The 57671-nt window shown below is 53.9% G+C and carries 50 protein-coding genes and 2 pseudogenes (1 of these 52 cut by a window edge); 17 read left to right on the forward strand and 35 right to left on the reverse strand.

Translation table 11 applies throughout. The features are described from left to right. The 5 genes from malZ to phoB form a co-directional block, all read right to left on the reverse strand. Window positions 1-359, reverse strand: partial view of a maltodextrin glucosidase gene (gene malZ / locus FDW98_RS03610; protein ID WP_096758096.1) — the beginning only. The gene continues 1459 nt to the left of window position 1, outside the view; the window shows 359 of its 1818 coding nt (coding positions 1-359); the start codon lies at window positions 357-359; its stop codon lies off the left edge, out of view. A gap of 138 nt (window positions 360-497) precedes the next feature. Further along, complete coding sequence (gene proY, locus FDW98_RS03615) at window positions 498-1871, reverse strand: proline-specific permease ProY (RefSeq protein WP_096758097.1); 1374 nt, start codon at window positions 1869-1871, stop codon at window positions 498-500. Window positions 1872-1952: 81 nt separating this feature from the next. Further along, window positions 1953-3272, reverse strand: coding sequence for a branched-chain amino acid transporter carrier protein BrnQ (brnQ, locus tag FDW98_RS03620; RefSeq protein ID WP_096758098.1), 1320 nt, complete (start codon window positions 3270-3272; stop codon window positions 1953-1955). A 412-nt stretch (window positions 3273-3684) separates the two neighbouring features. Beyond that, a complete protein-coding gene (gene phoR, locus FDW98_RS03625) occupies window positions 3685-4980 on the reverse strand; it encodes a phosphate regulon sensor histidine kinase PhoR (protein WP_096759459.1) in 1296 nt (431 codons plus the stop codon). A gap of 50 nt (window positions 4981-5030) precedes the next feature. After that, the gene (gene phoB / locus FDW98_RS03630) at window positions 5031-5720 is read right to left on the reverse strand and encodes a phosphate response regulator transcription factor PhoB (protein WP_096758099.1); all 690 of its coding nucleotides are present in this window, start codon (window positions 5718-5720) and stop codon (window positions 5031-5033) included. A 192-nt stretch (window positions 5721-5912) separates the two neighbouring features. Here phoB and sbcD point away from each other — a divergent pair, with 192 nt between their 5' ends. The 3 genes from sbcD to araJ all read left to right on the forward strand — a co-directional run bounded on the left by sbcD (window position 5913) and on the right by araJ (window position 11621). Then, window positions 5913-7115, forward strand: coding sequence for an exonuclease subunit SbcD (gene sbcD, locus FDW98_RS03635; RefSeq protein WP_096758100.1), 1203 nt, complete (start codon window positions 5913-5915; stop codon window positions 7113-7115). After that, a complete protein-coding gene (gene sbcC, locus FDW98_RS03640) occupies window positions 7112-10243 on the forward strand; it encodes an exonuclease subunit SbcC (protein ID WP_096758101.1) in 3132 nt (1043 codons plus the stop codon). Before sbcD ends, sbcC begins: the two co-directional genes overlap by 4 nt. A gap of 193 nt (window positions 10244-10436) precedes the next feature. Beyond that, window positions 10437-11621: an MFS transporter AraJ gene (gene araJ, locus FDW98_RS03645; protein ID WP_096758102.1), complete on the forward strand. Its 1185-nt coding sequence runs from the start codon at window positions 10437-10439 to the stop codon at window positions 11619-11621. Window positions 11622-11626: 5 nt separating this feature from the next. Here araJ and mak read toward each other — a convergent pair whose 3' ends face one another. Next, a complete protein-coding gene (gene mak, locus FDW98_RS03650; RefSeq protein WP_096758103.1) occupies window positions 11627-12535 on the reverse strand; it encodes a fructokinase in 909 nt (302 codons plus the stop codon). A 125-nt stretch (window positions 12536-12660) separates the two neighbouring features. Between mak and rdgC the strand changes: the two genes are divergently transcribed. Beyond that, window positions 12661-13572, forward strand: coding sequence for a recombination-associated protein RdgC (gene rdgC / locus FDW98_RS03655; RefSeq protein WP_096759460.1), 912 nt, complete (start codon window positions 12661-12663; stop codon window positions 13570-13572). A gap of 53 nt (window positions 13573-13625) precedes the next feature. Here the strand turns inward: rdgC and ppnP are convergent, their stop codons facing one another. From ppnP to FDW98_RS03680, 5 genes are all read right to left on the reverse strand, one after another. Next, on the reverse strand, window positions 13626-13910 hold the full coding sequence (gene ppnP, locus FDW98_RS03660; RefSeq protein WP_096758104.1) for a pyrimidine/purine nucleoside phosphorylase: 285 nt from the start codon (window positions 13908-13910) through the stop codon (window positions 13626-13628). 71 nt (window positions 13911-13981) lie between these two features. Continuing rightward, window positions 13982-14659 (reverse strand): AroM family protein, encoded by a 678-nt coding sequence (locus FDW98_RS03665; protein ID WP_096758105.1) that lies wholly within the window; start codon window positions 14657-14659, stop codon window positions 13982-13984. A gap of 213 nt (window positions 14660-14872) precedes the next feature. After that, window positions 14873-15064: a protein YaiA gene (gene yaiA / locus FDW98_RS03670; protein ID WP_096758106.1), complete on the reverse strand. Its 192-nt coding sequence runs from the start codon at window positions 15062-15064 to the stop codon at window positions 14873-14875. Window positions 15065-15090: 26 nt separating this feature from the next. Next, the gene (gene aroL, locus FDW98_RS03675) at window positions 15091-15636 is read right to left on the reverse strand and encodes a shikimate kinase AroL (protein WP_096758107.1); all 546 of its coding nucleotides are present in this window, start codon (window positions 15634-15636) and stop codon (window positions 15091-15093) included. A 185-nt stretch (window positions 15637-15821) separates the two neighbouring features. Beyond that, window positions 15822-16277 carry a YaiI/YqxD family protein gene (locus FDW98_RS03680; protein ID WP_096758108.1) on the reverse strand — a complete coding sequence of 152 codons (456 nt, stop codon included), beginning with the start codon at window positions 16275-16277 and terminating at the stop codon, window positions 15822-15824. Between the two features lie 181 nt (window positions 16278-16458). Here FDW98_RS03680 and proC point away from each other — a divergent pair, with 181 nt between their 5' ends. Further along, window positions 16459-17268 carry a pyrroline-5-carboxylate reductase gene (gene proC, locus FDW98_RS03685; protein WP_096758109.1) on the forward strand — a complete coding sequence of 270 codons (810 nt, stop codon included), beginning with the start codon at window positions 16459-16461 and terminating at the stop codon, window positions 17266-17268. Window positions 17269-17283: 15 nt separating this feature from the next. On the opposite strand, the gene adrA is transcribed toward proC, so the two are convergent. From adrA to FDW98_RS03710, 5 genes are all read right to left on the reverse strand, one after another. Then, window positions 17284-18399 (reverse strand): diguanylate cyclase AdrA, encoded by a 1116-nt coding sequence (adrA, locus tag FDW98_RS03690; protein WP_096758110.1) that lies wholly within the window; start codon window positions 18397-18399, stop codon window positions 17284-17286. Window positions 18400-18498: 99 nt separating this feature from the next. Then, window positions 18499-18819 carry a phosphate starvation-inducible protein PsiF gene (gene psiF / locus FDW98_RS03695; RefSeq protein WP_096758111.1) on the reverse strand — a complete coding sequence of 107 codons (321 nt, stop codon included), beginning with the start codon at window positions 18817-18819 and terminating at the stop codon, window positions 18499-18501. Between the two features lie 97 nt (window positions 18820-18916). Further along, the gene (gene phoA, locus FDW98_RS03700; protein WP_096758112.1) at window positions 18917-20332 is read right to left on the reverse strand and encodes an alkaline phosphatase; all 1416 of its coding nucleotides are present in this window, start codon (window positions 20330-20332) and stop codon (window positions 18917-18919) included. 106 nt (window positions 20333-20438) lie between these two features. Next, window positions 20439-20681, reverse strand: a complete 243-nt coding sequence (locus FDW98_RS03705) for a sigma-S stabilization anti-adapter protein IraP (protein ID WP_096758113.1) — start codon at window positions 20679-20681, stop codon at window positions 20439-20441. Between the two features lie 248 nt (window positions 20682-20929). Next, window positions 20930-22126 carry a multidrug efflux MFS transporter gene (locus FDW98_RS03710; protein ID WP_096758114.1) on the reverse strand — a complete coding sequence of 399 codons (1197 nt, stop codon included), beginning with the start codon at window positions 22124-22126 and terminating at the stop codon, window positions 20930-20932. A gap of 301 nt (window positions 22127-22427) precedes the next feature. On the opposite strand from FDW98_RS03710, the gene ddlA reads away from it, so the two are divergent. Continuing rightward, window positions 22428-23522 carry a D-alanine--D-alanine ligase gene (gene ddlA / locus FDW98_RS03715; RefSeq protein ID WP_096759461.1) on the forward strand — a complete coding sequence of 365 codons (1095 nt, stop codon included), beginning with the start codon at window positions 22428-22430 and terminating at the stop codon, window positions 23520-23522. A gap of 22 nt (window positions 23523-23544) precedes the next feature. Here ddlA and FDW98_RS03720 read toward each other — a convergent pair whose 3' ends face one another. Next, window positions 23545-23763 (reverse strand): DUF2754 domain-containing protein, encoded by a 219-nt coding sequence (locus tag FDW98_RS03720; RefSeq protein WP_096758115.1) that lies wholly within the window; start codon window positions 23761-23763, stop codon window positions 23545-23547. A gap of 265 nt (window positions 23764-24028) precedes the next feature. On the opposite strand from FDW98_RS03720, the gene FDW98_RS03725 reads away from it, so the two are divergent. Continuing rightward, the gene (locus FDW98_RS03725; protein WP_096758116.1) at window positions 24029-24352 is read left to right on the forward strand and encodes a DUF2755 family protein; all 324 of its coding nucleotides are present in this window, start codon (window positions 24029-24031) and stop codon (window positions 24350-24352) included. Here the strand turns inward: FDW98_RS03725 and FDW98_RS03730 are convergent. Together FDW98_RS03730 and sbmA are read right to left on the reverse strand one after the other, a co-directional pair. Then, window positions 24337-25440: a DUF1615 domain-containing protein gene (locus FDW98_RS03730; RefSeq protein ID WP_096758117.1), complete on the reverse strand. Its 1104-nt coding sequence runs from the start codon at window positions 25438-25440 to the stop codon at window positions 24337-24339. The genes FDW98_RS03725 and FDW98_RS03730 overlap by 16 nt on opposite strands. A 14-nt stretch (window positions 25441-25454) precedes the next feature. Then, window positions 25455-26675 carry a peptide antibiotic transporter SbmA gene (sbmA, locus tag FDW98_RS03735; RefSeq protein WP_096758118.1) on the reverse strand — a complete coding sequence of 407 codons (1221 nt, stop codon included), beginning with the start codon at window positions 26673-26675 and terminating at the stop codon, window positions 25455-25457. Between the two features lie 383 nt (window positions 26676-27058). Here sbmA and ampH point away from each other — a divergent pair, with 383 nt between their 5' ends. Continuing rightward, the gene (gene ampH, locus FDW98_RS03740) at window positions 27059-28216 is read left to right on the forward strand and encodes a D-alanyl-D-alanine-carboxypeptidase/endopeptidase AmpH (protein WP_096758119.1); all 1158 of its coding nucleotides are present in this window, start codon (window positions 27059-27061) and stop codon (window positions 28214-28216) included. Between the two features lies 1 nt (window position 28217). On the opposite strand, the gene iprA is transcribed toward ampH, so the two are convergent. Together iprA and FDW98_RS03750 are read right to left on the reverse strand one after the other, a co-directional pair. Further along, window positions 28218-28841: a hydrogen peroxide resistance inhibitor IprA gene (iprA, locus tag FDW98_RS03745; protein WP_096758120.1), complete on the reverse strand. Its 624-nt coding sequence runs from the start codon at window positions 28839-28841 to the stop codon at window positions 28218-28220. Between the two features lie 82 nt (window positions 28842-28923). Further along, window positions 28924-31167: pseudogene (locus FDW98_RS03750) on the reverse strand (autotransporter outer membrane beta-barrel domain-containing protein); the annotation flags it as partial. A 634-nt stretch (window positions 31168-31801) separates the two neighbouring features. On the opposite strand from FDW98_RS03750, the gene hemB reads away from it, so the two are divergent. Next, window positions 31802-32776, forward strand: coding sequence for a porphobilinogen synthase (gene hemB, locus FDW98_RS03755; protein ID WP_096758121.1), 975 nt, complete (start codon window positions 31802-31804; stop codon window positions 32774-32776). A gap of 81 nt (window positions 32777-32857) precedes the next feature. On the opposite strand, the gene tauD is transcribed toward hemB, so the two are convergent. From tauD to tauA, 4 genes are read right to left on the reverse strand one after another with little or no spacing between them, the layout of a single operon-like run. Continuing rightward, window positions 32858-33709 carry a taurine dioxygenase gene (gene tauD / locus FDW98_RS03760; RefSeq protein WP_096758122.1) on the reverse strand — a complete coding sequence of 284 codons (852 nt, stop codon included), beginning with the start codon at window positions 33707-33709 and terminating at the stop codon, window positions 32858-32860. Then, on the reverse strand, window positions 33706-34533 hold the full coding sequence (tauC, locus tag FDW98_RS03765; protein ID WP_096758123.1) for a taurine ABC transporter permease TauC: 828 nt from the start codon (window positions 34531-34533) through the stop codon (window positions 33706-33708). Before tauC ends, tauD begins: the two co-directional genes overlap by 4 nt. Next, window positions 34530-35297 (reverse strand): taurine ABC transporter ATP-binding subunit, encoded by a 768-nt coding sequence (gene tauB / locus FDW98_RS03770; RefSeq protein ID WP_096758124.1) that lies wholly within the window; start codon window positions 35295-35297, stop codon window positions 34530-34532. Before tauB ends, tauC begins: the two co-directional genes overlap by 4 nt. A 10-nt stretch (window positions 35298-35307) precedes the next feature. Continuing rightward, window positions 35308-36270, reverse strand: a complete 963-nt coding sequence (gene tauA / locus FDW98_RS03775; RefSeq protein ID WP_096758125.1) for a taurine ABC transporter substrate-binding protein — start codon at window positions 36268-36270, stop codon at window positions 35308-35310. Window positions 36271-36606: 336 nt separating this feature from the next. Here tauA and FDW98_RS03780 point away from each other — a divergent pair, with 336 nt between their 5' ends. The 8 genes from FDW98_RS03780 to FDW98_RS03815 all read left to right on the forward strand — a co-directional run bounded on the left by FDW98_RS03780 (window position 36607) and on the right by FDW98_RS03815 (window position 46867). Beyond that, a complete protein-coding gene (locus tag FDW98_RS03780) occupies window positions 36607-37236 on the forward strand; it encodes a response regulator transcription factor (RefSeq protein WP_096758126.1) in 630 nt (209 codons plus the stop codon). Then, window positions 37236-38777: an MASE1 domain-containing protein gene (locus tag FDW98_RS03785; protein ID WP_096758127.1), complete on the forward strand. Its 1542-nt coding sequence runs from the start codon at window positions 37236-37238 to the stop codon at window positions 38775-38777. The genes FDW98_RS03780 and FDW98_RS03785 overlap by 1 nt, the downstream gene beginning before the upstream one ends. Before the next feature lie 85 nt (window positions 38778-38862). Next, window positions 38863-40167 carry an MFS transporter family glucose-6-phosphate receptor UhpC gene (gene uhpC, locus FDW98_RS03790; RefSeq protein WP_096758128.1) on the forward strand — a complete coding sequence of 435 codons (1305 nt, stop codon included), beginning with the start codon at window positions 38863-38865 and terminating at the stop codon, window positions 40165-40167. Next, on the forward strand, window positions 40164-41195 hold the full coding sequence (locus tag FDW98_RS03795) for an ABC transporter substrate-binding protein (protein ID WP_096758129.1): 1032 nt from the start codon (window positions 40164-40166) through the stop codon (window positions 41193-41195). The genes uhpC and FDW98_RS03795 overlap by 4 nt, the downstream gene beginning before the upstream one ends. Window positions 41196-41331: 136 nt before the next feature. After that, a complete protein-coding gene (locus FDW98_RS03800; protein ID WP_096758130.1) occupies window positions 41332-43410 on the forward strand; it encodes an iron ABC transporter permease in 2079 nt (692 codons plus the stop codon). A gap of 11 nt (window positions 43411-43421) precedes the next feature. Further along, window positions 43422-44468, forward strand: coding sequence for a ferric ABC transporter ATP-binding protein (gene fbpC, locus FDW98_RS03805; RefSeq protein WP_096758131.1), 1047 nt, complete (start codon window positions 43422-43424; stop codon window positions 44466-44468). A gap of 202 nt (window positions 44469-44670) precedes the next feature. Continuing rightward, a complete protein-coding gene (locus FDW98_RS03810) occupies window positions 44671-45393 on the forward strand; it encodes a hypothetical protein (RefSeq protein WP_226794583.1) in 723 nt (240 codons plus the stop codon). 7 nt (window positions 45394-45400) lie between these two features. Beyond that, window positions 45401-46867 carry a PAAR domain-containing protein gene (locus FDW98_RS03815; protein ID WP_137398735.1) on the forward strand — a complete coding sequence of 489 codons (1467 nt, stop codon included), beginning with the start codon at window positions 45401-45403 and terminating at the stop codon, window positions 46865-46867. Window positions 46868-47302: 435 nt separating this feature from the next. On the opposite strand, the pseudogene FDW98_RS23565 reads toward FDW98_RS03815, so the two are convergent. From FDW98_RS23565 to FDW98_RS03865, 10 genes and pseudogenes are all read right to left on the reverse strand, one after another. Then, window positions 47303-47428 (reverse strand): annotated as a pseudogene (locus FDW98_RS23565) (hypothetical protein); the annotation flags it as partial. Between the two features lie 35 nt (window positions 47429-47463). Continuing rightward, entirely contained in the window at window positions 47464-48396 is a 933-nt protein-coding gene (gene mmuM, locus FDW98_RS03825) for a homocysteine S-methyltransferase (RefSeq protein WP_096758133.1), read from the reverse strand. Beyond that, window positions 48383-49786: an S-methylmethionine permease gene (gene mmuP, locus FDW98_RS03830; RefSeq protein ID WP_096759463.1), complete on the reverse strand. Its 1404-nt coding sequence runs from the start codon at window positions 49784-49786 to the stop codon at window positions 48383-48385. Before mmuP ends, mmuM begins: the two co-directional genes overlap by 14 nt. Before the next feature lie 277 nt (window positions 49787-50063). Next, on the reverse strand, window positions 50064-51278 hold the full coding sequence (gene mhpT, locus FDW98_RS03835; protein ID WP_096759464.1) for a 3-(3-hydroxy-phenyl)propionate transporter MhpT: 1215 nt from the start codon (window positions 51276-51278) through the stop codon (window positions 50064-50066). A gap of 68 nt (window positions 51279-51346) precedes the next feature. Then, window positions 51347-52360: a 4-hydroxy-2-oxovalerate aldolase gene (gene mhpE, locus FDW98_RS03840; RefSeq protein ID WP_096758134.1), complete on the reverse strand. Its 1014-nt coding sequence runs from the start codon at window positions 52358-52360 to the stop codon at window positions 51347-51349. Further along, a complete protein-coding gene (gene mhpF, locus FDW98_RS03845) occupies window positions 52357-53307 on the reverse strand; it encodes an acetaldehyde dehydrogenase (protein WP_096758135.1) in 951 nt (316 codons plus the stop codon). Before mhpF ends, mhpE begins: the two co-directional genes overlap by 4 nt. After that, window positions 53304-54113: a 2-keto-4-pentenoate hydratase gene (gene mhpD / locus FDW98_RS03850; RefSeq protein WP_096758136.1), complete on the reverse strand. Its 810-nt coding sequence runs from the start codon at window positions 54111-54113 to the stop codon at window positions 53304-53306. Before mhpD ends, mhpF begins: the two co-directional genes overlap by 4 nt. Window positions 54114-54122: 9 nt before the next feature. After that, window positions 54123-54989 (reverse strand): 2-hydroxy-6-oxonona-2,4-dienedioate hydrolase, encoded by an 867-nt coding sequence (gene mhpC, locus FDW98_RS03855; protein ID WP_096758137.1) that lies wholly within the window; start codon window positions 54987-54989, stop codon window positions 54123-54125. Between the two features lie 28 nt (window positions 54990-55017). Then, complete coding sequence (gene mhpB / locus FDW98_RS03860) at window positions 55018-55962, reverse strand: 2,3-dihydroxyphenylpropionate/2,3-dihydroxicinnamic acid 1,2-dioxygenase (protein ID WP_096758138.1); 945 nt, start codon at window positions 55960-55962, stop codon at window positions 55018-55020. Window position 55963: 1 nt separating this feature from the next. After that, window positions 55964-57628: a bifunctional 3-(3-hydroxy-phenyl)propionate/3-hydroxycinnamic acid hydroxylase gene (locus tag FDW98_RS03865; RefSeq protein WP_096758139.1), complete on the reverse strand. Its 1665-nt coding sequence runs from the start codon at window positions 57626-57628 to the stop codon at window positions 55964-55966. Window positions 57629-57671 lie beyond the last annotated feature (43 nt).

The raw sequence follows: 57671 nt of genomic DNA on the forward strand, positions 1-57671 counted from the left end.
ACCCATTGCGGACTATTGTCTGGCACATCCACAGCAAACTGTTCCAGCCGCGCGGGCGGAAATCGACTGAACCCTTGCGGGGTAAACCACAGCTGGCGATCGAGCCACAGCAGCTTAAAGCTATAGCGTCGACGAGGCTGGCCGCAGGAGAGATCGATTGCCGCGCGCCACGCGGTCACGCCAGGCTGCGGCTGGCTGCGCTGCTTATGCATGCAAAGCGAGATCTCTTCGTTATCATTTTCTGCGCGTAACGTGACCCGCTGGGGTGGATTGTCCCCTGACAGCCAGAGCGTAATCGTCAGTTTATCGTTGTTTTGCTTAACAAATGGGGCAACCGGAAGGTGCCAGGCGTTCAACATCACGTATCCCCTTTGATGAAAATGAAGCCACCTTGCCATAGGAAAGTTAAGGATCACTCATCATCTTAACGTTTATTGGGGGAGGAGTTCGGGGGAGGAGAAAATGCCGGGAGGCGCAAGCCTTACCCGGCAAAAAAATTACTGTGCTTCAGCCAGTTGACGCTCGCGGCGGCGTTTGAACACCCACCCCAACAGCAACAGAGCAATCCACGCAAAACCAACGTACAGTGAAATACGGGTATCCGGATGGTAGCCAATAAGCGCGATGATAAAGACCAGGAAAATCAGGCCAATCACCGTCGTGACCACGCCGCCCGGCACTTTAAAGGTCAGGGCTTTAACCTCTTCCGGCGGCAGACGGCGGCGGAAAGCAATCTGCGACAGCAGGATCATAATCCACACCCACACCGTAGCAAACGTTGCCAGTGAGGCGATGACCAGGAAGATATTCTCCGGCATGATGTAGTTGAGATACACCGCAAATAGCAGGGCAATGGTCATCACCATCACCGTCACCCACGGCACGCCGCGACGCGAGGTTTTGGCGAACATTTTCGGTGCACTTCCCTGCTCCGCCATGCCATGCAGCATACGGCCTACGCCAAATACGTCAGAGTTGATCGCCGACAGCGAGGCGGTCAGCACCACAAAGTTAAGAATACCCGCAGCAAAGGTAATACCCATATGCTGGAACGTCAGGACGAACGGGCTACCGTCGGTGCCCACCTGATTCCACGGGTAAATAGACATAATGACAAACAGCGTGCCCACGTAAAAGACGAGGATTCGCATCGGCACGGAGTTAATCGCGCGCGGGATGGACTCCTGCGGATTCTTCGCTTCACCGGCAGTAATACCGATGATTTCAATGCCACCATAGGCAAACATCACCATTTGCAGCGACATGATCATGCCCAGCCAGCCGTTACTGAAGAACCCACCGTTGCTCCACAAGTTATGGATGCCGGTTGGTTGCCCACCGTTGCCGATCCCCCAAATGATGATGCCGAAACCGGCGACAATCATAATGATGATGGTGGCAACCTTGAAGAAGGAGAACCAGAATTCCAGTTCACCGAACACCTTCACGCTCATCAGGTTGATGGCGCAGATGATCAACACTACGCTCAGGACCCAAATCCAGTGCGGAACCGCCGGGAACCAGACGCCCATGTAAATCCCGAAGGCAGTCACGTCGGCAATGGCGACAATCAGGATTTCAAAACAGTAGGTCCAGCCGGTAATGTAGCCAGCCAACGGCCCGAGGTTTTCCTGCGCATAGCGCGAAAACGAGCTGGCTGCCGGGTTATGAACGGACATTTCGCCCAGCGCGCGCATGATAATGTACGCCGCCGCGCCGCCGATAATATAGGCCAACAACACGCTCGGCCCTGCCATTTTGATGGCATCGGCTGAGCCATAGAACAGCCCGGTACCAATTGCCGAACCTAATGCCATAAAGCGGATGTGCCGGGTGCTCAGCCCACGCTTTAGCTTGTTATTACTTTCCATCGATTCCTAACCTGTTAACACAATAAAAAAACCACGGGGCCATATTAATAGCCCCGTGGTTAAAACTTATTGTCAGTGATATTAGTGTGCGCTGGAGGTCACTTGTCGACCTGCTGCGCGGTCCCAAATTACGGCCAGGACCACCATCACGACTGTTGGCATCAACCACGCCAGACCTTGCTCTGCCAGCGGTAAACGCTGGGTCCAGGCCGGTAACACGTCGCCAATTGCAGAAGCTTTAATGCCATCAAGGATACCAAAAATCAGGCTGATAAACATCGCAGGTGCAATGACGCGGGAAGAATTATGCCACCATGAGCGGGTAAAGCTTAATACAACCAGTGCGATACAGGGCGGATAGATAGCCGTCAGAACCGGAATCGAGATCTGAATCAGGTGGCTCAGACCCAAGTTTGACACCACCATCGAGAAGCCGCCGAGGATAAACACCAGCGTACGGTAAGACAGCGGAACGTACTGCGCAAAGAACTCAGCACACGCGCAGGTCAGACCAACCGCCGTCACCAGGCAAGCGATGAAAATCAACGCGGCCAGCAGCAGGCTACCTGCACCGCCGAAGGTGTGCTGAACATACGCATGCAGAATTGCCGCGCCGTTAGCAGACTGATCGACCAGAACCGCACTGTCTGAACCCAGACGGAACAACGCGAGGTACAGCAGCGTTAAGCCGACACCGGCCATCAAACCCGCCCAAACGGTATAGCGCGTCAGTAGACGTGCTTCGGTGACGCCACGCGAACGCGCGGCGTTCACGATAACAATACCAAAGACCATCGCGCCCAGCGTATCCATCGTCAGATAGCCGTTCACGAAGCCGTTGGAAAACGCCGCAGTTTGATAGGCTTCCATGGCATTGCTGATCGGACCGGCAGGCCAGATAATCGCAGCAACAGACAGTACAACCAGCGCCAGAATTTTCAGCGGCGCGAGGAAATTCCCCACGGTATCCAGCAGTTTGCCCGGATAGAGCGATACCAGGATGACAATCGCGAAATAGACCACGCTGTAGATAAACAGCGGCAGCGCGGAGTCACCAGTCAGCGGGGCAATCCCCACTTCAAAGGAGACCGTTGCGGTACGCGGCGTTGCAAATAACGGCCCAACGGCCAGATAACAGACGGTAGCCAGTACTAAACCGGCCACTTTGCCGATCGGAGTGCTGAGGCTGTCTACACCACCGCCGACTTTCGCCAGCGCCACAACGGTGAGCACCGGCAGGCCAACAGCGGTAATCAGAAAGCCAAAAGCCGCAGTCCAGACGTGTTCGCCGGCTTGCAAACCAACCATTGGGGGGAAAATAATGTTACCTGCACCTACAAACAGTGCAAATGTCATAAATCCCAGTGCGATGATATCGCGCGATTTTAACTGATGGGTCATAAAGTCTTACAGCCTGTGGATGTGAATGTGGTGTTGTAAAGGTTAAATTTTTGCCCTTCCCTTTTGGGACGATACAGCGGCATTTTTAATCAATTCCAGCGGGAAATTCTCCCAGCCGGGCGCGGCGAAGAATAGTTTTTCGATTTACCGCGTAAATGCAGTCGGTATGACAGCACATGGTGCGCAATTTAAACGCTTATAACGTTTTAAAGCAAGGTGGGATCTAAAAACCAGAACAATATAGCGATATGAAAAATCCAGTTAGAACAAAACACCATTTCCGGGAAAAAGGTATGGGTAATAATGCGAACAAAAAACAATCAGACGTCGTAAAATTCAGGATGACTGTATTGACCCGCGTAAAAAAGCCAGCTTTCGCTGGCTTTTGGAAAGATAATCTTACGGATACGCCTCAATCGTTACTTTTGGCAAGTAAACGTTCCGCCAGCACAAAGCTAAACCGCGTCCCTTTGCCCGGCGTACTCTCGATATTCAATCGGCTGTCGTGATGATTTAAAGCATGCTTCACAATAGCCAGCCCCAGCCCGCTACCGCCCGTTTGCCGCGATCGCGCTTTATCCACGCGGTAGAAACGCTCGGTCAAACGAGGAATGTGCTCAGGCGCAATTCCTGGCCCATTATCTTCGACGCTGAACTCGGCTCCCGCCGTCGCCCGCTGCCAGCGCACGGTGATGTGCGTTCCCGCCGGCGTGTGGTTCACCGCGTTATAGATAAGATTCGAGATTGCACTACGCAGTTGCTCCTCGTTACCCATCACGCTCAGGCGATTATCCACGTCGAAGGTAAACGTGTGTTTATTCTGGCTCAGCGTTTGTGCTTCGTGCTCAGCCACGCGCAGTATCATCGGCACATCCACTTTTTCATTCTGCGGCAGTGTCGGTGCGGCTTCTATTTTCGATAGCGTCAGCAGCTGCTTCACCAGCCCTTCCATACGCTGCGTTTGCTCACGCATGGTATCCAGCGCTTTCTCTCGCGTTGCCCCTTCCAGGGGATGCTCCTGCATCATCTCCAGATAACCTTGCAGCACCGTCAGCGGCGTACGCAACTCGTGGCTGGCGTTGGCAAAGAAATTACGCCTCGCGCCTTCCAGTTGGTGCATCTGCGTGACATCGCGCGCCACCATCAGCAACTGCTTGTCGGTATACGGCATCACCCTAATTTCCAGATGCCGCCCGGTATTAAGTACCAAATTAATTGGCCGACTAAAGTCGCGCGTTTTCAGGTATGAGGTAAATTCCGGGTAGCGAAGCAGGTTAAGAATATTTTGCCCACTATCGTCCGGCCAACGCAGTCCCAGAACCTGCTGTGCCAGGCCGTTACACCAGAAAATCCCACCCTCTTCGGTGGTCAGTACCACCGCATCAGGCAGCGATTCAGCCCCGCTGCGAAAACGTTTAATCAGATTACCCAGTTCGCGGCGGCGTTTTTTGTTACGCAGTTGCATTTGATGCAGGCCGTAAAGCAGCGGTTCCCAACTGCCCCGCCCCGGCGGAGGCGTCATACTCCTGTCGACCCACAGCCACCAGGACAAACGCAGTAAATTCCAGAAATGCCAGATAAGCAGACCCGTTACCGATGCCAGTAAAAACCACGGCAGATAACCGAAAAAAGCACTAAGGATAAAAGCCGGAATGCAGCAAAGTATCAGCTCCAGTACCAGCCTTTTCCATGACAATCGTTCCAGCAAACGTCGCACTCCCTATACAACTTGATCTAATGGGCTATTTTCCGTGCAGGTCAGAAGCGGGTGGAAAAACGGTATCCCGTTCCGCGTACCGTCTGCACCATGCGATCGTGGCCGCTGTGCTCCAGCGCCTTACGCAAGCGGCGGATATGCACGTCAACCGTCCGGTCTTCTACGTACACGTTGGTGCCCCAGACATGATTAAGTAGTTGTTCGCGGCTGTAGACGCGCTCAGGATGAGTCATAAAGAAATGCAGCAGTTTGAACTCAGTTGGCCCCATATCCAGCGGTTCTTCGCCGGTCATTACACGATGCGAGGTGGGATCAAGGCTCAGCCCCTGCATCTCAATAACTTCTTCAACCGCCATTGGTGAAATACGACGCAGTACGGCTTTAATGCGCGCCACCAGCTCCTTCGGCGAAAACGGCTTGGTGATATAGTCATCCGCACCGGTTTCCAGCCCACGCACGCGATCTTCTTCATCACCTCTTGCCGTCAGCATCATCACCGGGATGTCCCGCGTCATCGCTTCACGTTTGAGGTGTTTAATGAACTGTAACCCCGAGCCACCGGGAAGCATCCAGTCAAGCAGGATCAGATCCGGCCAGGGTTCATTGAGTTGATTCACCGCACTGTCATAGTCTTCGGCTTCTACAGGTTGGAACCCGTTTTGCTCGAGCACGAAGCAGACCATTTCACGAATTGGAGCTTCATCTTCTACGACCAGAATACGTCTCGCCATGATTTGCCCTGTTTTAATTTAATCGTTCATACCCTCTATACGCCGCCATTATGCGTCAGATTTATGACAGATTTATGAAAAAGATAGTCCAGGCTTAACCAATGTTGTTGAATTATGACAGCCCGGAAACAAGATATTCACGCCATTGCAAGGGTATAATCCCCCTCATTGCTTTTTCGTCATGGAACTCGTATGCGCATCCTTCATACCTCAGACTGGCATCTGGGCCAAAACTTCTACAGCAAGAGCCGCGCCGCCGAGCATCAGGCCTTTCTTGACTGGCTGCTGGAGACCGCACAATCCCATCAGGTGGATGCCATTATTGTGGCAGGCGATATTTTTGATACCGGCTCACCGCCGAGCTATGCCCGCGAGATTTACAACCGCTTTGTCGTCAATTTGCAGCAAACAGGCTGCCATCTGGTGGTGCTGGCAGGCAACCATGACTCGGTCGCCACGCTTAATGAATCACGCGATATTTTGGCATTTCTGAACACCACGGTGGTCGCCAGCGCAGGCCATGGACCGCAAATACTGAAACGCCGCGACGGCACGCCAGGCGCCGTGCTGTGCCCGATTCCCTTTTTACGCCCACGCGACATCATCACCAGCCAGGCGGGACTCACCGGCAGCGAAAAACAACAGCATTTGCTGGGGGCAATTACCGACTATTACCAGCAGCAGTACCAGGACGCCTGTAAACTGCGCGGTGAACGCAACCTGCCGATCATTGCAACCGGGCACCTGACGACCGTCGGTGCCAGCAAAAGTGACGCGGTACGTGACATTTATATTGGCACACTGGATGCCTTTCCAGCGCAGAATTTCCCGCCAGCAGATTACATCGCGTTGGGACATATTCACCGGGCGCAGGTCATCGGCGGAACAGAACATATTCGCTACTGTGGCTCGCCGATTGCCCTCAGTTTTGACGAATGTGGCAAAAGCAAAGGCGTGCATCTGGTGAGCTTCAAAGACGGCAAGCTACATACCGTCGACAATCTCACCGTGCCGGTCACGCAGCCGCTGGCAGTATTGAAAGGCGATTTAGCCGCCATTACCGCCCAGCTTGAGCAATGGCGCGACGTAGAGCTGCAAACGCCCGTCTGGTTAGATATTGAAATCACCACCGACGATTACCTGCACGACATGCAGCGCAAAATTCAGGCGTTGACGGAAGACCTGCCGGTAGAGGTTCTGCTGGTGCGCCGCAGTCGGGAGCAGCGCGAGCGTATTATGGCCAATGAGCGGCGTGAAACGCTGAGCGAACTGAGCGTGACGGAAGTCTTTGACCGCCGTCTGGCACTGGAGGAACTGGAAGCGCCGAGGCGGGAACGTCTTAATCAGCTGTTTAATGACACGTTACAGACGCTTGCCGGGGAGGCTGACGCATGAAAATTCTTAGCCTGCGCCTGAAAAACCTCAACTCCCTGAAAGGGGAATGGAAAGTCGACTTCACGGCAGAGCCTTTTGCCAGCAACGGTCTGTTTGCCATCACCGGGCCTACAGGGGCCGGAAAAACCACCTTGCTCGATGCGATTTGTCTCGCGCTGTACCACGAAACACCGCGCCTGAATACCGTATCACAGTCGCAAAACGACCTGATGACCCGCGACACCGCCGAGTGTCTGGCAGAGGTCGAGTTCGAAGTTAAAGGCGAAGCCTACCGCGCGTTCTGGAGCCAGAATCGGGCGCGCAATCAGCCTGACGGCAATCTGCAGGTCCCGCGCGTGGAACTTGCCCGCTGCGCCGACGGAAAAATCCTCGCCGATAAAATCAAAGATAAACTGGACATGACCGCCACGCTCACCGGGCTGGATTACGGACGGTTTACGCGTTCGATGCTGCTGTCGCAGGGGCAATTTGCCGCCTTCCTTAACGCCAAACCCAAGGAGCGCGCCGAGCTGCTGGAAGAACTGACCGGCACCGAAATCTACGGACAAATTTCGGCAATGGTGTTTGAAAAACACAAAGCGGCGCGCAATACGCTCGAAATATGCGAAGCGCAGGCGGCGGGTGTCGTACTGTTAAGCGAAGAGCAACAACAGCAGTTGCAGCAAAGTTTGCAGGTACTTACTGACGAAGAAAAAATTTTGCTGGCGCAGCAGCAACATCAGCAGAAAGATTTTCAATGGGTTACGCGCAGCGACGAACTGGTTCGTGAACAGCAGCGCGTGGCTAGCTTAGCGCAGCAGGCCCAACAGGCGCTTGCGGACGCCACGCCTGAGCTGGCAAGACTCCAGCTCGCTCAGCCTGCCAACCAGCTTCGTCCACTGTGGGATCGCCAGCAGGAGCAGACTGCACGCCTGGCGCAAACAAAGCAGCGGATCATTGAAGTAAATACTCGCTTACACGCTAAAACCTCGCAGCGCGCGCGCATCCGCAACGGTGCACTGCGCAGCCACGAGCAACTTCAGACCGAACTTACCGCACTGGCGCAGTGGTTGGCGGAGCATGATCGATTCCGCTTATGGGGCCAGGAGATTGCGGGCTGGCGCGCACTTTTTTCTCAGCGTAGTCGCGATAAGCATCAGCTTACGGCGCTCGCTGCCCGTATCGCTGAGTTACGCCAGAAACTGGCGGCGTTGCCGGAAAATGCCCTGACGCTCACCGCGGATGAGGTTGCGGTCGCGATGGAACAGCAAGCGCAATCACGGACTTTCCGTCAGCGTCTGACCTCACTTCATGCTCGCTATCAGCCGTTGCAAAAACGTCTGCGTCAGAACGGTGAAAGCGTGCAAAAAGCGCAGGCGCAGCAGGCCGCGCTCAATGAAACGCTCGCGCTACGCCGACAGCAATATAAAGAAAAAAATCAGCACTACCTGGACGTTGAAACGCTCTGCAAACAGGAAGAAAAAATCAAAAGTCTGGAGGCAGAGCGCGCGCTTTTGCAGGCCGGACAGCCCTGCCCGTTATGCGGCTCTACTGCACATCCTGCGGTCTCGGAGTATCAGGCGCTGGAACTGAGTGCAAACCAGCGGCGTCGCGACCAGTTAGCCAAAGAAGTCGCAGCACTGAAAGAGGAAGGTCTGCTGGTTCTGGGGCAGGTCAATGCCCTGACACAGCAAATCCAGCGTGAGACAGAAGAGATACAGACGCTCTCTCAGGAAGAGCAAGCACTCACTAAAGAGTGGCAGGACGTTTGCACCGCTCTGAATATTACGCTGAATATTCAGGAGGATATTACCGGTTGGATGGGCGAACAGGAGCACTACGAGCGCCAGCTTTATCTGCTCAGCCAGCGCCTGACGCTGGAAAACCAGTTACACGATCAGCAACAACAGGAACGCCAGTATCAACAACAGCTGGCGACGACGCATCAGGGGCTGGAAAGCGCCTTGTCCGCGCTGTCACTGATTGCACCGGAAGACGGCACAGAGGCCGCCTGGTTAAGCGCCCGCGAAACCGAATTCGCGCAGTGGCAGGAGAAACAGACGCAGCATGGCGTGATTCAGGAACGCATTCACGCCCTGAAGCCGCTGCTCGACACGCTTCCGGCAACGGACACCGCAGAAGCCGAAACGGTTATCCCTGAAAACTGGCGCGAAATTCACGACGACTGCGTGTCGCTGCAAAGCCAGCTTGCTGCACAGCAACAGCAGGAAACGCTGGAAAGCGAACGCTTGCAACAGTCACAGACGCAATTTACCGCCGCCCTGGCGGCCAGTTGCTTTGCCGATCAAGAGGCGTTCCTTGCCGCGCTGCTGGATGACGATACCGTCCGCCGCCTTGAGCAGTTAAAACAGACGCTGGAAAATCAATCGCAGCAGGCAACGGCGCTGTCCGGGCAAGCCAGTCAACAACTGCAGGCGCATCAGGCGCTGCGCCCGGACGGGCTGGACGCCGACGCACAAACCCTGCAAGCCCGGCTGCAACAACTGGCGCAACAACTGCGAGAGAACACCACCCAACAGGGGGAGTTACGCCAGCAGCTTAAGCAGGACAGCGATAACCGCCAGCGTCAGCAGGCATTAATGCAGCAGATTAAAGAGGCGGCCAGCCAGGTCGAAGACTGGGGCTATCTAAATGCGCTGATTGGCTCGAAAGAAGGGGATAAATTCCGCAAGTTTGCCCAAGGTCTGACGCTGGATAACCTGGTGTGGTTGGCTAACAATCAACTGACCCGCCTGCACGGTCGCTATCTGCTACAGCGAAAAGCCAGCGAAGCGCTGGAGCTGGAAGTGGTTGATACCTGGCAAGCCGACGCCGTTCGCGATACCCGCACGCTGTCCGGCGGTGAAAGCTTCCTGGTAAGTCTGGCCCTGGCACTGGCACTGTCCGATCTGGTCAGCCACAAAACGCGCATTGACTCCCTGTTCCTTGATGAAGGTTTTGGCACGCTGGACAGCGAAACGCTGGATACCGCGTTGGACGCACTGGATGCGCTAAATGCCACCGGCAAAACCATTGGCGTCATAAGCCACGTCGAGGCCATGAAAGAGCGCATTCCGGTGCAAATCAAGGTGAAGAAAATCAACGGACTGGGTTATAGCAAACTCGACAAGATGTTTGCGGTGGAGTAGTCGACAGACGGGTGCGGCTTCACAGGCCGGATAAGCGTTAGCGCCATCCGGCACAATATGTAGCATAATATTGCATACTCAGAGACGGATATGAAATGGCATTTCATTTCACTTATCCGCAAGCTATGCTCTTATTGGCGGCGAACGTTCGCCGCTGTGGCGCACATCTGCGCTGATATTGCTGGCAGGTCGTATGAAAAAAGTGATTTTCTCTTTAGCCCTCGGGACGTTTGGGCTGGGCATGGCCGAGTTTGGCATCATGGGTGTGTTAACCGAGCTGGCGCGAGATGTGGGCATTTCCATTCCTGCGGCGGGCCACATGATTTCGTTTTACGCCTTCGGCGTGGTGCTGGGTGCGCCGATTATTGCGATCTTTTCCAACCGCTTTTCGCTGAAACATATTCTGCTGTTTCTGGTCACGTTGTGTGTAATAGGTAACACCATCTTCACCCTCTCCTCATCCTATTTTATGCTGGCGGTCGGCAGGCTGGTTTCCGGTTTTCCGCACGGTGCATTCTTTGGCGTCGGGGCCATAATTCTGACTAAACTCGCACGCCCGGGGAAAGTCACCGCCGCCGTCGCTGGCATGGTCAGTGGGATGACCGTCGCCAACCTGATTGGCATTCCCGTCGGTACCTGGCTGAGTCAGGCATTTAGCTGGCGCTACACCTTTTTGCTGATCGCCGTGTTTAACATTGCAGTCATTGCGTCGATTGCCTTCTGGGTGCCCAACATCAGTGACGAAGCCAAAGGCAAACTGCGAGAGCAATTTCACTTTCTGAAAAGCCCGGCACCGTGGCTTATTTTCTCCGCTACGATGTTTGGCAACGCCGGCGTGTTCGCCTGGTTTAGCTATGTGAAGCCATACATGATGTATATCTCCGGTTTTTCTGAAGCGCTGATGACCTTCATCATGATGCTGGCTGGATTAGGCATGGTGCTGGGCAATCTGCTGAGTGGGCGGATTTCGGGCCGCTATACGCCGCTGCGCATTGCGGTGGTGACCGACTTTGTGATTGTGCTGGCCCTGGTGATGCTGTTTTTCGTCGGCGATATGAAAGCTGCGTCGCTGACCTTCGCCTTTATTTGCTGCGCGGGCCTGTTTGCGCTATCGGCCCCGCTACAAATTTTGCTGCTGCAAAATGCGAAAGGCGGCGAACTGCTGGGTGCCGCCGGTGGGCAAATGGCCTTTAACCTCGGTAGCGCGGTTGGCGCATACTGCGGCGGCATGATGCTGACGCTGGGTTTTGCCTACAACTACGTAACCCTCCCTGCGGCCCTGCTGTCGTTTTCCGCCATGTCATCGCTGCTGCTGTATGGGCGTCTGAACCGCCCTACGGGCATAAATTGTATGCCGGATAAGCGCCATCCGGCATAGCAAAATTACCCCTGCGGCCACAGCCAGGCCGCACCGCGAACCCCACTGGAATCACCGTGCAACGCCTTGCGTAAAGGCGTTTCACACTCACTGCCAAAGACGAACTGTTTAATCAATGACGGAACGGTCTGATACAACCTGTCGACATTACTCATCCCGCCCCCCAGCACGATGACGTCCGGGTCAAGGATATTCACCACATGAGCCAACGATTTTGCCAGGCGCAATTCATAGCGGCGTAACGCCTGCTCCGCCAGCGCATCACCTTCGCTCACCAGCCGAATAATATCGCTACCTTTCAGTTTATTACCGCTCAGGCGATGATAATCCGTGGCGAACCCGGTCCCGGAGATGAAGGTTTCAATGCAGCCTTGCTTTCCGCAATAGCAAGGTACTTCCTGCCGGTAACGCAACTCATCTTCATCCATCCACGGCAGCGGGTTATGTCCCCACTCACCCGCGGTACCGTTACCGCCCGCATGTGCCCGACCATTGAACGCCACCCCGGAACCACAGCCGGTGCCGATAATCACCGCGAACACCGTTTGCGCGCCCGCCGCAGCGCCGTCTACCGCTTCAGAGACAGCCAGGCAGTTGGCGTCGTTGGCCAGACGAACTTCCCGGCTCAAACGCACGCTTAAGTCTTTGTCAAAAGGCTGCCCATTGAGCCAGGTCGAGTTGGCATTCTTCACCACGCCGGTGTAGGGGGAAATCGATCCGGGGATCCCCATACCAACGGTTCCGGTCTGTCCGGTGGCTTTTTCCGCCATCTCCACCAGTGCAGCAATGGTTTCTATAGTTTGCCGATAATCATCACGTGGCGTGGGCAGGCGATGACGAAAAAGTTGCTCCCCCGCATCACTCAGCGCGATAACCTCTGTTTTGGTACCACCTAAATCGATTCCTATACGCACACGCTGGTCCTCATTTTTTGGGAATATCAACAGAGTAGAGGCGAGCATGGCGTTAGGCAATGCACGCCCGCCGACAATTCGTTATTATGCCCGCTGAATTTAACGACAAGGCCGTGGAAATTATCATGCTGTGGTTCAAAAATTTAATGGTTTACCGTCTTAGCCGCGATGTTTCTTTGCGCGCCGAAGAGATGGAAAAACAGCTTGCCTCAATGACGTTTACCCCTTGTGGTAGCCAGGATATGGCAAAAATGGGCTGGGTTCCGCCGATGGGATCGCACAGCGACGCATTGACGCATTCCAACAATGGCCAAATTATTATCTGCGCCCGCAAAGAAGAAAAAATTCTGCCGTCGCCGGTGATCAAGCAGGCGCTGGAAGCCAAAATCTTCAAGTTGGAAGCTGAGCAGGGTCGCAAACTCAAGAAGACCGAGAAAGACTCGCTGAAAGATGAAGTGTTGCACTCCTTGCTGCCGCGTGCCTTTAGCCGCTTTAGCCAGACAATGATGTGGATAGACACCGTTAATGATTTGATCATCGTCGACTGTGCGAGCGCCAAGAAAGCGGAAGATACGCTGGCACTGCTGCGTAAAAGCCTGGGCTCACTGCCGGTAGTCCCGCTGACCCTGGAAAACCCGATAGAGCTCACGCTCACCGAATGGGTCCGTTCCGGCACCACGGCGCAGGGATTCCAGTTGCTGGATGAAGCCGAACTGAAAGCCATGCTGGAAGACGGTGGTGTGATCCGGGCTAAGAAACAGGACCTGGTGAGTGATGAGATCGCCGTGCACATTGAAGCCGGAAAAGTCGTCACCAAGCTGGCTCTCGACTGGCAGCAGCGCATTCAGTTTTTGATGTGTGACGATGGCTCGATTAAGCGTCTGAAGTTCTGCGATGAGCTGCGCGACCAGAACGAAGATATCGACAGAGAAGATTACGGTCAGCGTTTTGATGCCGATTTCATCCTGATGACCGGTGAACTGGCGGCGTTGATTAAAAGCCTGGTGGAAGGTTTAGGCGGCGAAGCGCAGCGCTAAGCTATTCCGTAGTGCCGGATAGCGCCGCAAGCGGCTTATCCGGCACTCCACCATTACAGGTAACGGCAAAGATAGGATGTAGGCTCAGCGACCTGCAGATGAAATTCACTGTGCCCGGGCACGTTAAACACCTGCCCTGCAGCATACACTTTCCACTCAGTTTCGCCCGGCAGCAACACATTCAATGCCCCGCTCACCACCGTCATCTCTTCAGGTGCCGCCGTGCCAAAGGTGTACTCGCCTTCCACCATCACACCCACGCTGGCGCGGCCAGTACTGCTGCTGGTAAAACCAATCGATTTTACTTTGCCGGAAAAGTATTCATTACTTTGAAGCATACCGCTGGCCCTATCTCGTTATTAAGTTAACAACCAATATAGGGGCCTGACGTTCCCTCTGTCACGCAAAATTACGCCAGAAGTTCCGAAGCCAGACGGGCTATCAGCACATTCGACAACAGTACCGGAACGTCGAGTGATTTTTGCAGTACATCACGATGACGCTGATTAAACCCCAGGCAGTCGAGCATAATCACGTCGGCACCTTGCTCAAGAAGTTGCTTTCCAGCATCAATCAGTTGTTGTTCGGTGCCATCAATGGGATTGGCCACGGCATAGACTGGCGGCGTTTGTAGCACCTGCCATTTCTGCGTCTGGGCGGCGAGTAATTCAGTGACGGGTACAATCACACCAACCTGATGCCCGTCGACAATCGACGCCACCAGAGGGGGAATAATACGTAAGGGCTCCAGCAGGATGCCGTTTCGGATTGTCAGACGGGTAATGACCGCAGTACTCATCAGTAAAATGACGTCAAAGCCCTGATTATCCAGCACCTCAACGATACCTTGCAGCGCGCGTTCCACTTTCTGGCGCGAAACGTGCGCCAACTGTTGGTCACTGAGCAGCGTTAATAACACATCGTCGCCCGGCGAGATGGCGTACTCGACCATCACCTCTTCCCGCCGCATCTGCCCTAGCAAACTATGGTGGGTAATATGTTGCTCATCGATATATTCCGTCAGGAGCGGTAATACCTCACACATCGGCACAACGCCAATCGTGAGGATAGCCAACGACGTACTCATGTGTTGCTCCACCGTCTTCTTACTTTGCTGTGAATTCCCGGATAAATGCCGGGCACTGACCTGCGCTACAAATGTTCAAAAGCGTAGCAGCAGATAAGCAATACATTGTGTAAAGATTCCAAATCATTCTAATAATTTATTGTTATCGTTTACTTTTCATTTTTCGCACTCTCCAGAGACGTGCGAAAAATGTGACACAGACAGCGTCCGACCTCAGGTTTTCTGCGGATCCTCATAGCGTTTTTTGGCATCCATTGCTTCCTGCGCGGACGGATGTTCGCTAATCAACGAATTCGGCTTCGGGTGGTCAGCGCGGAGTTGATACCAGGTGACCGTCTGGCCTGGCGTACCTTTTTCAACAGTAACAATCGTCGCTTTACGTGGATAAGGGGGGTTTGTCGGCATAGCGCTTCCTTTTGAATGGATAAGCGTTAAGTATAGACCCCACCCTGCAACCGCGGCGCAGCCTGGGACATCATCGCCAGGATATCAGCCACAACCTGAGAGGGTTCGTGCGTTGCATCAACAACAAAGTGCGCCGCCTGGCGATACAGCTCGTCGCGTTGCTCAAGCACTTCCTGCACCTCTTCGGTCAGCGGTTTACCGGTTAAGGTTGGGCGCAATCCTTCTTCAGGCGCGGCTTCCAGGCGACTCACCAGTACCGAGACCGGCGCGCTTAAATAAATGACCATGCCGTTATTTCGCATGTAGTGACGGTTATATTCGGTAAGAATAATGCCGCCACCGGTCGCAATAACCGTTGAGGGGCCGGTCACGGCCTGCAAAGCGGTCGTCTCCTGAGCGCGAAATCCTTCCCACCCCTCTCTTTCAACGATTTCGGCAACGGTCATTTGCACATGTGATTGCAACCAGCGATCGGTATCAACAAACTGGAAGTCGATAGCTTTCGCCAGCGCCATACCGGTTGTCGTCTTACCACACCCCCGCGGGCCAACAAGAAAAAGAGGTTGCGTCATCGAAGAAATTCCCCAGAGAGCCGCCTAGAAGCGGGATCTGATGCTGTTAAAGTTATAATCATACCATCAAACTAGTACATCACCAAAATGTAAAGAATAAGTTCCACCACAGACTAAATAGCCCATTAACTCTCACTATAACAAGATTTCACAATGATGAAAGTGTAAAAAATAAATTACAGTCGTTATTTTCTACGCTGAACTTCCAGCCACCACTTATCCAGTTCAGCAGCAAAATGCTGTCGGTCGCGCGGTGAAAGCGTGTCCGGGCCTCCGGTCTGGATCCCACTGGCACGGAGTGTGTCCATAAAATCACGCATCATCAGACGTTCACGGATGGTGGCTTCGGTATAGCGTTCGCCACGAGGATTCAGCGCCGCAGCCCCTTTTTCAATCACTTCAGAAGCCAGCGGTATATCCGCCGTTACCACCAAATCGCCTGCGCTACACTGGCGCACAATCTCGTTATCGGCAACATCAAACCCGGCAGGAACACGTAATGTACGGATAAAACGCGAAGGCGGCACGCGCAAACTCTGGTTGGCGACCAAAATCAGCGGCATCTGCATACGCTCTGAAGCCCGGTACAAAATATCTTTAATCACATTCGGACACGCATCCGCATCCACCCATATTGTCATAACACCTCCTGGTTCCTGTGCAATCGCACATTGTCTCGTGCTTTTACTTTCCGGCAAAGTGCTGTTTCTCCTTCTGAACATATCCATTCCGCGCTAAGCTTAACTTTCCCAGGTATACCCTAAGTAATTCAAAAGTATGACGGGTATAAAACAATGAATATCACGCATAGGGAGTGACAAGATGGACAAGAAAATTGGTTTTATCGGCTGCGGCAATATGGGCAAAGCCATTCTTGGAGGCATGATCGCCAGCGGTCAGGTTCTCCCCGGACAAATCTGGGTCTATACCCCCTCTCCTGATAAAGTCGCCGCATTACACGACCAGTACGGCATCAACGCCGCGCAGTCGGCACAGGAAGTCGCCCAAATTGCCGATATTGTCTTTGGTGCTGTGAAGCCCGGCATCATGGTTAAAGTGCTGAGCGAAATCACCTCCAGCCTGAACAAAGATTCACTGGTCGTCTCTATTGCCGCTGGCGTCACGCTCGATCAGCTTGCCCGCGCGCTGGGTCATGACCGTAAAATTATCCGCGCGATGCCCAATACACCGTCGCTGGTTAATGCGGGCATGACCTCCGTAACGCCAAACGCGCTGGTGACGCCGGAAGATACGGCTGACGTATTAAATATTTTCCGCTGCTTTGGCGAAGCTGAAGTGATTGCGGAATCGATGATTCACCCGGTCGTCGGCGTCAGCGGTTCCGCGCCGGCCTACGTGTTTATGTTTATTGAAGCAATGGCTGATGCGGCCGTCCAGGGCGGCATGCCCCGTGCGCAGGCGTATAAATTCGCCGCACAGGCGGTGATGGGGTCAGCAAAAATGGTTCTCGAAACAGGAAAACATCCTGGAGAACTGAAGGATATGGTGTGCTCACCAGGTGGAACAACCATTGAGGCCGTGCGCGTTCTGGAGGCCCGTGGTTTCCGTTCTTCAGTCATTGAAGCGATGGTTAAGTGCATGGAACAGTCGGAAAAACTAAGCAAATCCTGAGTGGGCAACCGGACGTCAGGCCGCCGCTTCAGTGCGGTTACGTCCGGAATTCTTTGCTTTATAAAGCGCCATATCCGCCGATTTCAACCATTCTCGATAGTGTTCCGTTTCTGAAGTCAGCGGTGCGACGCCGACGCTGATACGCAGAGCAACCTGCGGAGCACAGGACAATCGCAATAGGCTGAGTCGTTCGTGGACACGAGACATGGCGGCGATGGCGCTGCTCGCCGGGGTACCGCACATAATCACAGCAAATTCATCGCCACCAAAACGCCCTATGACATCGCTGCCGCGCAGCGTCATCTGCAACTGACGCGTTAGCGCGACAATAGCCTCATCGCCAACGTCATGGCCCCAGGTATCGTTAATACTTTTGAAGTGGTCGATATCGATAATCAGTAACGTGGCGTCGCGCTGATAACGGCGGCAGTTATCAAATTCATTGCGCAGCAAAAGCTCCCAATGACGTCGGTTATACACACCGGTCATACCATCTCGCGTGCTCATCACCTGCAACCGACGTTTGTGCTCAGCCAGTTTGATGACCGTCTTATAGCTCACCCACGCAAACAGCAGCGGATACAACACCAACACCGGTAGCGACAGCATCACACTCAGTTGCGTACTGCTAAACACCACGGGGATGTCCGTCAGTTGCAGGGTGACCAGACATGAGACAATCGTCAACACCAGACCGGCGATGAATAACCGTATTCCCCCTGCGCCCATCAGGTTGATACAGATAATCATCAGTAGGGCCGTCGACGGTAGCAGATTTCCCCCCATCAGCCCTATCCACATTCCGGTCAGAATCGCATCGGCTTTTAAGTTGGTGAATTCGCTATGCATCGGGTCATCTGCTTTGCCCGCCAACTGCCATGCCAGATGCGGCCAGACAAAAGCCCATCCTACCAGTAAAAGCCACCAGCCTCCGGTGATCGGCTGAGACACCAGGACCGACGCGATAGGGAAAAACATCCCGCCCAGTCCCACCGCGCGCGGCAGCCTGATCCGTCGGGCAAATCGCAGTCCGGAGCGCTGATGGTCATTTTGATGAAGCGATAAAACCGCTTCATTTGGGACGACCTTTTTTTGATAGAAACTTTCATCATTCATCGTATTTAGGAACATTCTGAAACAAATTTCCCAAATTATAGAAAGGAGGACGTGCGCGGGAGTATGATATTTCGGGTGAGCGAATTTCGCTGCTCACCCTTATGTACTACGCAATTACGCTGCTTTTTTCAGGCAGGCACTCATAAATTTATTGCGATCATCACCTTTCAGCGACTGTTCCGTTGCCTGAACATTACATTCACGCATCTTCTGTTGCTGTGGCGTCAGGCTTTTTTCCTCGGGGGCCGATTTACTGTTTTTCAGGCAATCACTCATATAGCTCTTACGCGCATCCCCTTTTAAGGTCTGCGCTGTGGCCTGCTGGTTACAGGTGGTCATTCGTTGTTGTTGCGGGGTTAGCGTTTTCTCGGCGGCGCCAACAGTCGCTAAAAAAAGCAGACCAAAAAGCAACGTCATGACTAATGATATTTTCATAGCACCTTCCTTTTCTGAACGACGAGACACAGATAAGTCTGGCTGCTAACGATAAAAAAACCACCCGACAGCAAAAGTAATGCCGCCGGGCGTGTACTTATTTCAGCCCTAAGGCCGATTTCATGGTGTAGAACAAATCGGTCTGGTCGGTCAGGCCAACCACATTCGCCGCATGCGGCCCATAGGCAGCAATACGCAGTTGGCTGCCCGTATGCTCCTGAGATTCTTCTTCAGAGTTGCCGTAACTGATGACCATCACCGCGCCATCTTTGGTGTTCAGCGCCTGAGTCAGGCCCGGCGCTTTGGTATCTGGCGCCACTATCTGGCTGGCATGCGCGTGATCGGCGGTTACCACCACCAGCGTATTACCGTCTTTCTTCGCAAAGGCCAGCGCGCGCTGTACGGCTTCGTCCAGATCGACCGTTTCGCCAATCTGCCCGCACGGGTTAGCAGCATGATCCTGTTTATCGATTGACGCGCCTTCCACCTGCAGGAAGAAGCCTTTTTCATTTTTGCTTAACAGCTCAATCGCTTTATCCGTCATCTGTGCCAGCGTCGGCACCGTGTCGTTGCGTTTGGCATTTGGCGTACAGGTCACAGCCGGCTTATCAATGTTGCCATGATACGAGGCTTTTGGTCCTTCCCAACGCACCGGCATATTACCTTCAGAGAACAACCCCAGCAGCGGTTTATCCTGACTGGCGTCAGTGATTGCCGCAAGCGATGTCGCGTCGCTCACCAACTGATAGCCACGCATCTGCGCCTGCTCACGCAGCGTCTTGCCCTGCCATTCACCCGCAGCAGCGGTTTCAGCAAACGTTTTTGCCCCGCCCCCCAGCGTGACGTCGGCACGGGCATTCAACAATTGTTCAGTGATTGACCCTTTACCGCCGTTTTCCAGCGCATTAGTCGGGCATTTTTCACGGGTCACGCTCGGACCGTAGCATTTACGTGACGTCACATGCGCAACCAGCGCAGCCGGAGTGGCATCCTGTAATTCAGCAGTAGAAACGTTGCCGGTAGCCAGACCTGCGGCTTTTGCCATTTCCAGAATCGTGGCGTGATCTTTTTCATGGATATCAACGCCCAGCGCACCATTATAGGATTTCACCCCGGTGGTCCACGCCGTTGCCGAAGCCGCTGAATCTGTCACGTAATCGGGTTTACCCGTTTTCTTATCCAGCGAATAGTGGGTGTATTGTCCAGTCAGGGGTAGCGCATCAATCCCTTTAAAAAAGCCGCCCGCGCCTTCGGCATAATTTCGCGCTGCAGTAATTTCTGAGTCACCCATACCATCGCCGATCAGCAAAATAATATTTTTAGCCGGTTTATTAATCAGTGAATCACGCAGAGCGGCCGTTTGATCGCCGGCTAATCGGCGAGCGCCACCCGGCGTGGTGATATCCCCCTGAGCGGCGCGATTATCCATAACCGGCACAGCAGATGATTCTGCATAAATAACCGGGGTAAACAGCAAAGGTAACAGGGCAATAGCGAGTGCGCTTTGTTTCACTTTATTTTCTCCATGTATAAATACGGTAAAATTAAAACAAAGCGACTATAAGTATTTGATGTGACACTTTTATGATGATTCAACGTCGTGAGGCGCTACGCAAACCTCAATACGCTTTGGGTACCCTCTCGCCGACGTCATGCAAGGTTGTTAAACAGGCTGGCATGCGGCTTACGCCTGCCAGTGCGCCCTCAATATGACGAATCAGTGTTTGCTGCTCATGCGTCGCCATCGTATGCAGCATTTCCATGATAACGCGCTCTAAGGTTTCTACCTGAGCGGCGAGGTCCTGTGACTCTTCTTCTTTTTGGGCGAGCTTAAGTAACAACTCAGTGACGAGATTTTTCATTTGTGTATTCCCTTAACAAAATATGGGTCACGGTAGCATTATGGCTCCCAACTGCCTAGGGGATGAAAGTTGTATTTTTAGCAGAAATAAAACGTTTTGCGAAAACAATCACACCGCAAAATAAGATGAATTGGGAATTATGACAGAATTATTCAATATAAAAGGGTGAGAAGCTTAATAATCACCCAGTAATATAATACAAACTTATGGATAAACCCCGCTGACAGCCAACGGGGTTTATTCGCCATTCAGCGCGTGCGACGCCGACGTCGTAACGCGACAGCCAGTTGCCAAATGTTGATCAGCACAATGCTCGCGGTCGCGATAAACACCCAGCGAAAACCCGCCATGGCCGACACGGTGGCTCCCATTAACGGTCCGGCGACGTTGCCCAGATACATAAACGACTGGTTATAGCCAAAAATACGCCCGGTTACCTGGTCGCTGGAGTATTTCACCAGTAGCGTTTGCACGGCAGGAAGCATTGCGCCATCGGCAAAGCCTAGCAGGAAACGCAATACCCCCAACTGCAACGGCGTTGTGACCCAGGACATGGCGAAAAACAGCACCACGGCAAAGATAAGCGTCGCCATGAGGATCCGTTCAGTTCCCACCCGATCGCCTAATTTGCCCAGCCGGGGGGCTGAAATCAGCGCCGATATGCCAGGCACCGAGGCAATCAGCCCGCTGAGAAAGGCAATATTGCCGCTGTCTGGCACCATCGATTTAATAAACAGTGCCAGAATGGGACCGATTGATCCGTTGCACAACTGGATAACCAGGGTAGTAAAAAACAGGCTGATCACCAGCGCCGGATAAGGCAGCGAGGCGAACACTGCCTTGCCGCTTAAGCGTTCACTTTTTTTAATCGTTGGGCGCACACCCTCTTTAATGAAGAATAGCGTGACCATGAAACTGACCACCAGCAGCCCGGCGGTAATACAAAATACCGCGCGCAAGCCCACGTGGTCGGCAATAAAACCGCCCATCAGCGGCCCACCAATCACCCCGCTAATCTGTGCCGTAGAGAGCGTACTTAGCGCCCAACCGCTGCGCTCACGCGGAACCTGCGACGCCACTAACGCCATCGCATTGGGGATGTATCCCGACGTTAATCCCATCACACCACGCAGCAGGAAAAGCTGCCAGACATTCGTGGCAAAGGCCTGCAATAAAATCGCAATCGCCATCCCCAGCGAGGCGCGCAGCAGCATCAGCTTACGCCCTTTACGATCGGCTAAACTGCCCCACATCGGCGAAACAATGGCGGAAATCAGAAAGGTGACGCTAAACGTTAACCCGGACCACATCGACAGCGCTTCATGCGAGGTCACCCCGAGCTGGGAAACATAGAGCGGTAAAAAAGGCAGGATTTGGCTGATCGCCAGTCCGGTAAAAAAGCACCCGAACCAAACGGAAATAAGGTTAACTCTCCAGGATTCCATAGGGACTCATAACGATAAGTAGCTGAAAACTGCGAGCAGCTTAACAAATTACGTGTCCGGACAAGGGCCCAGAGGTGCGATACCTCACAGTTTAGTATTTTATCTCCCCGCTCATCATATTTGTGATATTCATCACACATAACCCCTATTTATTGCAGGGGAATATGCTTTGAGGCTCCAGCGCAGATTTGTGAGTTTCCTTTCCCTGGCAACGCACGAAAACATTCTGCCAGAAGCCGAGGAATCCTGCGTTTTGTCGTGGTAATGTATGTGCTTTGCATTCATGGAATGGGTTTTTAAGATGGCAAAGTTGCGGGTAGGAATCGTATTTGGTGGTAAATCGGCAGAACATGAAGTGTCATTGCAATCGGCAAAAAATATTGTCGATGCCATCGACAAGACTCGCTTTGATGTTGTGCTGTTAGGTATTGATAAAGAAGGGCAATGGCACGTCAGCGATGCCAGCAACTATCTACTTAATGCCAACGACCCGGCGCGTATTGCGCTGCGTCCTTCGGCAACCAGCCTGGCGCAGGTACCGGGAAAGCAAGAACACCAGTTGATTGATGCGCACAACGGTCAGCCGCTGCAAACCGTCGATGTTATTTTCCCGATTGTGCACGGTACGTTGGGCGAAGATGGTTCCCTGCAAGGTATGCTGCGCGTGGCAAATCTCCCGTTCGTCGGTTCCGACGTGCTGGGCTCAGCGGCGTGCATGGATAAAGACGTGACTAAACGTCTGCTGCGCGACGCCGGATTAAACATTGCGCCCTTTATTACGCTCACCCGCGCTAATCGCAATAGCATTAGCTTCGCAGAGGTTGAATCGCGCCTGGGCCTGCCGCTGTTCGTCAAGCCGGCTAATCAGGGCTCGTCCGTTGGGGTCAGCAAAGTCACCAACGAAGCTCAATATAACCAGGCCGTGGCGCTGGCATTTGAGTTCGACCATAAAGTGGTGGTGGAACAAGGGGTCGTTGGTCGTGAGATCGAATGCGCGGTGCTGGGGAACGATCATCCGCAGGCCAGCACCTGTGGCGAGATCGTTCTGAACAGCGATTTTTACGCCTATGACACCAAGTACATTGACGACAACGGTGCCAAAGTCGTGGTCCCGGCGGCCATTGCGCCGGAGATTAACGACAAGATCCGCGAGATAGCGATCCAGGCTTACCAGACGCTGGGTTGCGCTGGCATGGCACGCGTGGATGTGTTCTTAACCGCGGAAAATGACGTGGTGATTAACGAGATCAACACGCTACCGGGCTTCACCAATATCAGTATGTATCCAAAACTGTGGCAGGCGAGCGGCTTAGGTTATACCGATTTGATCACCCGTCTGATCGAACTGGCGCTGGAGCGTCATGCGGCAAACAGCGCGCTGAAAACCAGTATGTAAACCCCGCAAGGGTGCCCGATAGCTATTGGGCATCCTGCGTTTCGTCATCTTCCGCGCGGCGGTGGATAATCAATCCGGCAAGCCAAAAGCTAATCACCCAGGTAACCAGCCCCACCGCATAGGTTTGCCACCCCTTCGCTTCAAATCCCAGTAATCCCACCACCCCGTTGAGAATAAAGATAAGCCCAATAGCAAACGCGTAGTAGTGCCAGTCGCGGCGAAGTTTTACAGGCAGGTTCATAACAGCTCCGGGGATCACAACGTTATAAAGACGCATCCTCGCACATTTCTCTCTGGCGGTCTGTGGCGTAGGCAGAATTTCTTAGATGTAATCTAATTTCACTTAAGGTTACATATTTGTGACGACAGGCAAAAAAACGAAATCCAGGAATAATCCCTGGCTGAAATTACCATCATTCTGATATTGACAATCCCGATCACCTGTCAGACTCACTGTCAGTTACTGGCATTACGTCAAGAAAAGCAGGTTGTTGCTGGAGGTCTTTATGGCTGATTTTACGCTCTCAAAATTCCCGTTTAAGGGCAAGCATCGGGATCCCTCCTCGCTGACCGGCAACATTGTCTATGCCGTCTTTGTGCTGTTTTGCTTTTGGGTCGGGGCGCAGGTATTAACCCTACTGGCTCACGCACCCGGTATTTATGAACAGCTAATGCAACTGCAAATGCAGGAGAGCGGACGCCCGCACATCGAGATCGGATTGGGCGTCGGAACAATTTTTGGTTTGATTCCCTTCCTGGCCGGCGGTCTGATTCTTGGCACCATCGCAGCCGTGTTGCACTGGCGCCAACGCCATCACAAAGATGACTGACCCATACATTTTGCCCGTCGCTCGTCCACCCGTTTCGCAAACCACGCGGTGGTCAGATTACGGGTAATCTTTGGACTTTCGAGCTGAATACCCGGCAGCATTTCGCGGGGTAAGGTTTTGCCCGTTTTCGCTTCCGCTAGCTTATACACGTTCTTGTACAACGCGGTCTCTTCAAACGCGAGGCTGTCCCCTTTTTGCAACTGCCGATGGATATCACTCTCGCTCATGTCCAGCTTCCCGGCCAGCTTACGTACCGCCAGCTCCGTTTTGCCCGGATCGTTGCTGTCGTAGCGAATCAAATCACCGTCCAACGCCAGTTTCACGCCGCTGGCCTTAGTCACCGCGTTCTGGAAAGCCGCATTACGACTGGCGTACCAGCCCGCATTAAAATCAGCGAAACGGAAGATAGGCGCGCTATAGTTCGCCGGGTAATTCAGCAAATGATAGGTCCCGAACCACAGCCCACCACGACGGGTGAAGACTTCCTGACGTACCGTCCCCGCCATTTTCCACGGATAGCCTGAAGCGTGTTGTTCAGCAAACGCGATGCTGACCTGCATCGGACCGCCTGTATGCACCGGATTAAGCGAACCGAATAGCGTCTGCCCCATCGGCACCATATTGATAAAATCATCAAAAATAGCGCTAAGCTGCTTTTCCGTTTTTACCGAATCCAGACGCTCGCTGTAGGTTTTGCCGGTCGGCGAGTTAATCTTCAGCGCGGTGTGCACCACAAACAGCGGAATATGCATGCGCTCAGCGCGGCGGTCGATCTCTTTCCAGGCTATTTTATTTAAGCCCGGTACCGCCGGGTCCGCCTGATAGTTAGACTCCTGCTGCGCTACCGCCAGCACCGAACAGACATTCTCAACCGTCGGTGCCAGCTTCTGGCTTTCAAACGTCCTGGCCAGATCCTGCGCCCAGGCGTCTCTGTCCTTCACGCTGGCCGGCATCTTCTGACGGACCACGCTCGCCACATCGACGGCTTTCTCCCCTTTTTTTAACGGCTGCGAAGACTGGCTACTGCATCCCACCAGCACCAACGCCGCCAGACAAGACCAAGGGTAAAGACGGGAAACCGTCGACATAACATCTCCTTTTGTTAGCTAAGCGTATGGGTTACGGCCTGAATATCCTGACCATCCAGCTCACGTTCGAAGCTGCGCAGACGCTTATAGATAGACATTAATTCCACTAACGTCGTCCAGGAGTTAATCAGATACTGGAACGATCCGCGCACCTGACCAAACACGTTGGTGATTTGCGTCATCAGACCGAGCGTAATCGTACCGGCAACAATTGACGGAAACAGCAGGAACAAGCCGAAAACGTTATCCACCTGCAGGTAAAGAATACGGGCGATATTAAAGTACATATAGTGAAAATAGAGGCGGAAATAGTTCTGACGCACCGCGTGAAACAGTTCGCGCACGGTCGGCGGCGTTGCGCGATTAGCATCATCTTCGCCGTAGACCAGTTCTTTACGGTAAGCGGCTTCCACGCGCTGGTTTTTAAACTCCAGACCCGGGAGTTTGATTCCCACCACCGCCAGCAAGCCGGTCCCCATCAACGACCAGACAATGGCAGCAATCACCAGACCATAGGGAACATGACCAACAATCGGCAGATCAGGGACATGCGCAGACAGCGTGACCAGCACCGGTAAGAAGGCAATCAGCGTCATAATCGCGTTGATAAAACTGACGCCCATATCTTCCAGCGTAGAGGCGAAGCGCATGGTGTCTTCCTGCACACGCTGCGCGGCGCCTTCGATATGACGCAGATGCTGCCAGTGCGCCATATAATGTTCGTTCATCGCGGTACGCCAGCGGAACACGTAATGGCTGACGAAGAAATTGTTCATCACGCCAATCACCACGGCAATCAGCGCGATGCCAAGGAAGATCCCCACTTCATGATAGAACTGTTCAATCTTCACCTTATGAGGCGCGCTCAGTGCGGTTTGAATCAGGTCATAGAACGGCGCATACCAGGCGTTGACGGCAACCCCGACCTCAACCAGAAACCAGGTCACAAAGATAATCAGCGACGTGCCCAGTATGGACCAGTACTGCCAACGGTGTGGACAGTAGATAAACCAGAACGCGGCGAACAGGCCGACGCAGAGAAGGTAATATGCATAAAAAATCAGGTAATCCAGCGACCAGAACCGGGCGGCGCTGATAGGCACATCACCCGATGCGCCGGTGATATGTGCAACCCAGGCTCCCCCACCTGCCTGCCAGAATACAACGGCGACCAGCGCCCAAATAAATGCCGAAATAAAGAACGGTCCCGGCTTTGGGAAAAAAGACGTAAACATAGTGCTCTCCTGCTAACTTCTTATCGTTATGACGACTGCTGTGCATTTGCCAGCGTGCAAACGATGGCAAGACGGCTAACGCCCAATAAACACATGCTGAAACCGACAATTGTGACCAGAACCGACGCGCTTAGTTCGCTACCGGCCCTGAAGAATTGTTTCTATGGTTTTCATACCTGACAGCGTTCCGGCATATTCAGATTATCGCAGCGTGAGATCACAAAAGCGAACATCCACTCCGGGGGAAAAGGTAACGTTTACTCATCGTTACGTTTTTCACACTATGATTGGCGTAATAGCACTTTGCAATATGCCGATGAGTAGTATAAATACGCATACGCACGTCATCCTTTTTTACTACCCCTAACTCATGGACACCACCGTTGAAACGTAGTCTGCTTTTTTCTGCCGCGCTGTGTGCGGCGTCATTGACATCTGTCCAGGCGGCACAGCCTATCACCGATCCGGTCTTCGCCTCTGATATCGTCGATCGTTACGCCGATCATATCTTCTACGGCAGCGGGGCGACGGGAATGGCGCTCGTGGTCATTGACGGTAATCAGCGTGTATTTCGCAGCTTTGGCGAAACACGCCCTGGCAATAATGTTCATCCGCAGCTGGATTCGGTGATCCGCATCGCCTCAATTACCAAATTGATGACCAGTGAAATGCTGGTCAAATTACTCGATCAGGGCACGGTAAAACTGAACGATCCATTGAGTAAATATGCACCGCCCGGTGCACGAGTCCCGACCTGGCAGGGAACGCCGATCACGCTGGTGAATCTGGCGACACATACCAGCGCCCTACCCCGCGAGCAGCCAGGCGGTGCGGCAAAACGCCCGGTATTTGTCTGGCCAACGCGCGAGCAGCGCTGGAGTTACCTCTCTACCGCCACGCTGAAAGCTGCTCCCGGATCGCAGGCCTCCTACTCGAATCTGGCGTTCGATCTACTGGCCGATGCGCTGGCAGCCGCGTCCGGTAAGCCTTATCAACAGCTGTTTGAAGAGAAAATCACCCGACCGCTCGGGATGAAAGACACCACGTTTACGCCTTCCCCCGATCAGTGCAAGCGCCTGATGGTCGCCGAAAAAGGGGCCAGCCCGTGTAACAATACGCTGGCGGCTATGGGCAGCGGCGGCGTCTATTCGACGCCTGGCGATATGATGCGCTGGATGCAGCAGTATCTCTCTTCAGACTTTTATCAGCGCAGCCAGCAGGCTGACCGGATGCAGACGCTGATTTATCAGCGTACACAGTTAACCAAAGTGATTGGCATGGACGTGCCAGGCAAAGCCGATGCGCTGGGCCTGGGCTGGGTCTATATGGCACCGAAAAATGGCCGCCCGGGGATTATTCAAAAAACCGGTGGGGGTGGTGGATTCATTACCTATATGGCGATGATCCCGCAGAAAAACGTAGGGGCCTTTATTGTGGTCACCCGTTCTCCGCTGACCCGGTTTACCAATATGAGTGACGGTATCAACGATCTGGTAAGCGAATTGAGCGGAAACAAACCCCAGGTTATCCCGGCATCCTGATTTAGTACTCAAAAGGCAAACGGTTAATGCTCACCAGTTTGCCTTTATTCATTTCAATATAGCCGCCTTTACGCAGTGCCGCGAGAACTTCTGCGACGACAGAGCGTGAAATACGTGTACGTTGGTGGATATAGTTCATAACACCAATACGAGAACGCAGTAAATTATCCCATTTCATCATGGATATCAGCGTGGCACGGATTTGCTCATAGGAGTTATTGCCAATTAATTGCAGGTCGCGTAATTCAAGCATGCAGTGCTGCCATGCTAACCAGCTAAAGGCTTCGCGCCATAGCTGACATTGTTCAATAATATTAATCGTTTGGGACGCGGGCAGATAATAACCCGCACAGTAACTTTCTGTTATTAATCTATATTGAACATCTGTTTTCATCACACCATCAGCAAGCCCCATAATAAACGGCGCCTGTGTGATGCCAACCAGTATGGTTTCTCCTCGCCTCAGCGAGACAACCCCCTTTAAAATAACAAAAGTGTCGCTTTTATTTACATCACTGGAATATATCATTTGTTTTTCATTTTCATATTCAAAACGCTCGCCATATTTCGACAAACATTTATCCAGCTTACCAAATTCCAGAAAAGGCTTATCTACAGATAACATTTACACATCCCTTGCATAAAAGCCCGTCAAATCCTTGACGGGCTTATTGGGATTAAAATACCGAATCCTCTAAGAGGAATTCTTACCAGGTATATTTAACGCCTGCATTCGCAGACCAGTCTTGATCGACATCACCACCGCCGAGGTAATTAGCGTCGGTATATACGCTAAAGTTTTTGGTAAAGCTGAACTGAGTACCCAGTCCAACACGTACCGCAGAACCTTCTACGCCATTGTCGATAGAGTCACCGTTTACGTCAGAATCGTTGTTAGAGTCGTCGTAAACATAAGCCAGTTTGAAGTACGGCGTCAGTGCCTGGTCATCGCTGTAAGCAAAGGTATAACCGGTATCAACACCCAGTTCATAACGCATGCTGTCATAAGACTGACCGTCAACTTTCATGTCGTTGCTCAGCTTATAGTCATCACCAGACTGGAACAGACCGGATACGCTGCCGTAAGGCGTTACGTAGCCCGCATCACCCAGTTTCAGGTCATAACCCAGTTTCAAGCCAAAGCCCCAGGCATCAGAAGAGGTGCTGCCATCAACATACTGACCATTGCTCATGCTGGCAGACAGATCATTGTTGAAATGGGAGTAGCTTAAGTTACCGTCAACAAAGATGTTGTTGTCAAAGCGAGCAGAAGAGTAGATGTAGGCAGTCTGGCTGTCCTGATCCACCTGTCCGCTGTTATCGCTTACGTCACCTTTCGCAAAGCCTGCTGCTGCACCGACAATCCACTGTGCATTGTTACCGTCAACTTTGGTATCAAGGCCGACCATGATGCCGTTAACGTCCTGATCGTAGTTAATGGTGCCGTTGTCGCCGTTGAAGCTGCCGCCGAAGTAGCTCACCCACGCGCCACCGTTATCCGCCAGACCGTGACGTGCATTGGTCAGACGCGTACCGACAGTATCCTGTTGCAGGTTCCAGATGTTGGTATTTGCAGACGGGATGCTCAGCGCCATGTTCGCGTAATCCGTCAGTTCCATCTGTTGCATCACAACAGTGTTGCCCACCTGTTGAGCCTGATAGGTGTACGCACCCAGATCAGCTTTGTTGGCCGCAGAGAAGGTGGCGTTGGTGTTGACATCATCAACGTAAATCAGCTCTTTGCCTTTATAGTCAGCAACGGAACCAGTGCCCGTCGCGTTATCAATGCGAACTTTGTAGTTACCGGTTGCAGCTGTAACGTTGTCGCTGGTGCTGCTGGCATCCGCTTCGTCACCGCTGTTGATATCGCCATTGCCGTTGACGGTCAAGTGACCATCAGAATTCATCGCAATCACACCGTAACCGTAGTTAGCCTGAGTGGTATCCCAGGTACGATCGTTGACGAGGTCAGAATTCAGCACGTAGTTATTGCTGTTAATGTTGAACACACCGGCGTACACGTTGCTGTTGTTATCAGCAACATTACCGCTAGTCAGTTCCAGTGTACCGGCAGTGAACAGGCTGGATGCACCGTTGTTGCTAGCCTCGACATTCAGCATACCGCCGTTAGTTGCGGTAATGGTGTTGGCATACAGAGCAGTGCCCGTCCACGCTGAGCTGACGTCATCAGACAGCGTCACGGTACTGTTCGTGTTAATCGTCAGATGATCGGTATCCACTGCGCCGTCTTCACCGATATTCATCGTAGAAGCGCCATTTAGCGTAATGGTATCAGACGTTAAGTAAGAACCGTCGGCAACATTCACCTGAGAGCCGCTGTTGATAGCCAGGGTATCAATCAGAGACGTTTTGGTGGTATTCCAGACTGAACCGTTATTCAACGCGATATCAAACACACCGCTCTGGAAGGGGTTTGCACTGTTAACACGGTTCCAAGAATCAGAACTTGTCGCACTTGGATCTAAGCTGTTAGCCGCAATGTCATAGAACTGGGAAGGGGTCACAACGGTGTCGTAATCAATATACGCAGCACCCGTCCAACTGGTGTTATTCAGCGTCAGGTTCAGGTGATCGACGTTTTGATCATCATCTACCCAGCCGCCGTGGGTATATACCGAGGTGGCCCCATCAACCAAATGACCTGTAGGGTCAAAATTACTGTTCCAGGTACTCGTAAACAGAACATCGCCTAACAACTGAGAATTATTCAGCGTGACGGTGTTTACCATACGGTTAGCAGAAGCGCTGTTATCGGTGAACGATAACGCAACATCATCCAGGGTAGAAGAATTACTGTAATCACTCGGCTCGGTAGAATTACCAAAGTGTCCGGTTGATTCATTGGCAGTATAAGAACCCGATGTGACGGTTGAGTCATTTACTGTAATGGTGTTATCCCACTGAGTTGCGCCAGTGGTGTACGTAGCATTCGTGATCTAACGCGCCATATGACGTCGCGTCGTCATGAAAAGCAAAGGTATCATAAGTCGTCGCATTCGCCTGAGAAGTGATTGCCAATGTGCAGGCTAATGCTAATTGTGAGACTACGAGTTTCTTTTTCCAAGTGTGCATTTGTCATCCCTCCTCAGGGACGTGATATAGTTGATCCATCAATTATTAATGCATAGTAAACATATTATGTTTCACCGAAAGATTATGCGGTGTCATAGATAAAAGGTTCAATTATTCTTTACTTTAAGTCCGAATGCGGACAATAAACGAAATACAAACAAAAAAAGCATAAACCTTTTACTTTCAGTAAGTTATTGGGAAACTAATAAAATAAACCATACAATACAATGATAATTAAAAACAAAACCACAAGGACAGCAAATAAACACACGCACAATGAAAGGTATTTAATCAACTATTAAACAAAATCAAAACCACAGCAAAATCTATTGATATTAAAAATGATAAATTCAATAAAGTATAAATAGCGCATATTAAATTTTTAAAAATACGGTACGCGGGTTTCACTCGCATAAGGCCAACTTTCGTAAAACACCCACACACAGGTTGAGGTATACTGCGGCCTTCGATTCCACAAACATCAGGCATACCATGACAGACCTAATCCAACGCCCTCGCCGCCTGCGCAAATCCCCTGCGCTGCGCGCCATGTTTGAAGAGACAACACTCAGCTTAAATGACCTGGTGTTGCCGATCTTTGTTGAAGAAGAACTCGACGATTACAAAGCCATCGAGGCCATGCCCGGCGTGATGCGCATTCCAGAGAAACATCTGGCACGCGAAATCGAACGCATTGCCAACGCCGGTATCCGCTCGGTGATGACCTTTGGTATTTCCCACCATACCGATGACACCGGCAGCGATGCCTGGAAAGAAGACGGACTGGTGGCACGCATGTCACGCATTTGCAAGCAAACCGTGCCGGAGATGATCGTCATGTCCGACACCTGCTTCTGCGAATATACCTCGCACGGTCACTGCGGCGTATTGTGTGACCACGGCGTAGATAACGATTTAACCCTCGCGAACCTCGGTAAACAGGCAGTGGTTGCCGCCGCGGCGGGCGCCGACTTTATCGCACCGTCCGCCGCTATGGACGGTCAGGTGCAGGCTATTCGCCAGGCGCTGGACGCCGCGGGCTTCACTGATACCGCGATCATGTCCTACTCCACCAAGTTCGCCTCCTCCTTCTACGGCCCATTCCGCGAAGCCGCGGGCACCGCGCTGAAAGGCGATCGTAAAACCTACCAAATGAACCCGTTGAACCGTCGTGAAGCCATTCGCGAATCACTGCTGGACGAAGCCCAGGGTGCAGACTGCCTGATGGTGAAACCGGCCGGTGCATACCTGGATATTCTGCGTGATATTCGCGAACGCACCGAACTGCCGATTGGCGCCTACCAGGTCAGCGGCGAATACGCGATGATCAAATTCGCGGCCCTGGCAGGGGCAATAGATGAAGAGAAAGTCGTGCTGGAAAGTTTAGGCTCGATCAAACGCGCAGGCGCGGATCTGATCTTCAGTTACTTTGCCCTGGATCTGGCTGAGAAAAAAATTCTGCGTTAATGACGCGGTGTTGCCGGATGGCGGCTTCGCCCTGTCCGGCCTGCACGCCGGGGCCCGGTGGGCAAAGCGCCATCGGACACGTTAGCTCGCACGATAGTAAGGCTTGTCTCCGAGAATCGTCGCCCGGTGCATAATGCGCCGCTGCGGCAGGTAGTCTGCATTGGCATAATGCTGCGTCACGCGGTTATCCCAAATCGCCACATCGTCAGGCTGCCAGCGCCAGCGTACCTGAAACTCCGGTTTGGTGATGTGGGCAAACAGAAATCCAAGCAGCGCCTCACTCTCTTTTTCCGTCACATCGACAATTCGTGTCGTGAACCCTTCGTTCACAAACAGCGCCTGTTTGCCGCTCACCGGATGCGTTCGCACTACCGGATGCAGCAATGGTGGGTGCTTTGCCACCGCCTCCAGCCAACGCTGATGCTCTTCTTCGGTATTACGGTATTTAAACTCCTGAAACGATTTACGGAAATCATGTTCGGCCCGCAGGCCGCTCAGCAGTTGGCGAAAAGGTTCTGAAAGCGCTTCAAAAGCGGCAATGCCGCTGGTCCACAGCGTATCGCCACCTGTTGATGGCAGCTCTTTTGCCGCCAGAATCGCCCCGGCAGGTGGCGTCTCAATAAAGGTTACATCGGTGTGCCAGTTGTCGTTATCCGGCGGATTGTCGTGGTGAGTATCGAGGACGATGATCTCCTCAACGCCCTGCGCATGCGGGTAGACCGGATGGATATGCAAGTCGCCAAAACGCAACGCCAGCGCCCGCTGCTGCTGTGGTGTGATCGCCTGCTCGCGCAGGAACACCACCTGATGACGAAGTACCGCGTGGTACAACTGTTCAAACTGGTTATCGCTCAGCGGTCGCGTCAAATCCGCCCCGGTGACCTGCGCACCTATATAGGGCCCCAGCGGGATAATGCTCAGACGTTCACTCATTGTACTTCTCCATGCCAGGGCGTCAGACGGCGCTGAAGCGCACGCAAACCCAATTCTAAAATAAAGGCGATCACGGCAATCACCATAATTCCCGCCAGCACCACATCCGTTGCCAAAAACTCACCCGCTGACTGCACCATAAACCCCAGACCTCGCGTCGCGGCAATCAGCTCCGCCGCCACTAATGTCGACCACCCCACACCCAGTCCAATCCGCAGCCCGGTAAGAATTTCCGGCAAAGCACCCGGTAAAATCACAAACCACAATACCTGTGCGCGGCTGGCCCCCAGCGACTGGGCGGCCCGCACCCGCACCTGCTGCACACTTTTGACACCCGCCAGCGCAGACATCGCTACAGGGGCAAAAATCGCCAGATAGATCAGCAGGATCTTCGAGGTTTCGCCGATGCCAAACCAAATAACCATCAGTGGCAAATAGGCCAGCGGCGGCACCGGACGATACAGTTCGATGATCGGATCGACGATCCCGCGCACCGTCGGACTTAGCCCCATCGCGATCCCCACCGGCACGCCGAGCAGCACCGCGGCCAGCAGGGCAATGACGATACGCGTCAGGCTGGCGGTCAGATGCTGCCACAGCGTGGCATCCATAAAGCCCTGCGGTCCGGCAATGACGATAAGTTTTTGCAGTACCTGTCCCGGCGGCGGTAAAAACAGCGGGCTGATGAATTGCAGTGCCGCCACTGCCCACCACACCACCAGAAGCACGCCCAATGTGCCAACGCTTAACGTCATCTGACGTGAAAGCGGCCAGCGCCAACGCAACGCACGCGAACGGGGTTTGTCGTTAATCACCACGCTCATGAGAACGCCTCCCGTTGCGCAAAAACGCGGCCTAGCACGTATTCACGCATGGCAATAAACTGCGGATCGGATTTAATGCTGCGACTCGGCTCCCCGGCCACAAAGCGGCGGGCGAAATTTAGCGGTAAGCGTTCCAGCACCCGGCCCGGTCCCGGAGACAACAGCACCAGTTCGGTCGCCATAAACACCGCCTCTTCGATATCATGGGTAATCAGCAGCACCTGTTTGCCGGTCTCCTGCCACAGCGTCAACAGCAGGGTTTGCATCTGCTCGCGAGTAAAAGCATCCAGCGCGCCAAAAGGTTCATCCAACAGCAACAGTTGCGGATTTGCCGCCAGCGCCCGGGCAATGCCGACGCGCTGACGCTGACCACCGGAAAGCTGCCAGATAAAGCGCTTTTCCGCGCCTTCCAGCCCAACCTTCTTCAGCATGTCCTGCGCAATGCGTTGACGCTGTAACTTCTCTACACCGGCCAGTTGCAGGCCAAATCCGACGTTATCCTGCACGTTACGCCACGGCAGCAAGCCTTCGTTCTGGAACACCACGCCGCGCTCGGCCCCCGGGCCTGTCACTTTTTTACCCGCCAGCACGATGCTGCCGTGCTGATACGGCACAAACCCGGCAATCAGATTCAGCAGCGTGGTTTTGCCGCAGCCGGAAGGCCCGAGCACCACCAGCAGTTCACCGCCGTCGAGCGTCAGGTTGATGTCGTCCAGCACCGGCTTTCCGTCATAGCGGGCGGCAAGATGAGAGATTTGCAGCATCAGCGCCCCCTTATTGCACGAAGCGATCGGTAACGTACTGGCTGTAATCCGTCGCCACAGCGGGCACTTTGCCCTGCTCTTTGAGGAACTGCGCGGTGTCGATAATCGCTTTGTTCACCGGTCCGGTCAGCTCGGCGGTTTGCTGCTGCGGTGTCAGGTAGGTGTTACCTTTTACCAGTCCCGGAATATCCGCTTCCGGCACGCCGCTTAAGCGCGACAGCTTGCTGATGTTGTCCGGCTGCTTTAGCCATTCATCGGGATCGGTAATATAGGGCTGTTGGGCATCAATCGCGCTTTTGGCAAAGGCCTTCACCACCTCAGGATGCTGCTCGGCAAAATCTTTGCGCACGACCCACACGTCCAGCGTCGGCGCGCCCCACTCACCTACTTTTTCCGAGTCGGTTAACACCTTGCCGTCTTTTTCCAGCGCGTTCACCGCCGGTGCCCAGACGTAGGCGCCGTCAATATCCCCGCGCTGCCAGGCGGCAATAATCGCTGGCGGCTGCAGGTTCACAATCTCCACCTGACCGGGCTTGATGCCCCAGTGTTTTAACGCGGCCAGCAGGCTGTAATGGGTGGTGGAGATAAACGGCACGGCAATACGTTTACCGATCAAATCTTCAGGTTTGTTGATGCTTTTCTTCACCACCAGCGCCTCGGAGTTACCGAGTTTGGACGCCAGCAGGAACACCTCAATCGGTACTTGTTGGCTGGCCGCAACCGCCAACGGGCTGGAGCCAAGATTGCCAATCTGTACGTCGCCAGACGCCAGCGCCCGGACGATGCTCGCCCCGCTGTCGAACTTACGCCAGTCAACGGTGGCCCCGCTCTCTTTAGCAAATGTGTTGTCCGCCTGCGCCACTTTGGCCGGTTCAGCGGAGGTCTGATACGCGACGGTGACGTTCACCGCCTGCGCCTGAAATGCAACCACTGCCAGTACGGCAAGAAGTGTATTACGCGATGATATAGCCATGATTGTCAGCTCCCCTGTCTTGTTATGTGGGGCAGTATTTCGTTACGGCACACTTTGATAAAGGAATTAAAAATTCTGGCTAAGAACAAAGCGTTTTTAGAAAAAAAGCGGCAATAGTTAGCTATTTCGCTCATGACAGATGGAATTCGTAGGCCTGATAAGCGCAGCGCCATCAGGCACTGTTGCCGGATGGCAGCGTAAGCGCCTTATCCGGCCTACAACACCCGGCAAATTATTGCGATTTTGTTACATTCGTTACATAACAGCATCCCGGTGATTGCCAGCGTAATGCGGGCAGGCATCATAGACGCAATTGTCAGACAAGAGAGCAAGAAAATGATCCATGTTGTGCTGGTGGATGACCATGTGGTGGTACGTTCCGGCTTTGCGCAATTACTCAGTCTTGAAGATGACCTGAACGTCATCGGTCAATACAGCAGCGCGGCAGAGGCCTGGCCTGCGTTACTGCGCGATGACGTCAGCGTGGCGGTGATGGACATCGCCATGCCGGATGAAAATGGTCTGAGTCTGTTAAAACGGCTGCGGGCGCAGAAACCCAACTTTCGCGCCATAATTCTCAGCATTTATGACGCGCCGACGTTTGTGCAAAGCGCACTGGATGCCGGTGCCAGCGGCTATCTGACCAAACGCTGCGGACCGGAGGAACTGGTACAGGCGGTACGTTCAGTGGGCATGGGTGGGCATTACCTGTGCGCTGACGCATTGCGGGCGCTACGCGGCGGCGAACAACCCGCCCAGGTGCTGGAAGTCCTCACCCCACGCGAGCGCGAAGTGTTTGATCTGCTGGTCAAAGGCGACAGCGTGAAAGAGATCGCCTTCAAGCTCGACCTCAGCCACAAAACGGTCCACGTCCACCGCGCCAACGTGCTGGGTAAACTGCAATGCCACAGCACTATTGACCTGGTGCATTTTGCACTCGACCATCAGCTACTGACGGGGCACTGATGTCGCGCTCGGCTCGCCATTGGGTGATCTCCCTGTTTATCCTGCTGGCCTGGGGCTCAGGCTGGCTGATGCTGTGGACGCTGGGATTTTACCTGACCCAAAACGGTCAGCAGGCAGCGCTATTTCTGCCGCACGGCGTCTATCTCGCACTCTTGATCCTGCTGTCACGCCGCTACTGGCCCGCGCTGGTACTACCACCGGTGCTAATGCTGTTCTGGCTACACAGCGAACAATTATTAAATGGTTATATTCTGCTGGTCGCACCGTTAATTAGCCTGATCCCGGCCAGTATCGGCCAGTCTTACTGGCACCGCTTCCCACTCTACTGGCAGCGCTTAACGCTGCTACTGGCCGCCGTCACCGTCACCGCATTGCTCAATACCGCCCTCCTGTCGCCCTTTATCGAAAGCCCGGCGATGTTAATTGGCCTGGCGTCGTTTACCGGCGGCGTGCTGTTGACGCCATTTGTTTATTTGATTTACGAATTTCTGCGCCAGCAGCACCGCTATCATTTGCTCGGACTGGACACCCGTAATCCGCCGCTGCGCACCTCGCTTATCATTTGGTGCAGCCTGTTTTTTATTATCGGCATCGGCACTCAGATGGTGCTGTCACCAGACATTGAGCGCCTGCTGCTGATCGTAGTGTTTCTGCCCAACGTGGTGATGGCATGGAAGTTTGGCTGGCAGGGCGGCGTATTATCCGGGTTGCTTGGCAGCATGATGATCACCATCGCCCGGCAAATCGGTGTGGGGTTCAGCAATTTACTGGAACTGGAAATTTTTCTCGCTACCCAGGCGTTGTTGGGTATTGGCCTGGGTATCGCTATCAGCCGCCAGCAGCATCTGGCGCAGAACCTGCACCACTATCGCCAGCGTCTGGAAGCCGAGCTGACGGCACGACGGGCGTTAACTGAGCAACTGATCCGCAGCGAAGAAAATACGCGCAAGAGTCTGGCGCGGGAGCTGCACGACGAAATTGGGCAAAACATTACCGCCATTCAAATCCACTCTCAGCTGGTCAAGCGTGCACAGGATCCACAGCAAACGCTGGACGCAGCGAATCAGATCAATGACCTTGCCCGGCGCATTCATCACTCCACCCGCCAGTTGCTGCGCCAGCTGCGTCCTCCCGCGCTCGATGAACTGTCCTTTCAAGACGCGCTCCATCATCTGGTGAATGAGTTTGCCTTTGCCGAGCGGGGCATCCGCTGCCGGTTTGACTATCGGCTGGAAAATACGCCAGACAATGAAACGGTCCGCTTTACGCTGTACCGCCTGTTGCAGGAGTTACTCAATAACGTTTGTAAACATGCCGACGCCAGCGAGGTGTCGATTGCGCTCCGCCAGCAGGAGCACAGCCTGGTTCTGCACGTTGAGGACAACGGCGTGGGCATTCTGCCAGAAAAAATCCCCGGTTTCGGTATCCAGGGAATGCGTGAACGGGTAAGCGCGCTGGGTGGCGAGCTAACGCTTGAATCGCACAACGGTACGCGGGTAATTGTTAACCTGCCCACAAATTTGCAACAAACCCATCATTAACCAGGAAAAAGTCTTAGTCACTCTGGACTTTCTCTCATCCCCTTTTGCTTTCACTTTCCTATAGTCAGCACAAATGGAGACCGCCATGCACGCACGCGCATCACGCGAAACAGATCAACGCTACCGGGCGCTACGTCCCCGGCTACTGATGTGCATGGTCATTGGCTACGCCGCATTCTACCTGACGCGCAAAAGCGTCAACTACGTGCTCCCGGCGCTGCAAACGGATCTGGGGCTGGATAAAAGTGACATTGGCCTGCTGGGTTCGCTGTTTTATCTGACCTACGGCCTGTCAAAGTTCACCGCCGGATTATGGCATGACAGCCACGGGCAGCGGGCGTTTATGGGCATCGGCCTGTTTGCCACCGGCATCTTAAACGTGGTGTTCGCCTTTGGCGAATCACTGACGCTGCTGCTGGTGGTGTGGACGCTCAACGGGTTTTTCCAGGGCTGGGGCTGGCCCCCCTGCGCCCGCCTGCTGACTCACTGGTATTCGCGTAACGAACGCGGTTTCTGGTGGGGCTGCTGGAATATGTCTATCAACATCGGCGGAGCCATCATTCCGCTGATTAGCGCCTTCGCCGCCCACTGGTGGGGCTGGCAGGCAGCGATGCTGACACCGGGGATAATCAGCATGGCATTAGGGATCTGGCTCACCCTGCAACTGAAAGGCACGCCCCAGGAAGAGGGATTACCGACGGTTGGAGAATGGCGACAGGATCCGCTGGAACTGCGCCAGCAGCAGCAAAGCCCACCGATGGGGCTGTGGCAAATGTTACGCACCACCATGCTGAAGAACCCGATGATCTGGCTGCTGGGCGTGTCATATGTGCTGGTCTATGTGATCCGCATCGCGCTTAACGACTGGGGCAACATCTGGCTGACCGAAAGCCACGGCGTGAATCTGCTCAACGCCAACGCCACGGTGATGCTGTTTGAAGTCGGCGGCTTGCTCGGCGCGCTGTTTGCCGGATGGGGATCAGATGTGCTGTTCAGCGGTCAGCGCGCGCCGATGATCTTGCTGTTCACGCTCGGGCTGATGGTCTCCGTCGCCGCCCTTTGGCTGGCTCCGATTCACCACTATGCGCTGCTGGCGGCCTGTTTCTTTAGCGTGGGCTTCTTTGTTTTTGGCCCACAGATGTTGATTGGCCTGGCCGCCGTCGAATGCGGACACAAAGCAGCCGCAGGTTCGATCACCGGTTTTCTCGGGCTGTTTGCCTATCTCGGGGCCGCGCTGGCGGGTTGGCCGCTGTCGCTGGTCATTGAACGTTATGGCTGGTCGGGAATGTTCAGTTTGCTCTCGGTTGCCGCTGTCGTTATGGGTTTATTGCTGATGCCGCTGCTTATTGCAGGCATTACCCCTTCTCTCAGTCAAAGGATAAAACAATGAAACTGACGCTTACCTCTACCCTGATTGCTTCCACCCTCGCGCTGGCGGCGTTAAGCAGCGTTGCCCAGGCTGAAGGTCGTTTGGTGGTCTACTGCAGCGCCACCAACGAAATGTGCGAAACCGAAACTAAAGCCTTCGGTGAAAAATATGACGTGAAGACCTCATTTATTCGTAACGGGTCCGGCAGTACGCTGGCGAAAGTGGATGCCGAGAAGAAAAACCCGCAGGCGGATGTCTGGTACGGCGGTACGCTGGACCCGCAGTCTCAGGCCGGTGAGATGGGCCTGCTGCAGCCGTATAAATCACCGAACCTCACGCAAATCATGGAGAACTTCCGCGATCCGGCAAAAGTGAAAGGTAACCTCTCCTCCGCCGTTTACGTCGGTATTCTGGGCTTTGGCGTCAATACCCAGCGCCTGAAAGAGAAAAACCTACCGGTGCCAAAATGCTGGAAGGATCTGACTAAACCGGAATACAAAGGCGAAATCCAGATTGCCGACCCGCAAAGCTCCGGCACCGCCTACACCGCGCTAGCAACCTTCGCCCAACTGTGGGGGGAAGATCAGGCCTTTGATTACCTGAAGCAACTCAATGCCAACGTTTCTCAGTACACCAAGTCTGGTATTGCCCCTGCACGTAACGCTGCCCGTGGCGAAACGGCGATCGGCATTGGCTTCCTGCACGACTACTCGCTGGAAAAAGAACAAGGCGCTCCGCTGGAGCTGATTTCGCCGTGCGAAGGCACCGGCTATGAAATTGGCGGCGTCAGCATCCTGAAAGGCGCGCGTAACCTCGACAACGCCAAACTGTTCGTTGACTGGGTACTGTCAAAAGATGCCCAGGAACTGGCATGGAAGAAAGGCAAATCCTATCAGATCCTGACCAACACCACCGCCGAGACGTCACCGAACTCCCTGAAGCTCGACGACCTGAAGCTTATCAATTACGACATGGATAAATATGGTTCTACCGATGTTCGTAAAGCGTTGATCAATAAGTGGGTTAGCGAAGTGAAGATGGGTAAATAAAACATGATGACCTTCTTCGGATAAGGTTACGTAGGCCGGATAAGGCAACGCCGCATCCGGCAATGATCGTCACCCTGAATGCCGGATGGCGCACAAGCTTATCCGGCCTACATCAGGATTGAACACCGGAACCGCTATGTCACAGACACTTGCACTCCATCCCGTGAAAAAACGGGATGCGATATTCCTTTGGGTTTTACTCGGCTGGCTGGCGTTTGCCCTGTTGCCAAGCTGGAGCCTGGACTATGGACTGCTGGAGTCCACGCGCGAGGAAATACTCGCCGCCTACAGCTGGTCACATTTCAATATTAGCTGGTTGTGGTATCTGCTACCGAGCCTGCTGCTGGTACGTCCGTTCCAGGAAGCCAAACGCGAGCAGCGCAGCCGCCACACTCTCGACGCGAGCTGGTCGCTATTCTGTATGGCCTTTATTGTCGCCAGCGCCACCCTTGAAGGACGCGGCCTAGGCTATGCCACCATCGTGCTGTTTGTCGCGCTGGGCGCGATTATGACGCTGGCGCTCACCCGCCTCGAATGGCTGGGTGGCGACCGTTTCGTTATCGGATCGCTCACCGCCATTGTCGCGCTGATCGGGATTTTTATCGTCTGGCCGAGCATCGCGATTTTCATTCCCATGTTCACCAACGACGCCGGAGAGTTTGCCCCACTGGCGTTTATAAATGTGCTGTCGCAGGCGCATATCGTTCAGGTGATCCTCAACTCCATTATGCTGTCGATCGCCGTCGGCGTCGGCTGTACTTTCTTCGGTCTGGTGCTGGCGATTTACACCACTCGTATTGCCAGACGCAGCGCCATTATTGGCCGCATTTTCTCGATCCTGCCGATCGTGACGCCGCCGTTTGTCGTCGGCCTTGGCGTCACCTTAATGATGGGCCGTTCCGGTTACATTACCGAATTAATGGTGGACTGGTTTGGCTTAACCAACACCAACTGGCTGTATGGGTTTACCGGCATCTGGCTGGCGCAGGTGCTGGCCTTCACCCCGATGGCGTTTATGATCCTCGACGGGGCGATCAAAACCATTCATCCGTCGCTGGAAGAAGCGTCGTACACCCTGCGCGCCAGCCGCTGGCAGACCTTTAACGGCGTGTTTGTCCCGCTGCTAAAACCGGCGCTGGCAAACGCCTTTTTGATTGTCATTGTGCAGTCGCTGGCTGACTTCAGTAACCCGCTGGTGCTCGGCGGTAACTTTGACGTGCTGGCGACACAGATCTACTTCTACATCACCGGTTCACAGCTCGATTACCAGGCCGCCAGCACGCTCGGCGCGTTCCTGCTGCTGTTCTCCCTGCTGGTGTTCTGCGTGCAGTACATGTGGATCGGCAAACGCTCGTACGTCACCGTTTCCGGTAAATCATACCGTGGCGACGTGCAGCCGCTGCCGGTAACGCTGGTGTGGAGCGTGGTCGCGCTGCTGGCGGTATGGATCGCCTTTAACGCCCTGCTGTATGGCAGCATTTTCTACGGCAGCTTCACCGTTAACTGGGGCGTGGACTACACCCTGACGCTGGCGAACTTTACCAAGCTGTTTGGTCAGGGGATGAGCGACGGCGCGTGGCCTTCGCTGCTCGACACCCTGCTGTACGCCGGGATCGCCGCGCCAATCACCGCCATCTTCGGGCTACTGATCGCCTGGATTGTGGTGCGCCAGCAGTTTAAAGGCAAAAAAACTATCGAGTTCACCACCATGCTGTGCTTTGCCGTTCCCGGCACCGTGGCGGGTGTCTCGTATATTCTGGCCTTTAACAGCGCCCCGGTGTACCTCACCGGGACGGCGGCCATCGTCATTATCTCAATGGTGATGCGTAACGTGCCGGTCGGCATTCGTGCAGGCATTGCGGGCTTAGGGCAAATCGATAAATCGCTGGATGAAGCCTCGCTCAGCCTGCGTGCCGGTTCGCTACGGACCATCACGCACATCCTGCTGCCGCTGTTACGCCCGGCTATCCTCTCCGCGCTGATCTACAGCTTTGTGCGCGCCATTACTACCGTCAGCGCCATTGTGTTCCTCGTCACGCCAGATACCCGCGTCGCAACGGCCTACATTCTGAACCGCGTGGAAGACGGTGAATACGGCGTGGCCATTGCCTACGGTTCGATCCTGATCGTGGTGATGCTGGCGATTATTTTCATCTTTGACTGGCTGATCGGTGAATCACGTACCTCCCGTTCAAAAGCCAAAAACCCGGCGTAATGGAGCGCACTATGACTCAGAAAAATTTCGTTGAACTGCGCAACGTCACCAAACGTTTTGGCAGCAACACGGTTATCGACAACATCAATCTCACCATCCCGCAAGGGCAAATGGTGACGCTGCTTGGCCCTTCCGGCTGCGGCAAAACCACCATTTTGCGCCTGGTTGCCGGACTGGAAAAACCGAGCGAAGGACAGATTTATATTGATGGCGAAGACGTTACCCATCGTTCCATCCAGCAGCGCGATATCTGCATGGTGTTTCAGTCTTACGCCCTGTTCCCACATATGTCGTTGGGTGAAAACGTCGGCTACGGCCTGAAGATGCTCGGCGTATCGCGCAGCGAACTGAAAGCGCGGGTGAAAGAGGCGCTGGCGATGGTGGATCTGGAAGGATTCGAAGACCGCTATGTCGATCAGATCTCCGGCGGGCAGCAGCAGCGCGTGGCGCTGGCCCGGGCGCTGATCCTCAAACCGAAGGTGCTATTATTTGATGAACCGCTGAGTAACCTCGACGCCAACCTGCGACGCAGCATGCGTGACAAGATCCGCGAACTGCAAAAGCAGTTTGATATTACCTCGCTGTACGTGACCCACGATCAGAGCGAAGCCTTCGCGGTGTCCGACACCGTACTGGTGATGAACAAGGGACACATCATGCAGATCGGCTCACCGCAGGATCTGTACCGCCAGCCCGCCTCGCGCTTTATGGCGAGCTTTATGGGCGATGCCAACCTGTTCCCGGCCGCGTTCAGCGAGGCGTTTGTCGATATTTACGGTTATCGCCTGCCAAGGCCGCTGCATTTCGCCACCCAGGGAGAAGGTACGGTTGGCGTGCGTCCGGAGGCAATTACGCTCAGCGATCGCGGCGAGGAGAGCCAGCGCTGTGTGATCCAGCACGTCACCTATATGGGGCCGCAGTATGAGGTCACGGTAGAGTGGCACGGGCAGGAGATTCTATTGCAGGTCAACGCCACGCGCTTACAGCCAAACGCTGGCGAGCAGTATTACCTCGAAATCCACCCGTACGGCATGTTTATCCTGGCGGATGCGGCATAATTTGTGTCGGGCTACGATCAAACAACAGACCAGATAAAATTAATTTGATTATAGAGAAGGAAAAATCTTTATAAAATATTTATTAAGTGAATGCATATGAACTTAATTATTTCAAGCCTGAATCATCCTGAATTGGATTCAGGCTTTTTTATTGCTTATGCGATCAGCCGCACAACTTTTACAGAGGAAATAGTATGTCATCATGCTTTCAACGGATGAGAGAGATTCAAAAATGTATTTTCACCAGGAAGAAAATAAAATCACTCGATATATAAGCGAGCACGAATTATGGGTATTAGGTCGTGTCAGTGACATATACAACAAAAAAACGCATAAAAACGAAGAAATGTTAGAGCCATTGTGGAGGAAATACGATCGAAGTATCGAGGGCATTTTAATTTTTTATTCAAAGATGGAAGCATCAATTTACTCTGTTTACTTAGAGAAAAAATTTAATGAAAAGTGGAGCGTATATGCACTGAATGATTTTAACATTGGGGAAATGGTAAAAAACAATAAAGCCATCAAAAATAGCGATGATTATTATCTGCTGTTGAGTGCAGGATTATGGGCTGATAAACAATGCAATATTACATATCATGGTTATCATTTAGCTCAAGTTATAATCCCCGTCAAATATACCTTTAGCAGTTTCAGTGAAAATGAAAAATTCCCTACCCTAAAAATACCTGAAAAAGTTACAGATAGATTTCATCAAATGTGGAAGAAAAGATTCCATGATTTTCTAAGTCATACTCAATCGCAATGTAATTATCATAATGACTATTTAAAAGAACAAAGTTTAATCGCTTATAATAATATGCAACTCAAAGAGTCAAATAAAATCGAAGATTGTGTTTATATGGCAACATGGGAAAATGACTGGTTTTTTTGTAATCCAGAAAATTTAACTTTATTAAAATGAGACTTGTATGGGAATTGCCTATTTTTTAAGGGTCGGAGATAAAACAACCTGCGGTGGCACTATTTTAACAGGTTGTACTAATCATATACTCGACGGACAGCCAACGGCACGACATGGCGATAGCTATATATGTGGTAAAGATAAAAAACTCTACCACATCGCAGGAGGGCAACCAGGTTATTTTATACATGGTGTTCAGGCTGCCGGAACAGCACATAGCGTTGGCACATGCCCTTGCAAATGCCGATTTATTAACTCAATTTCAAATGTCAGTTATTTCTATGAGAGTGAAGTTCTCTCCGCACCTAAACCAGTCACAAACAGAGTGGTCTCTGTAACGCCGCAGAACGTACCAAAACCGCTCACGATGGCACATGGGCCATATTGTCCGACTGAAGCTGAAGAGGATAAACCGCCTCGTGAGCCTGTAGATGCGGGATTTTGTGTATTGCCCTATGAGACTAAACCATCAACGTATGAACCGTATATTTTTGTTAATCCCCCCGATGGTACGAGAGAGCTATATCACAAACTGAATCCTGATATGAAAAAACAACCTGGTTCAATTCTGATTGTTGTTGATCCTGAAAAGCAAGATCAGCAACAGATTGAAACATTGCAAAAAGCACGAGATCGAATTGATAAAGCTCTGGCCCCACTTACCTTGCAGGATGCAAAGTTATTGCATGATAACAGAGGAGCCGTGGATGCATTTTCATATCAACTTTTCGGTAATTATTTAGGAAATGCTGGAGATAGTTTTGGATATATTAGTGAGATAGGTAAAAGTTATTACGAAGAAATAAAACAAATATTAATTGAAATTCAGGAATTATATAAAGATACGTACACCCATAACAAAGGAATCATATCGGGGGAGGAATTTTTTGGTCAACGAGCAAGACTGTTTGAAAAATTAAATGTTATCTTAAATAAATTCTCCAAAACCCATCTTAATCTGGAAGAATATAATAGTATTAAAAAAGCTTTAGGTTTATCAACAAGCTCAATTATGCATAAATGGGATAAAACTGGAGTGGATAATATAGAGGGCTATGCTACATATATTGAAAATTCGGCAAAATTAGTTAAACTGATGAAAACCGTTGGTTTTGTTGGCATAGGTTTAGATTTCGCTGGATATACATCAAATATTTATGATGCCTGTGCAAAAGGCCGTGAAAGTGCATGCAAAAAAGTCGCTATTACTGAATATAGTAAATTTGGATTCAAACAGGCTAGTAGTATGCTTACTGGTCTGGCGGCTGGACGTGCAGCAAATGTGGTTTGTACGTGGGTATTAGGGCTTTCTACTATAGAAGCTGGAGGGGTCGGTGCTGCACTGTGTTTTGCTACAGGTGTTGGTGTTACTATTGCGTCAGGTAAGATTGCAGAAAAATATGGCGAGGACGCTGGTGAAAAATTAGGTAATTATGTAGGAGATCATATTATATATGAAAATATTTTTCATTGAAAATGATGAAGTTATAAAAAACTTAATTTGCCTTGCGTTTGCATTTGATTTTTTAATATTCATGATATGTTATTTTTACAATAAAAAAGCATACAAAAAAATAGTTGAAATATACGAGAAAGAGATAGGTCCCCTACCGCTTTCAACAAAGTTATGCAAAGATGCAAGTGTTTTTTCTACTCCATATTTATATAATGCGAAAGTTAGTTTTATAACTAGAAGCTTAAACTTTAAATACCATAAGCATTTACATCATGGTATAAGCATAGAAGGGTATAATCTAATAAGAAATCTTCCAAAAAAATTAACACTAGGATTTAGAATTGAATCATTATCATTATTGATTTGCATTCCAATAATGATCGGTTTTTTTATCATTTTCTAAATAAAGGGACTCCATTGGAGTCCCTTTATTTAATTTTATTTCAATGCACCCTATATTTGGTCAACAATCCGGTCGTAAGTAGCAGCAGGTAATAACCCACTCACAAAAAAATTTGGATTCACTTTAGGATCGGCTGCTGGCGAGTGTGGCCTGTTACCTAAAATCACAATAGCCATATCGCCACATCATTCACTGTAGACCCGATAAACTCTCAGCTTCGCGCTTTTAGCGCGGCAATATCCGCAGGCGTGGTGCGACAGCACCCACCAATCAACCGGGCGCCCGCCGCACGCCACTGCGGTAGATAATCCACCAGCTGCGCGCAATGATCACCGTGATGATGCCAGGTTTTGCTCACCGCATCGTACTGCTCGCCCGAGTTCGGATACACCACCAGCGGCAGCGCCGTTAAGCCATGCAGATGCTGCAACGCCTCAGTAGTGTTTTCCAGCGCAATGCAGTTGATACCAATAGCCAGCACCTGCGGGTAGTTTGCCAGTAACGCCACCACTTCGCGCAGCGGCGTGCCGTCGCTCAGATGTGCGCTATCACGCAGGGTAAACGAGAACCATGCCCGCGCACGCGGATACGCGGTCAACAACTCAGCCAGTGCGCGAATTTCGGCAAAATTCGGCAGCGTTTCGCAGGCTAACAGGTCAGCTCCGGCGTCCAGCAGCGCTTCAACACGCGGGCGATGAAACGCCTGGAACGCCTCGACGCTGCACTGGTAATCGCCACGGTATTCCGAGCCATCGGCCAGATACGCGCCGTAAGGCCCGACGGATCCCGCCACCAGTAACGTCCCGGCCTGCGGATTTTCCGCCAGATACGCCTCACGCGCTTTACGCGCCAGCTCCACGCTTTTGCCAATCAGCGCTTTCGACTGCGCGTCATCCAGGCCGAGCGCGACAAAACCCGCAGGGGTTGCCTGATAGCTGGCGGTGATTGCGCACTGCGCCCCTGCCCGGAAGTAATCCAGGTGAACTTCGCGGATAAGCGCCGGGTTTTCTACCAGCACCCTGGCAGACCACAGGCTGTCGGCTAAGTTACACCCTCGCGCTTCCAGCTCCGTCGCCAGAGCACCATCCAGCAACAGGAAATCCTGTTTATCGAGGAGGGCGCGTAACGGGTTATTCTGCGACATGGTGTGGCTCCTGTTTTGCGTTACGGGGTTGAGTAAGGAAATAAGCACCATAACACAACGCGACAAACGGTAACCCGCACCACAACGCAATTCTCTGCGCGGGATCGAAGGCCAGGCCGACACAGGCCACCAGGCACAGCACAAACCCCAGTACGGGCACCAGCGGATACCACGGCGCACGATAATGCAGTTCACTCACAGCCTTTCCTTGCTGTAAGTGACGGCGGCGAAAAACAAAATGCGAAGCGCAGATGCTCAGCCACACCGCCACCACCGCAAACCCGGAGATCGCCGACAGCGCCACAAATACCGTATCCGGGGCGATCACGCTGGAAAACAGCGCCAGCACGCCGCCGAGCATGCTGACCGATATGGCTGTCAACGGCACGCCGTTTTTGGTTACTCGCGCAAAACAGGCGGGCAGCGTACGTTCATTCGACAGCGACCACAGCATGCGCCCGGAAGCATACAGTCCTGAATTCGCAGCCGAAAGAATGGCCGTCAGGATCACAACGTTAAAAATATCCGCCGCATATGGAATCCCCACCTTCTCAAACACCAGCACAAACGGGCTTTTCTCCACTCCCGCCTGCTGCATCGGGATCAATGCCGCCAGCACAAACACGGTGCCAATAAAGAAAATAATCAGTCGTGCGATAGTGGTACGAATCGCCACCGGAATCACCTTGCGTGGGTTTTCCGTTTCGCCTGCCGCGATGCCGATAAGCTCGGTTCCCGAGAAAGCAAAGTTCACCGCCACCATGGTCATCAGGATCGGCAGGCCACCATGTGGAAACCAGCCTTCTGCGGTGATATTGCTCAACCCCGGCGCGGGTGAACCATCCTGCATCGGGATAAAGCCAAATATCGCCGCCCCGCCGAGGATTATAAAGGCGATGATGGTGATGACTTTTACCAGCGAGAACCAGAATTCCCCTTCGGCAAAAAAACGCGTAGAAATGACGTTCAAGCCAAAGATAACGACGCAGAAAACCACGCACCAGATCCACACCGGCACCTGTGGGAACCAGTACTGCATGCAGAAACCGGCGGCGGTAAAGCTGGAGCCAAGCGCCACGGTCCAGGTCAGCCAGTAGAGCCAGGCGACAGTGTAACCCGTCGCCGGGCCGAGGTAGCGCGCGGCATAAACGTGAAACGCGCCGGTTTCCGGCATCGCCACCGACAGTTCACCCAGACATTGCATCACCAGCCAGACCACCAGCGCGCCAATCAAATAGGCCAGCAGCGTCCCCGCCGCCCCGGTGGTGGAGATGATGTACCCGGTATTAAAGAATAACCCTGTGCCAATCACGCCACCTAAAGAGAGCATAATCAGGTGACGCGTTTTCATTGTGCGCTTCAGTGGCGCATTTTGTTGTGTTGTTTGCATATGACCTTCTAAACGTATGGACATCTAAACATCCAAAGAAGGTTTGTTATACCGCGTTTATAAACACAATGCAAAGTTAGCCCTGCACCAGACGCAGATGCCCGCGCCGGGCGCTCAACACAGGACGAGGATTAACAATAAGATACAAAAAAGGTCGCCAGGCCATAACGCCTCCGCTATCAGGGTTTATTCAACTCTGGCAACGGAGACGTCCAATGACGTTCCCCCGAAAGTAGGAACCGCGCGTCACACCTCATACGTCCGGATGAGCGCACGGTCAGGAGTCGCTGGCTTGAACCTGTATCTGTGATTTACGGCTCATCAGCACAAACACCGCCAGCCCGGCCAGCAAAATACCCGGTGCGGAGGCCGCCATCACGCCTACCGTTCCAGTGCCCAGCGCCAGCATTTTCCCCGCCAACAGTGGACCACTCATCGCCCCGAGGCGCCCAACGGCCACCGCGGTGCCTACGCCGGTGGCGCGGATGGGGGTGCTGTAAAACAGCGGAGCCAGCGCATACAGCACGCTTTGGCCGCCGGTGGCAAACATCCCTGCGACAAATCCGGCCACCAGCATACCGCTCAATGACGACACCGTACCGAGCGCCAGCAGTGAAGCCAGCATCCCGGTGTAAATCAGTAGCGACATCACCACCGGGCGCAGTTTATCCATCAATGCACCGAGGATTAACGTCCCGCTGGCCGCGCCGATTTGCAGGGCAAACATCACGCCCGCCGCCTGTGAGGGACGAAAGCCCTGTTCAACCAGCAGCATCGGCAGCCAGTTGATCAGCATATACACCACCAACAGGGTGAAGAAATAACACAGCCACAGCAGCAACGTGGCGGTCGCGGTGGCAGGGGCAAACAGCGCACGCAACGGTGCGGCGGCGGCCTGCGTTTGCTGGGCATACACATGTGATTCCGGTAGCCAACGCATCAGCAACGGCACCAGCAGCAGCGGGATCACCCCACCAACCCAGAACACAGTTTGCCAGGCGGAGGCCACACCGCTAAAACCCAACGCCGCCGCCAGCGCTGCGCCAATCGGCACCCCGCAGTACATCAGGCTCACCGCGGTGCCGCGAAAGCGCGGGCCTGCGGCTTCGGAGGTCAGTGCGATCAGGTTCGGCAACGCCGCCCCCAACCCGACACCGGTCATCAGGCGGGCAAACACCAGCGACGAGAAATCCCAGGATATCGCCGTCGCCAGCGAAAACAGGCCAAACAGCGCCACGGAGCCAATAAGGATCCGCTTGCGCCCATAGCGGTCAGCCAGCATACCGCCCACCAGCGCGCCGGGCAGTAATCCCAGAATACCGGCGCTGAAGATCCAGCCCATCTGCATTTTATCTAACGCAAAAGCCTGGGCGATGCCGACGGCAGCGATACCGGCGGCCTGTAAATCCAGCCCTTCCATCAGGGCGACTAAAAAACACAGCCCGACGGTCAGCGTCAGACGGGAGGAGGATGCGGGGGTACGGGTTGTCATGAGGTGTACCTCTGAGGTCACGATGCAGGTGAAGCGCGGCTGATACGTTGCCAGCCGCGTCATTATTTTTATTTGCTGTTACGCAGATCCAGCGCCACGTCGACGATCATATCTTCCTGGCCGCCCACCATTCGGCGTTTGCCCAGTTCAACCAGAATATCCACCGCGCTCAGACCATAGCGCGCCGCCGCCACTTCGCAATGACGCAGGAAGCTGGAATAGACCCCGGCATAACCCAGCGCCAGCGTTTCGCGATCCACCCGCACCGGGCGGTCCTGCAGCGGACGGACTAAATCGTCGGCGGCATCCATCAGCGCGTAAAGGTCGGTGCCGTGTTGCCAGCCGAGCTTATCCGCAGCGGCGATAAACACCTCCAGCGGCGCGTTGCCCGCCCCTGCGCCCATGCCCGCCAGACTGGCATCAATACGGTCACAACCCTCTTCCACTGCGGCCAGGGAGTTCGCCACACCGAGGCTCAGGTTGTGGTGAGCATGCATCCCGGTTTCCGTTTCCGGCTTCAGCACCGCTTTCAGGGCGCGGAAGCGATCGCGAATGTCCGTCATGTTCATTGCCCCGCCGGAATCGACCACATAGATACAGGTCGCACCGTAGTTTTCCATCAGCTTCGCCTGCTGCGCCAGTTTCTCCGGCGTGGTCATGTGGCTCATCATCAGAAAGCCGACGGTGTCCATGCCCAGCTCGCGCGCATACTGAATATGCTGGGCCGACACGTCCGCTTCGGTGCAGTGGGTCGCCACGCGCACCACCCGCGCACCGGCCTGGTACGCGTTTTTCAGGTCATGAATCGTGCCGATACCCGGCAGCAACAGCGTGGCGATTTTGGCGTGCTCCACCACGTCCGCCGCCGCTTCAATCCATTCCAGATCGCTGTGCGCGCCAAAGCCGTAGTTAAAGCTGGAGCCCTGTAACCCGTCGCCGTGCGCCACCTCAATGGAATCGACACGCGCATCGTCCAGCGCTTTAGCTATTTGGCGGACGTTTTCCAGCGAATATTGATGACGAATAGCATGCATGCCGTCACGCAAGGTCACGTCAGAGATATAGAGTTTTTTACCGTTCATGCTGCTTCTCCTGCCTGACGCGCGAGTGACTGTGCCATCTTTTCAGCGGTCGCCAGCGCGCTGGAGGTCATAATATCGAGATTGCCCGCGTAGGCTGGCAGGTAGTGCGCCGCACCTTCCACTTCCAGATACACCGCAGTTTTCAGGCCGGAGAACTGGCCAATACCCGGCAGATTCACCGGTTTATCCTGTGGGATGACCTCAAACTGCACGCGCTGTTTCAGGCGGTAGCCCGGCACGTACGCGTGTACCGCCGCTGCCATTTGGTTAATCGACGCCTCAATTTCTGCCTGAGAAGCCTCTTCGCTCAGCACATACACCGTGTCGCGCATCATCAGCGGCGGCTCCGCTGGGTTGAGCACAATAATCGCTTTGCCTTTCTCGGCACCGCCCACCACTTCAATCGCCTTCGAGGTGGTTTCGGTAAATTCATCAATATTGGCGCGCGTGCCCGGTCCCGCGGACTTGCTGGCAATAGAGGCGATAATCTCGGCGTAATACACCCGCGCCACGCGGGACACCGCCGCCACCATCGGGATGGTCGCCTGGCCGCCGCAGGTCACCATATTGACGTTCAGCCGATCCACGTTGGCCTCGAGATTCACTACCGGCACGCAGTACGGGCCAATCGCCGCCGGCGTCAGGTCGATCAGGCGGATCCCCGGCTTAACCGCGCGTAAGGCGGCGTCATTTTTCACGTGCGCACCCGCGCTGGTGGCGTCAAACACGATGTCGATATCGGCAAATTCCGGCATTGCCATCAGCCCCGTTACCCCTTCATGGGTGGTGGCGACGCCCATGCGTCTGGCGCGCGCCAGACCGTCGGATCCCGGGTCGATACCGACCATCACCGCCATCTCAAGCTGCTTGCCGTGACGCAGAATTTTAATCATCAAATCGGTGCCGATGTTACCGGAGCCGATAATGGCGACTTTACGCTTACTCATGACTGACTTCCTTTTGTAACCGCCGCAGAGAACGTGGCGGCGACTGAACCAATACCCTCGATATGGGCCTCAAAACGATCGCCCGCATTTACCGCGACCATCGGGCCTAACGCCCCGGTGAGAATGATGTCTCCGGCGCGTAGCGGCTCGCCGAGGCTGGCCATTTTGCGCGCCAGCCAGACGGCAGCGTTGATCGGATGCCCCAGACATTCGCTGCCGCGCCCGCTGGAAACCTCCTCGTTATTACGCGTCATTTTCATCGTGCAGTTTTTCAGATCTAACCCCGCCGGGCGCTGCGCCGGGCCGCCAACCACGTACACGCCGCAGGAGGCGTTGTCCGCCACGGTATCAACAAATTGAATCGACCAGTCGCGAATACGGCTGCCGACCACTTCCAGTGCGGGCTGCACCCACTCGATGGCGTTAACCAGCTCATCAAACGTGGTGTCGGTCGCAGGCAGGTCGCGGTTCAGCACCAGCGCAATCTCCGCTTCAATCCGCGGTTGCAGCACGCGCTCAAACGGGATGGTGTCGTTATCGCCGTAACACATGTCGGCAAACAGCGTGCCGAAGTCGGGCTGACTGACCCCCAGTTGCTGCTGGACTTTCGGGTGCGTCAGCCCCACCTTACGCCCAACCACGCGACGCCCCTGCGCCACGTCGTGCTGCACGTTGATGTGCTGAATGGCGTAGGCCGCCTCGGCGTTGTCCACACCAATCAATTCGCGCAGCGGGGCAATCGCGACACCCTGCTCCTGTGCCTGGCGTAAATCAGCGGCTAACTGTTCAAGATTACGATTCGTCATTTCCGTTCCTTAAGGTCGCGCGAGGAAGTTCAGCACCAGCTGATTAAAGGCGTCCGCATGTTCCCACTGCGCCCAGTGCCCGCAGTCGCGGTAAATGTGCAGCTCTGAACCCGCAATTCCGGCGAGCAGGCGCAGCCCGGCGTCCATCGGCACGAAGCGATCGTTGCGTCCCCAGACAATCAGAGTCTGGGCTTTGATCTCCGCCAGACGCGGACTAAAGTCCGGGAACTGTTTTGGATTGGCTTCCAGGCTCTGGACAAAGTTTTCCAGGTGATCGCGACGCGACAGCATGTTATTGAGTCGTGCCTCAAACAGCGCGTCGGTCAGGTCGCTGGTGTCGAACACAAAGATGTCCATCATCAACTTCAGATTCTCGATGGTCGGCTCGCGATACAGCTGGTTCAGGCGCTTGATGCCTTCAGTTGGCATCGGCGTAAACAGGCTCATACCGCCCGTCCCACCGCCCATCAGCACCAGCTTGCCCACGCGCTCCGGCCAGCTCAGGGTGAACGCCACGGCGCTGTGGCCGCCCATCGAGTTGCCCAGTAAGTGGACTTGCTGAAGATCCAGCTGATCGACCACACTTTTCAGGATGCGAGCGTTCAGATCTGATCGCGACCCGCGGTTAACGATCCCATCGCTTTTCCCCCAGCCCGGGCAATCCAACAGGATCACCCGGTAACCGGCCTCAACCAGCGGATCGATATTGCGGCTGAAGTTGGCCCAGCCCGTGGCGCCCGGGCCTGATCCGTGCAGCAGCACAACGGTCTCTTCGCCCTGCCCACAGTCATTGACATGTACGCGTAGGGTTTCGCCAGCTTCCTGCACCTCAAGAAAACGGCTGCTGGCGGCTTCGGTTTGCGGTTGGTAAGTCATGATGTTCTCCTGCATGTTCAGTTCTATTTCAGTTCTGTGTGGCGGCGCTCAACGAGCCAAATCCAGCGATCCACTCCGGGATCGGACGGTAGTAACGGCCTTCGCTGCGCCAGTGACCAAAAGCAGAAATAGCGGCGAAGGCGGCAACCCAGGTTTTCACTTCGTGCGTCGATTTGCCCGCCATCGCGGACAGCTCTTCGTTGCTGACGCCGTCCAGTTCCGCCAGACGTCCCTGCTCAAGCAGAGTCATAAAACGGTTATCCCAGACGGGGTTGAGCGGGTGTAGCGTGTTCTGATCTTCAACAAACTTTTCGGCGGCGCTGATCACCCGCTGCTGGCGTAGCTGGCGTTCGTTTTCTGGCAACTGCTTACCGCTGCCAAGCAGACGGTCGCGCATGTGGGCGTCGGCCTTCGCCAGCTCGGGCACCGGCGGCTGGTGCGACAGCCCACCGGAGCCTATAAACAGCACGCGTTTATTTAACGAGCTGGTGAACCGACCAATCGCCTCGCCGAGCAGGCGAGTGCGCTGGAAGCCCGGCAGCGGCGTGGCGACGCCGTTAATAAACACCGGCAATACCGGGACCTTATCCAGCCCGCCGAGCAAAAACTCCAGCGGCTGAGCAAAGCCGTGATCGACCTGCATGTTGTACGACACGGCAAGATCGATGCCGCTTTTCATCACCGCGTGGGCGCAGGCTTCCGCGAGATCCGCCGGCACCGGCAGTTCTCCCGCCGCGCTGCCAAAATCACCGATCGCCGTGGCGCCAATGCCTAAGCAAAACGGCGGCATCACATCGTAGAAAAAACCGTTGTAGTGATCGGGGGCAAACAGCACCACCAGTTCGGGATCGAACGCCGCAATGCGCGCACGGGCGCTGGCGATCACCCCGTTGACCTCGTCGAGCACGGCCTGTGCCGGGTCGACATAGCCCACCAGCGGCGAGTGGGAAAGACAGTGAAGATAAGCGTGCATATCAGGCGACCTTTTCGACAGGAACCGCGACATGAGTGCGGGTGAGCGTCATCACCGACGCCAGTTTATTCAGGGTGCTGCCCAGGGTTTGCGGAATGGCAACCGCAGCAACGAAGCGATCCGGACGCATCACCACCAGCGCGGCGTTATGTTGAGCAAACCACGCGCGCAGGCGATTTTGCGTATCACCAATACGGATAACCCCGTCGTGGTTATCCTGTGAGGTATTGATCTGAGTGTCCGGCACCACCTGGATAAACCGCGTGCCGAGCGCGCGCCACAGCTGGATTTGCTCGTCACTCATACCCCACAGCGGATTACAGCCCCAGCCAATCACCGCAAAATTCGGCCCGATGACGTTGTCGAGCAGCGTCACGTCACCCGTTTCCAGCGTCACCTTTGGCTGAATAAACATCTTGCCGACCGGGGAGGCTTTCGCGTCGCCTTCACGCACCAGCGCCCCGACGTGATATTGCGGCATCGGCTTGAAGCGCATTTCGAGGAAGTAGCGTTTGACCGGCGGAATGTAGTTCAGCAGCCAGGAAATGCCGTCACGCACCGCGCCATGCCAGCGTTTCGGCGGTGCCAGCACGTTGCCCGCAGTCACCGACAAATCAATCATGGCTTTGGCGTGATCGCGGCGTTCCTGCTGGTAGGTGTCCAGCAGCGCATCACCGGCTTTGCCCTCAATGACCAGCGCCAGTTTCCACGCCAGGTTGAAGGCATCGCGCATGCCGCTGTTGTACCCCTGCCCCTGCCAGACCGGCATAATGTGCGCGGCATCGCCCGCCAACAGCACGCGGTCAATACGAAAACGTTCGGCCAGACGGGCGTTATGGGTATACACGCGCTGGCGGATCAGCTCGACGTTGTCCGGGTTCGGCAGCACTTTGCTCAGCAACTGGCGCATATTCTGCGGCTCGCTAAGCTGCGCTTCGGTTTCCCCCGGCATCACCATAAATTCAAAGCGGCGCACCGCGTGCGGCAGTGCGGCGGAGACATACGGACGCACCGGATCGCAGCACAGATACACGTGTGGGGTGCTGAGCGGATCGTTGGCGATATCCACCACAATCCACTGATTTGGCGCGGTTTTACCTTCGAATGGCACATTCAGCGAGCGCCTGACGACGCTGCCGCCGCCGTCGCAGGCCACCAGCCACTGGGCCTGCACCGTTTCACGCTGACCGTCCGGTGCCTTCAGGTTCAGCGTCACTTCGCCATCCTTCTGACTGAACGCCTCCAGCTCGCGAGAGAACAGGCAACGCACGTTGGGAAACCGCGACAGCCCTTCCAGCATCACCGCGTCTACCTGCGGCTGAATAAACGCATTACGGCGCGACCAGCCAAACTCGTCGGTCATCGGCTGGATATCAGCAAAGCAGCGGCCCTTGGGGGTAAGAAAGCGCATCGCATGCCATGGCGTGGTGTGCGGCAGCACGTTATCGACCAGACCGACGGACTGCAGGGTGCGCAGCGCTTCATCGTCAATGCCGATGGCGCGCGGATAGTCGATCAGCGCATCGAGCTTCTCCACCACCAGCACCTCAATGCCCATCTGGCCGAGATAGTTCGCCATCATCAGCCCCACCGGACCGGCTCCGGCAATCGCCACCTGCACGGTGTGTTGCACAGCGGGTTGGATATCCGGGTTTATCGTTGTCATTTCAGAACCTCACTACGCGGACAAAACGTCATGGCAGCCTCTG

This window comes from Citrobacter sp. wls711, assembly GCF_005281055.1.
Classification (GTDB): domain Bacteria; phylum Pseudomonadota; class Gammaproteobacteria; order Enterobacterales; family Enterobacteriaceae; genus Citrobacter; species Citrobacter gillenii.

Coding starts and splice junctions, on each gene's coding strand:
- tauB (WP_096758124.1), bottom strand. CDS start 35,297: ATGCTGCAAATCTCTCATCTTGCCGCCCGCTATGACGGAAAGCCGGTG.
- phoB (WP_096758099.1), bottom strand. CDS start 5,720: ATGGCGAGACGTATTCTGGTCGTAGAAGATGAAGCTCCAATTCGTGAA.
- mhpE (WP_096758134.1), bottom strand. CDS start 52,360: ATGAACGGTAAAAAACTCTATATCTCTGACGTGACCTTGCGTGACGGC.
- proY (WP_096758097.1), bottom strand. CDS start 1,871: ATGGAAAGTAATAACAAGCTAAAGCGTGGGCTGAGCACCCGGCACATC.
- FDW98_RS03780 (WP_096758126.1), top strand. CDS start 36,607: ATGATCCATGTTGTGCTGGTGGATGACCATGTGGTGGTACGTTCCGGC.
- mhpT (WP_096759464.1), bottom strand. CDS start 51,278: ATGACAACCCGTACCCCCGCATCCTCCTCCCGTCTGACGCTGACCGTC.
- FDW98_RS03705 (WP_096758113.1), bottom strand. CDS start 20,681: ATGAAAAATCTCGTCACTGAGTTGTTACTTAAGCTCGCCCAAAAAGAA.
- hemB (WP_096758121.1), top strand. CDS start 31,802: ATGACAGACCTAATCCAACGCCCTCGCCGCCTGCGCAAATCCCCTGCG.
- iprA (WP_096758120.1), bottom strand. CDS start 28,841: ATGTTATCTGTAGATAAGCCTTTTCTGGAATTTGGTAAGCTGGATAAA.
- FDW98_RS03810 (WP_226794583.1), top strand. CDS start 44,671: ATGCTTTCAACGGATGAGAGAGATTCAAAAATGTATTTTCACCAGGAA.
- adrA (WP_096758110.1), bottom strand. CDS start 18,399: ATGTTCCTAAATACGATGAATGATGAAAGTTTCTATCAAAAAAAGGTC.
- FDW98_RS03815 (WP_137398735.1), top strand. CDS start 45,401: ATGGGAATTGCCTATTTTTTAAGGGTCGGAGATAAAACAACCTGCGGT.
- FDW98_RS03800 (WP_096758130.1), top strand. CDS start 41,332: ATGTCACAGACACTTGCACTCCATCCCGTGAAAAAACGGGATGCGATA.
- ddlA (WP_096759461.1), top strand. CDS start 22,428: ATGGCAAAGTTGCGGGTAGGAATCGTATTTGGTGGTAAATCGGCAGAA.
- araJ (WP_096758102.1), top strand. CDS start 10,437: ATGAAAAAAGTGATTTTCTCTTTAGCCCTCGGGACGTTTGGGCTGGGC.
- FDW98_RS03680 (WP_096758108.1), bottom strand. CDS start 16,277: ATGACAATATGGGTGGATGCGGATGCGTGTCCGAATGTGATTAAAGAT.
- mhpF (WP_096758135.1), bottom strand. CDS start 53,307: ATGAGTAAGCGTAAAGTCGCCATTATCGGCTCCGGTAACATCGGCACC.
- psiF (WP_096758111.1), bottom strand. CDS start 18,819: ATGAAAATATCATTAGTCATGACGTTGCTTTTTGGTCTGCTTTTTTTA.
- FDW98_RS03665 (WP_096758105.1), bottom strand. CDS start 14,659: ATGAGTACGTCGTTGGCTATCCTCACGATTGGCGTTGTGCCGATGTGT.
- aroL (WP_096758107.1), bottom strand. CDS start 15,636: ATGACGCAACCTCTTTTTCTTGTTGGCCCGCGGGGGTGTGGTAAGACG.
- FDW98_RS03720 (WP_096758115.1), bottom strand. CDS start 23,763: ATGAACCTGCCTGTAAAACTTCGCCGCGACTGGCACTACTACGCGTTT.
- tauC (WP_096758123.1), bottom strand. CDS start 34,533: ATGAGCGTGGTGATTAACGACAAACCCCGTTCGCGTGCGTTGCGTTGG.
- mhpC (WP_096758137.1), bottom strand. CDS start 54,989: ATGACTTACCAACCGCAAACCGAAGCCGCCAGCAGCCGTTTTCTTGAG.
- sbcC (WP_096758101.1), top strand. CDS start 7,112: ATGAAAATTCTTAGCCTGCGCCTGAAAAACCTCAACTCCCTGAAAGGG.
- FDW98_RS03865 (WP_096758139.1), bottom strand. CDS start 57,628: ATGACAACGATAAACCCGGATATCCAACCCGCTGTGCAACACACCGTG.
- uhpC (WP_096758128.1), top strand. CDS start 38,863: ATGCACGCACGCGCATCACGCGAAACAGATCAACGCTACCGGGCGCTA.
- tauD (WP_096758122.1), bottom strand. CDS start 33,709: ATGAGTGAACGTCTGAGCATTATCCCGCTGGGGCCCTATATAGGTGCG.
- rdgC (WP_096759460.1), top strand. CDS start 12,661: ATGCTGTGGTTCAAAAATTTAATGGTTTACCGTCTTAGCCGCGATGTT.
- mmuM (WP_096758133.1), bottom strand. CDS start 48,396: ATGTCGCAGAATAACCCGTTACGCGCCCTCCTCGATAAACAGGATTTC.
- fbpC (WP_096758131.1), top strand. CDS start 43,422: ATGACTCAGAAAAATTTCGTTGAACTGCGCAACGTCACCAAACGTTTT.
- mmuP (WP_096759463.1), bottom strand. CDS start 49,786: ATGCAAACAACACAACAAAATGCGCCACTGAAGCGCACAATGAAAACG.
- FDW98_RS03725 (WP_096758116.1), top strand. CDS start 24,029: ATGGCTGATTTTACGCTCTCAAAATTCCCGTTTAAGGGCAAGCATCGG.
- sbmA (WP_096758118.1), bottom strand. CDS start 26,675: ATGTTTACGTCTTTTTTCCCAAAGCCGGGACCGTTCTTTATTTCGGCA.
- FDW98_RS03795 (WP_096758129.1), top strand. CDS start 40,164: ATGAAACTGACGCTTACCTCTACCCTGATTGCTTCCACCCTCGCGCTG.
- FDW98_RS03785 (WP_096758127.1), top strand. CDS start 37,236: ATGTCGCGCTCGGCTCGCCATTGGGTGATCTCCCTGTTTATCCTGCTG.
- FDW98_RS03710 (WP_096758114.1), bottom strand. CDS start 22,126: ATGGAATCCTGGAGAGTTAACCTTATTTCCGTTTGGTTCGGGTGCTTT.
- FDW98_RS03730 (WP_096758117.1), bottom strand. CDS start 25,440: ATGTCGACGGTTTCCCGTCTTTACCCTTGGTCTTGTCTGGCGGCGTTG.
- mhpB (WP_096758138.1), bottom strand. CDS start 55,962: ATGCACGCTTATCTTCACTGTCTTTCCCACTCGCCGCTGGTGGGCTAT.
- sbcD (WP_096758100.1), top strand. CDS start 5,913: ATGCGCATCCTTCATACCTCAGACTGGCATCTGGGCCAAAACTTCTAC.
- tauA (WP_096758125.1), bottom strand. CDS start 36,270: ATGGCTATATCATCGCGTAATACACTTCTTGCCGTACTGGCAGTGGTT.
- ppnP (WP_096758104.1), bottom strand. CDS start 13,910: ATGCTTCAAAGTAATGAATACTTTTCCGGCAAAGTAAAATCGATTGGT.
- brnQ (WP_096758098.1), bottom strand. CDS start 3,272: ATGACCCATCAGTTAAAATCGCGCGATATCATCGCACTGGGATTTATG.
- yaiA (WP_096758106.1), bottom strand. CDS start 15,064: ATGCCGACAAACCCCCCTTATCCACGTAAAGCGACGATTGTTACTGTT.
- proC (WP_096758109.1), top strand. CDS start 16,459: ATGGACAAGAAAATTGGTTTTATCGGCTGCGGCAATATGGGCAAAGCC.
- mhpD (WP_096758136.1), bottom strand. CDS start 54,113: ATGACGAATCGTAATCTTGAACAGTTAGCCGCTGATTTACGCCAGGCA.